The organism is Lysobacter changpingensis (assembly GCF_017308985.1).
Lineage (GTDB): Bacteria > Pseudomonadota > Gammaproteobacteria > Xanthomonadales > Xanthomonadaceae > Lysobacter_J > Lysobacter_J changpingensis.
Window position 1 is genome coordinate 1 of record NZ_JADWPE010000005.1, and the last position, 57,671, is coordinate 57,671.

The 57,671-nt window shown below is 68.8% G+C and carries 47 protein-coding genes (1 of these 47 running past the window's edge); 14 read left to right on the forward strand and 33 right to left on the reverse strand.

The window, feature by feature from the left end; all coding sequences use genetic code 11:
* Nucleotides 1-74: 74 nt before the first annotated feature.
* The 14 genes from tkt to I4U41_RS13830 all read right to left on the reverse strand — a co-directional run bounded on the left by tkt (nt 75) and on the right by I4U41_RS13830 (nt 18,017).
* On the reverse strand, nt 75-2,060 hold the full coding sequence (gene tkt / locus I4U41_RS13765) for a transketolase (protein ID WP_206861750.1): 1,986 nt from the start codon (nt 2,058-2,060) through the stop codon (nt 75-77).
* 272 nt (nt 2,061-2,332) lie between these two features.
* Nucleotides 2,333-3,604: a dicarboxylate/amino acid:cation symporter gene (locus I4U41_RS13770; RefSeq protein WP_206861751.1), complete on the reverse strand. Its 1,272-nt coding sequence runs from the start codon at nt 3,602-3,604 to the stop codon at nt 2,333-2,335.
* Nucleotides 3,605-3,824: 220 nt separating this feature from the next.
* A complete protein-coding gene (locus tag I4U41_RS13775; protein WP_242525254.1) occupies nt 3,825-5,186 on the reverse strand; it encodes a dicarboxylate/amino acid:cation symporter in 1,362 nt (453 codons plus the stop codon).
* A gap of 164 nt (nt 5,187-5,350) precedes the next feature.
* Nucleotides 5,351-7,024, reverse strand: a complete 1,674-nt coding sequence (locus I4U41_RS13780) for a BatD family protein (protein WP_206861752.1) — start codon at nt 7,022-7,024, stop codon at nt 5,351-5,353.
* Between the two features lie 29 nt (nt 7,025-7,053).
* Nucleotides 7,054-8,787 carry a VWA domain-containing protein gene (locus I4U41_RS13785; RefSeq protein WP_206861753.1) on the reverse strand — a complete coding sequence of 578 codons (1,734 nt, stop codon included), beginning with the start codon at nt 8,785-8,787 and terminating at the stop codon, nt 7,054-7,056.
* On the reverse strand, nt 8,784-9,806 hold the full coding sequence (locus I4U41_RS13790) for a vWA domain-containing protein (protein WP_206861754.1): 1,023 nt from the start codon (nt 9,804-9,806) through the stop codon (nt 8,784-8,786). Before I4U41_RS13790 ends, I4U41_RS13785 begins: the two co-directional genes overlap by 4 nt.
* The gene (locus I4U41_RS13795; RefSeq protein ID WP_206861755.1) at nt 9,803-10,288 is read right to left on the reverse strand and encodes a DUF4381 family protein; all 486 of its coding nucleotides are present in this window, start codon (nt 10,286-10,288) and stop codon (nt 9,803-9,805) included. Before I4U41_RS13795 ends, I4U41_RS13790 begins: the two co-directional genes overlap by 4 nt.
* Complete coding sequence (locus I4U41_RS13800) at nt 10,288-11,235, reverse strand: DUF58 domain-containing protein (RefSeq protein ID WP_206861756.1); 948 nt, start codon at nt 11,233-11,235, stop codon at nt 10,288-10,290. The genes I4U41_RS13795 and I4U41_RS13800 overlap by 1 nt, the downstream gene beginning before the upstream one ends.
* Before the next feature lie 127 nt (nt 11,236-11,362).
* The gene (locus tag I4U41_RS13805; protein ID WP_206861757.1) at nt 11,363-12,355 is read right to left on the reverse strand and encodes an AAA family ATPase; all 993 of its coding nucleotides are present in this window, start codon (nt 12,353-12,355) and stop codon (nt 11,363-11,365) included.
* A 635-nt stretch (nt 12,356-12,990) separates the two neighbouring features.
* Nucleotides 12,991-14,931 (reverse strand): type IV pilus secretin PilQ, encoded by a 1,941-nt coding sequence (locus I4U41_RS13810; protein WP_206861758.1) that lies wholly within the window; start codon nt 14,929-14,931, stop codon nt 12,991-12,993.
* 18 nt (nt 14,932-14,949) lie between these two features.
* Nucleotides 14,950-15,504: a pilus assembly protein PilP gene (locus I4U41_RS13815; RefSeq protein WP_206861759.1), complete on the reverse strand. Its 555-nt coding sequence runs from the start codon at nt 15,502-15,504 to the stop codon at nt 14,950-14,952.
* Between the two features lies 1 nt (nt 15,505).
* Nucleotides 15,506-16,180, reverse strand: coding sequence for a type IV pilus inner membrane component PilO (locus tag I4U41_RS13820; protein WP_206861760.1), 675 nt, complete (start codon nt 16,178-16,180; stop codon nt 15,506-15,508).
* A complete protein-coding gene (locus I4U41_RS13825; RefSeq protein WP_206861761.1) occupies nt 16,177-16,959 on the reverse strand; it encodes a PilN domain-containing protein in 783 nt (260 codons plus the stop codon). Before I4U41_RS13825 ends, I4U41_RS13820 begins: the two co-directional genes overlap by 4 nt.
* Nucleotides 16,959-18,017: a type IV pilus assembly protein PilM gene (locus tag I4U41_RS13830; RefSeq protein WP_206861762.1), complete on the reverse strand. Its 1,059-nt coding sequence runs from the start codon at nt 18,015-18,017 to the stop codon at nt 16,959-16,961. Before I4U41_RS13830 ends, I4U41_RS13825 begins: the two co-directional genes overlap by 1 nt.
* A 280-nt stretch (nt 18,018-18,297) precedes the next feature.
* Between I4U41_RS13830 and I4U41_RS13835 the strand changes: the two genes are divergently transcribed.
* Together I4U41_RS13835 and I4U41_RS13840 are read left to right on the forward strand one after the other, a co-directional pair.
* Nucleotides 18,298-20,790, forward strand: a complete 2,493-nt coding sequence (locus I4U41_RS13835; protein WP_206861763.1) for a penicillin-binding protein 1A — start codon at nt 18,298-18,300, stop codon at nt 20,788-20,790.
* Nucleotides 20,791-21,016: 226 nt separating this feature from the next.
* The gene (locus I4U41_RS13840; RefSeq protein WP_206861764.1) at nt 21,017-21,670 is read left to right on the forward strand and encodes a hypothetical protein; all 654 of its coding nucleotides are present in this window, start codon (nt 21,017-21,019) and stop codon (nt 21,668-21,670) included.
* A gap of 3 nt (nt 21,671-21,673) precedes the next feature.
* Here the strand turns inward: I4U41_RS13840 and I4U41_RS13845 are convergent, their stop codons facing one another.
* Entirely contained in the window at nt 21,674-22,078 is a 405-nt protein-coding gene (locus I4U41_RS13845; RefSeq protein WP_206861765.1) for an Lrp/AsnC family transcriptional regulator, read from the reverse strand.
* Nucleotides 22,079-22,190: 112 nt separating this feature from the next.
* Here I4U41_RS13845 and I4U41_RS13850 point away from each other — a divergent pair, with 112 nt between their 5' ends.
* Nucleotides 22,191-22,694: an isochorismatase family protein gene (locus I4U41_RS13850; protein WP_206861766.1), complete on the forward strand. Its 504-nt coding sequence runs from the start codon at nt 22,191-22,193 to the stop codon at nt 22,692-22,694.
* Nucleotides 22,695-22,698: 4 nt separating this feature from the next.
* Here the strand turns inward: I4U41_RS13850 and I4U41_RS13855 are convergent, their stop codons facing one another.
* The 11 genes from I4U41_RS13855 to I4U41_RS13905 form a co-directional block, all read right to left on the reverse strand.
* Nucleotides 22,699-23,301 (reverse strand): hypothetical protein, encoded by a 603-nt coding sequence (locus I4U41_RS13855; protein ID WP_206861767.1) that lies wholly within the window; start codon nt 23,299-23,301, stop codon nt 22,699-22,701.
* Nucleotides 23,302-23,314: 13 nt separating this feature from the next.
* Entirely contained in the window at nt 23,315-24,619 is a 1,305-nt protein-coding gene (locus I4U41_RS13860) for a citrate synthase (protein WP_206861768.1), read from the reverse strand.
* Between the two features lie 571 nt (nt 24,620-25,190).
* Nucleotides 25,191-25,439, reverse strand: a complete 249-nt coding sequence (locus I4U41_RS13865) for a type B 50S ribosomal protein L31 (protein WP_206861799.1) — start codon at nt 25,437-25,439, stop codon at nt 25,191-25,193.
* An 81-nt stretch (nt 25,440-25,520) separates the two neighbouring features.
* Nucleotides 25,521-26,453: a nucleoside hydrolase gene (locus tag I4U41_RS13870; protein WP_206861769.1), complete on the reverse strand. Its 933-nt coding sequence runs from the start codon at nt 26,451-26,453 to the stop codon at nt 25,521-25,523.
* Nucleotides 26,454-26,502: 49 nt separating this feature from the next.
* On the reverse strand, nt 26,503-27,231 hold the full coding sequence (locus tag I4U41_RS13875) for a copper homeostasis protein CutC (protein ID WP_206861770.1): 729 nt from the start codon (nt 27,229-27,231) through the stop codon (nt 26,503-26,505).
* Nucleotides 27,228-28,235, reverse strand: coding sequence for a glycosylasparaginase (locus tag I4U41_RS13880; RefSeq protein ID WP_206861771.1), 1,008 nt, complete (start codon nt 28,233-28,235; stop codon nt 27,228-27,230). Before I4U41_RS13880 ends, I4U41_RS13875 begins: the two co-directional genes overlap by 4 nt.
* A 53-nt stretch (nt 28,236-28,288) precedes the next feature.
* Entirely contained in the window at nt 28,289-29,308 is a 1,020-nt protein-coding gene (locus I4U41_RS13885) for a glucokinase (protein ID WP_320415198.1), read from the reverse strand.
* A gap of 106 nt (nt 29,309-29,414) precedes the next feature.
* Nucleotides 29,415-31,526 carry an ATP-dependent DNA helicase RecG gene (gene recG, locus I4U41_RS13890; protein ID WP_206861772.1) on the reverse strand — a complete coding sequence of 704 codons (2,112 nt, stop codon included), beginning with the start codon at nt 31,524-31,526 and terminating at the stop codon, nt 29,415-29,417.
* A gap of 325 nt (nt 31,527-31,851) precedes the next feature.
* Nucleotides 31,852-34,266 carry a TonB-dependent receptor gene (locus tag I4U41_RS13895; RefSeq protein WP_206861773.1) on the reverse strand — a complete coding sequence of 805 codons (2,415 nt, stop codon included), beginning with the start codon at nt 34,264-34,266 and terminating at the stop codon, nt 31,852-31,854.
* A gap of 88 nt (nt 34,267-34,354) precedes the next feature.
* Entirely contained in the window at nt 34,355-35,503 is a 1,149-nt protein-coding gene (locus I4U41_RS13900) for an SO2930 family diheme c-type cytochrome (RefSeq protein WP_206861774.1), read from the reverse strand.
* Complete coding sequence (locus I4U41_RS13905) at nt 35,500-36,750, reverse strand: parallel beta-helix domain-containing protein (protein WP_206861775.1); 1,251 nt, start codon at nt 36,748-36,750, stop codon at nt 35,500-35,502. The genes I4U41_RS13900 and I4U41_RS13905 overlap by 4 nt, the downstream gene beginning before the upstream one ends.
* Before the next feature lie 216 nt (nt 36,751-36,966).
* Between I4U41_RS13905 and I4U41_RS13910 the strand changes: the two genes are divergently transcribed.
* Nucleotides 36,967-38,019 carry an AraC family transcriptional regulator gene (locus tag I4U41_RS13910; RefSeq protein WP_206861776.1) on the forward strand — a complete coding sequence of 351 codons (1,053 nt, stop codon included), beginning with the start codon at nt 36,967-36,969 and terminating at the stop codon, nt 38,017-38,019.
* 38 nt (nt 38,020-38,057) lie between these two features.
* Nucleotides 38,058-38,318: a DUF1232 domain-containing protein gene (locus I4U41_RS18705; protein WP_425492590.1), complete on the forward strand. Its 261-nt coding sequence runs from the start codon at nt 38,058-38,060 to the stop codon at nt 38,316-38,318.
* Nucleotides 38,319-38,433: 115 nt separating this feature from the next.
* Here I4U41_RS18705 and I4U41_RS13920 read toward each other — a convergent pair whose 3' ends face one another.
* From I4U41_RS13920 to I4U41_RS13940, 5 genes are all read right to left on the reverse strand, one after another.
* Nucleotides 38,434-38,817, reverse strand: a complete 384-nt coding sequence (locus I4U41_RS13920) for a RidA family protein (protein ID WP_206861778.1) — start codon at nt 38,815-38,817, stop codon at nt 38,434-38,436.
* Between the two features lie 92 nt (nt 38,818-38,909).
* Nucleotides 38,910-41,102 carry a RelA/SpoT family protein gene (locus I4U41_RS13925; RefSeq protein WP_206861779.1) on the reverse strand — a complete coding sequence of 731 codons (2,193 nt, stop codon included), beginning with the start codon at nt 41,100-41,102 and terminating at the stop codon, nt 38,910-38,912.
* Nucleotides 41,103-41,365: 263 nt separating this feature from the next.
* Nucleotides 41,366-41,665: a DNA-directed RNA polymerase subunit omega gene (gene rpoZ, locus I4U41_RS13930; protein ID WP_115844089.1), complete on the reverse strand. Its 300-nt coding sequence runs from the start codon at nt 41,663-41,665 to the stop codon at nt 41,366-41,368.
* A gap of 165 nt (nt 41,666-41,830) precedes the next feature.
* Nucleotides 41,831-42,457 (reverse strand): guanylate kinase, encoded by a 627-nt coding sequence (gene gmk, locus I4U41_RS13935; protein ID WP_206861780.1) that lies wholly within the window; start codon nt 42,455-42,457, stop codon nt 41,831-41,833.
* A 136-nt stretch (nt 42,458-42,593) separates the two neighbouring features.
* Nucleotides 42,594-43,454 carry a YicC/YloC family endoribonuclease gene (locus I4U41_RS13940; protein WP_206861781.1) on the reverse strand — a complete coding sequence of 287 codons (861 nt, stop codon included), beginning with the start codon at nt 43,452-43,454 and terminating at the stop codon, nt 42,594-42,596.
* Between the two features lie 90 nt (nt 43,455-43,544).
* Between I4U41_RS13940 and rph the strand changes: the two genes are divergently transcribed.
* The 8 genes from rph (at nt 43,545) to I4U41_RS13980 (ending at nt 51,753) form a co-directional block, all read left to right on the forward strand.
* Nucleotides 43,545-44,309, forward strand: a complete 765-nt coding sequence (gene rph, locus I4U41_RS13945) for a ribonuclease PH (protein WP_206861782.1) — start codon at nt 43,545-43,547, stop codon at nt 44,307-44,309.
* An 8-nt stretch (nt 44,310-44,317) separates the two neighbouring features.
* Nucleotides 44,318-44,707, forward strand: coding sequence for a VOC family protein (locus I4U41_RS13950; protein ID WP_206861783.1), 390 nt, complete (start codon nt 44,318-44,320; stop codon nt 44,705-44,707).
* A complete protein-coding gene (gene rdgB, locus I4U41_RS13955) occupies nt 44,704-45,303 on the forward strand; it encodes an RdgB/HAM1 family non-canonical purine NTP pyrophosphatase (protein WP_206861784.1) in 600 nt (199 codons plus the stop codon). Before I4U41_RS13950 ends, rdgB begins: the two co-directional genes overlap by 4 nt.
* A gap of 121 nt (nt 45,304-45,424) precedes the next feature.
* A complete protein-coding gene (gene hemW / locus I4U41_RS13960; protein ID WP_206861785.1) occupies nt 45,425-46,636 on the forward strand; it encodes a radical SAM family heme chaperone HemW in 1,212 nt (403 codons plus the stop codon).
* A 167-nt stretch (nt 46,637-46,803) separates the two neighbouring features.
* Nucleotides 46,804-49,050, forward strand: a complete 2,247-nt coding sequence (locus I4U41_RS13965; protein WP_255542088.1) for a DUF1631 domain-containing protein — start codon at nt 46,804-46,806, stop codon at nt 49,048-49,050.
* Between the two features lie 11 nt (nt 49,051-49,061).
* On the forward strand, nt 49,062-49,412 hold the full coding sequence (locus I4U41_RS13970) for a PilZ domain-containing protein (RefSeq protein WP_206861787.1): 351 nt from the start codon (nt 49,062-49,064) through the stop codon (nt 49,410-49,412).
* Between the two features lie 181 nt (nt 49,413-49,593).
* Nucleotides 49,594-50,916 (forward strand): Xaa-Pro dipeptidase, encoded by a 1,323-nt coding sequence (pepQ, locus tag I4U41_RS13975; protein WP_206861788.1) that lies wholly within the window; start codon nt 49,594-49,596, stop codon nt 50,914-50,916.
* Between the two features lie 432 nt (nt 50,917-51,348).
* Entirely contained in the window at nt 51,349-51,753 is a 405-nt protein-coding gene (locus I4U41_RS13980) for a putative quinol monooxygenase (protein ID WP_206861789.1), read from the forward strand.
* A 15-nt stretch (nt 51,754-51,768) separates the two neighbouring features.
* On the opposite strand, the gene I4U41_RS13985 is transcribed toward I4U41_RS13980, so the two are convergent.
* On the reverse strand, nt 51,769-53,097 hold the full coding sequence (locus I4U41_RS13985; protein WP_206861790.1) for an aminopeptidase P N-terminal domain-containing protein: 1,329 nt from the start codon (nt 53,095-53,097) through the stop codon (nt 51,769-51,771).
* Nucleotides 53,098-53,219: 122 nt separating this feature from the next.
* The gene (locus I4U41_RS13990; protein WP_206861801.1) at nt 53,220-53,759 is read right to left on the reverse strand and encodes a UPF0149 family protein; all 540 of its coding nucleotides are present in this window, start codon (nt 53,757-53,759) and stop codon (nt 53,220-53,222) included.
* Between the two features lie 183 nt (nt 53,760-53,942).
* Between I4U41_RS13990 and I4U41_RS13995 the strand changes: the two genes are divergently transcribed.
* On the forward strand, nt 53,943-57,671 hold the 5' portion of the coding sequence (locus I4U41_RS13995; protein WP_206861791.1) for an EAL domain-containing protein. The gene runs 786 nt beyond the window's last position; only the first 3,729 of its 4,515 coding nucleotides appear in the window; its start codon is at nt 53,943-53,945; its stop codon lies off the right edge, out of view.

Consider the following 57,671-nt stretch of genomic DNA (forward strand, 5'->3'; position numbering starts at 1 on the left):
CGAATCACGAATCACGAATCACGAATCACGAATCACGAATCACGAATCACGAATCACGAATCACGAATCACGAATCAAAGCGAACGCGCCGCCTCGACCACCTTCTCCACCGTGAAGCCGAAGTACGGGAACAGCTGCTCCGCCGGGGCCGAGGCGCCGAACTCGTCGATGCCGATCACCGCGCCGTCCAGGCCCACGTACTTGCGCCAGAAATCGGTCACGCCCGCTTCGATCGCCACGCGCTTGCGGCAGGCCTTCGGCAGGACCGATTCGCGGTACGCCGGGTCCTGGCGGTCGAACACCGTCGTCGACGGCATCGACACCACGCGCACCTTGTCGCCCAGCTGCTTGGCCGCGTCCATCGCCAGGCCGACTTCCGAACCCGTCGCGATCAGGATCAGCTCCGGCGCACCGACCGAATCCTTCAGCACGTAACCGCCGCGCTCGATGTCGGCGACCTGCTGCGCGGTGCGCTGCTGATGGGCGAGGTTCTGGCGCGAGAAGATCAGGCAGCTCGGGCCGTCCGAACGCAGGATCGCCGCCTTCCAGCACGCCGCCGATTCCACCGCGTCGCACGGACGCCACACGTCGTTGTGCGGGATGTAGCGCAGCGACGCCATGTGTTCGATCGGCTGGTGCGTCGGGCCGTCCTCGCCCAGGCCGATGGAATCGTGCGTGTAGACGTGGATCGCGTGCGCGCCCATCAGCGCGCTCATGCGCACGGCGTTGCGCGCGTAATCGCTGAACACCAGGAAGGTCGCGTCGTACGGGATGAAGCACTCGTGCAGGCCCAGGCCGTTGCTGATCGCGGTCATGCCGAACTCGCGCACGCCGTAATAGACGTAGTTCGCGTTCGGATCGTCGGTGGCGACCGACTTGCTGCCCTTCCACAGGGTCAGGTTGGAGTGCGCGAGATCGGCCGAGCCGCCGATCAGTTCCGGCAGCAGCGGCGCGAAGGTTTCAATCGCCATCTGCGACGCCTTGCGCGAGGCGATGGTCAGGCCGTCGGCCTGCAGCTTGGCGATGTACGCATCGGCCGCTTCGATGAAGCCGTCCGGCAGCTGGCCGCGCGAACGACGCGTCAGTTCGGCCGCCAGTTCCGGGAACTGCTTCGCGTACTCGTCGAACAGCCTGTTCCAGGCCTTTTCTTCCGCGGCGTGGTCGCGCTTGCGCCAACCGTCGTAGATGTCCTGCGGGATCTCGAATTCGCCATGGTTCCAGTTGAGTGCCGCGCGCGTGGCGGCCACTTCGTCCTTGCCCAGCGCGGCGCCGTGCGAGGACTCCTTGCCCGCCTTGTTCGGCGAACCAAAGCCAATGGTGGTGCGGCAGCAGATCAGCGTCGGCTTGTCGGTGGACTTCAGCGCCTGCTCGATGGCGGCCTTGATCTTCTCCGCGTCGTGCCCGTCGACGCCGCGGATCACGTTCCAGCCGTAGGCTTCGAAACGCTTCGGCGTATCGTCGGTGAACCAGCCGTCGGTGTTGCCGTCGATGGAAATCTTGTTGTCGTCCCAGAAGGCGACCAGCTTGTGCAGACCCCAGGTGCCGGCGAGCGAGGCCGCTTCGTGCGAGATGCCTTCCATCAGACAGCCGTCGCCCATGAACACCCAGGTCCGGCTGTCGACGACGGAGAAGTCCGGCTTGTTGAAGCGCTGCGAGAGCAGCTTCTCGGCCAGCGCCATGCCGACCGAGTTGGCGAAGCCTTGGCCGAGCGGACCGGTGGTCGTCTCGATACCGGGCGTCATGAAGTTTTCCGGGTGGCCCGGGGTCTTCGAATGCAGCTGGCGGAAGTTCCTGATTTCCTCGATCGGCAGGTCGTAGCCCGACAGGTGCAGCAGCGCGTACTGCAGCATCGAACCGTGGCCGTTGGAGAGCACGAAGTGGTCGCGGTTGAACCAGTCCGGATTGGCCGGATTGTGGCGCAGGTAATCGTTCCAGAGCACCTCGGCGATGTCCGCCATGCCCATCGGCATGCCCGGGTGGCCGGAGTTGGCGGCCTGCACCGCGTCGATGGCGAGGAATCGGATGGCGTTGGCGAGGTCGCGGCGGCTGGGCGTCGTCATGGCGTCGGGCGGTCTTCGGCTGCGGGAGGAGGCCGCGCGGGGCTCCGGGCACGCTGCCCGGCCGGCGGACGCCCATTGTCACACCCTGAGGCGGGGATGTCGCCCCGCGTTCAAGCCCTTCTCCCTGCGGGAGAGGGGTGCTTCCAGCGCTACCGCACCGGCTTCCCCTGCCCAACCCCGCGGCCATAGGGATGGCCTGATGGCGTTCGTCACGACGCGCGCCAGTGGCGCGCTAGCGTCGCTCCTCGCCCCTGCAGGCAGGAGAGGGAGCCTCAGGACGTTGGGCCCGGCCCGTCCGGCTCGCCCTTCGACACCACGGTGGCCAGCATGAGGTCGCCGGTGACGTTGAGCGTCGTGCGGCACATGTCGAGGAAGCGGTCGACGCCGAGGATCAGGCCGATGCCCTCCGGCGGCACGCCGACCATGCCGCAGATCAGCGCCACCACCGGCAACGAGCCCGCCGGCACGCCCGCCGTGCCGATGCCGCCGAGGATGCACACGAACATCACCGTGAACTGCTGCGCCAGCGTGAGTTCCACGCCGAAGAACTGCGCGAGGAACAGCACCGTCACGCCCTCGAACAATGCCGTGCCGTTCTGGTTCGCGGTGGCGCCGACGGTCAGCACGAAGCGCGACACGCGGCTGGGCAGGCCGAGCTTCTCGTCGGCCACGCGCAGGGACGTGGGCAGCGTCGCGTTCGACGAGGCGGTGGAGAACGCCATCACCATCGCTTCCTGCACGCCCTTGAAGAAGCGCGCGGGCGGGTAGCCTGCGGCGAACTTCAGCACCAGCGAATACACCACGAACTGATGCAGCGCGAGCGCCAGCACCACGACGCCCACGTACGCGCCGAGACTGCGCAACAGTTCCCAGCCGAACAGCGCGGCCAGGTTGAACATGAAGCAGAACACCGCGTACGGCGCCAGCCGGATCACCAGGCCGATCAGCGTCATCGACACTTCGAACAGGCCTTCGATACCGCGCTGCAGGACTTCGGTCGCCTTCGTCCGCGTGAGCACCAGGCCGATGCCGAGCATCAGCGCGAAGAACATCACCGCGAGGATGGTGTTCTCGGCCGCGGCCTTCACCACGTTGTCGGGGACGATGGACACCAGCATGTCCAGGCCCCTGGGCTGGCCGCTGGCGCTACCGACGATGGCGCTCGCGCGCTCGGAACCTTCGGTGAGCAGCTGCTGCGCGCGCGCCGGATCGATGCCCGCGCCCGGCTGCAGCCAGTTCACCAGCACCAGGCCGAGGATCACCGCGATGCCGGACACCAGGATCGTGTACGCCAGCGTGCGCCAGCCGATGCGGCCGAGCGATCGCACGTCGCCCATTTCGGCCACGCCCATCACCAGCGCCGAGAACAGCAGCGGGATGACGAGCATGAAGATCAGCCGCAGGAACAGCGTGCCGGCGGGCTGCGTGACGTTGCTGGTGATCCACTGGACCCAGTCGGCGTTCGCGCCGACGGTGGAATGCACGATGAGGCCCAGCACCAGGCCGGCGGCGAAGCCGATCGCCATCTTCCAGTGCAGCGGCATTCCGGATTTGCCGGCGCCCGGTTTGTCAGTTTCGTGTCCGCGTTCGGGCGTCATCCCGGAACTCCACGCAGCGGCGGGAGTTCAGGATGATGCAGAAACGCGCGTGGAGGGCGTCTTCATCCGCCACTTCGCGCACCGGGACACATTCCGCACGCCTTGCGCGCGCATTTCGCACGCACGCGTGCGGCGCCGCCGGATTGTGCCGGCGGCGCTATGCGCGTCAGCCCGCGGCTTCGGGCGCCGCTTCGGATGCGATGCCGGCCGGCAGCACGACCTCGCCCTCGGCCACGTCGCCGCTGCGGTTCGCGACGACGACGGCGGTAGCGAGGTCACCAGTGACATTGAGCGAGGTGCGGCACATGTCGAGGAAGCGGTCGACGCCGAGAATGATGCCGACGCCTTCGGCCGGGATGCCGAGCACGGCGCAGATCATGGCGATCACCGGCAACGAACCGGCCGGGACGCCTGCGGTGCCGATGCCGCCGAGCAGGCACAGGCCCAGCACCATCACCTGGTGCATCAGCGTCAGTTCGACGCCGAACGCCTGCGCGAGGAACAGCACGGTGATGCCTTCGAACAGCGCGGTGCCGTGATGGTTCGCCGACGCGCCCACGGTCAGCACGAAGCGCGCGACCTTGCGCGGCAGCTTCAGGTTCTGCTCGGCCACGCGCAGCGTCACCGGCAGCGTGCCGGTCGACGAGGCGGTGGCGAACGCGGTCAGCAGCGCTTCCTGGCTGCCGCGGAAGAACGCGCGCGGACTCATGCCGCCGGCGAACTTCACCCACAGCGGCAGCACGATGAACATGTGCACGCCGATCGCCAGCACCACCGTCAGCGCGAACTTGCCCAGCACCAGCAGCAGTTCCCAGCCGAACTGCGCGCACAGCGCGAACATCAGGCACGCCACCGCGTACGGCGCGAGCTTGATGATCATGCCGATCAGGCGCATGCAGATCTCGAACAGGCCCTGCACCGCGTTCTTGAACGCCTGCGTGTGCGGGCTCGGCGCCATCACCAGGCCGATGCCGAGCATCAGCGCGAAGAACATCACGCCCAGCTTCTGCTTGTCGTCGACCGCGGCGGCGAGCACGTTCTTCGGCACGATGCCCAGCAGCATCTTCATGAAGTCCAGCTGCTGGCCGGTGGCGGCGATCTCGCCCGCCTTCTGCGCGCCCTGCGCCATGGCCTGGTCGAGCATGCCTCGATCGAGCCCGTGGCCGGGGCCGATCAGGTTCACCATCATCAGGCCGATGGCGACGGCGATCAGCGTGACCACGGCGGTGTAGATCAGCGTGCGCCAGCCGAGGCGGCCGAGGCTCGCGACGTCGCCCAGTTCGGCCACGCCCAGCACCAGCGCAGAAAACATCAGCGGCAGCACCAGCATGAAGAGCAGCGCGAGGAACAGCTGTCCGATCGGCTGCGCGACATAGCCCACCGCACCGAGCACGAACGGGGAGCCCGGTGCGATGAAGTGCGCGATCAGGCCCAGCACCGCACCCGCGACGAAGCCCAGCATCACCTTGATGTGGAGGGGCATTCCCTTCGCCGGCATCGTGGCGTCGGGCAGGCTTGCGTGGCTCATGCGGGGCTCTCTCCGGGCAAAATCAGCCGGCGAGAGTAGCAGAGGCGGGGATTCGGGAAAGCGGATGACGGCCCCTCTGCCCCGTCATCCCGGCGAAGGCCGGGATCCGGGCCCGCACCGCGCGGGCCCTCCCCTGTCGTCGAACCACGGCTCCGGGCCGCGTCCTACGGATACAACGGCGGCAACGGCGAAACCGTTCGCGCGGGTATGGAACGCCACGACGGCCCCTTCGCGAACGCCCGGCGCAGGCGCTCACGCGCGGTGATGGCGCTGCCACCGCCCCAGCGTGCGCGCTGGAGTTCGTCGACGGCGTCGCGCTGGTCGGCGTCGTCCAGGCGCGCGCGGACCTCGTCCAGGTCGCGTGCCGGCGGGTGCGCGAGCGCGCACAGCGCGTCGGCGACGTCGCCGAGATCGCCGCGGTCGATCAGCCGCTTCAGGTCCACATGGCCTGACGGCGGTGTCGATGGTGCGTCGCCCTGGGATTTTGTCGCGATCTTGGCGGCATCGCCGCGATGCAGGCCCCACACCAGCGTGAACAACCACAGCGCCGCGAACAGCAGCGCCGCGAGCACCCAGGCCTTGTTCGCGCCGCCGAGGTCGGCGAAGCGCGCGTCGCGCTCACCGGGCCCGGTCGCGGCCACATCGCCCGGCACCGACGTCGAAGGCGTCGCGGGCGCGGGGCTCGCGCCCGTTGTCGTGCCGGGCAGCACGGTCCACGACAGCGGCGGCAGGCTGGAGGTCTGCGCCACGCCGTCGCGCACGTCCCACCAGCGCAGTTGCAGGCCGGCCAGCTGCGCGCCTCCCTCGCGGGCCGGCACCAGCGAGAAGCGCCGCGTGAGCTTCACCCGCGGGCGACCATCGACGAAGCGCTCGTCGGCCTGCACCGGTTCGGCGAACACCTGCACGCCGTCGATCGGCGGCAGTTGCAGTTCGGGCATCTGCGCGGCGGTGGCGCCGTCGGCGACGGCTTCGACGGTCACCGTCGCGGCGCTGCCCACGCGCAGTTCCTGCGGCGTGGACTGGTAGCGCAGCGTCAGGTTCTGCAACGGCAGCCACGGCTGCGGCGCGTTCGCGGGTGCCGGCTGGACGTCGAGCTTGCGCGGCGCACCCTGCGCTTGCAGCGCACCGCCGCGCCCGCCGAGCAGATCGTCGAAGAAGCCGCCCGCACCGCGACCTTCGAAACGCGCCGGCGGCACCGTCAGCACGCCGCTGCGCTCGGGCACCAGCAGGAAGCGGCGTTCGACCACGTGGTAACGACGGCCGCCGATGTCGCGCTGGTATTGCGCATCGTCGCCGACGCGCTGCAGCGACGCGCCTTCCGGCGCTTCCTGGTCGAGCTGCCCGGAGATCAGCGGCGTGGCCGAATACAGCCGCACCACCCAGCCCACCGACTGCTGCACGTACGGATCGGGATCGTCCGCCTCGCTTTCGATGAAGACGTCCTCCGTGCGCGTCGGCGGCGGCGCGGCGGATGGCGCGACGGTCAGCGGGATCGGCTGCGTCTGCAGGCTGCCGACGCGTAGCGCCGGCACCGTGATCACGCCGTCGCGCTTCGGGCGCAGCGCGATCGCGTAGAGCGTGCGGATCGTGCTGCGTCCGCCGCTCATCACGAACTCGCGCCGGCTGGTGCGGCCGCTGACGAAGAAATCGGTGAGCAGCGGCGCGTAATCGGGCTCGGTCGAGGTCGTGGCCGCGGTGCTTTCGATGTTGAGCGTCACCGTCTCGCCCATCGCGATGCGGTCGCGATCCAGCCACGCGCGCACCTGCGCGGCAGCGGGAAGGCTCGCCAGCACGAGCAGCAACAGCAGCGACGCGCGGGCGAACAGGCGCGACGCCATGGGCCGTGACGGAGGGAAGCTCGCGACGTTCATTCGTTGACCTCGCCTCCGGAGCGGCGGCGTTCGTGCTCGATGCGGAATTTCTCGCGCAGCAGGCCGCCCGGATCGTCCGGCACGCGGCGCAGCCAGGCTTCGTTGGCCAGGCGTTGCTCGCGTTGCTGCGGGGTTTCGCCGCGCCGCTGCGCCTGTTCCTGCGGCTTGCCCTGCCCCTGCTGCTCCAGGGCGCGCTGCATGCGTTCGCGCAGTGCGGCGTCGGCCTCGCGCTGCTGCTGCGAATCGCCGGCTTCCAGTTTCGAGCGCGACTGCGGCTGCGGGTCCTGCTTCGCACCCTGCGGCTGCGAATCCTGCGGTTGTGGCTGCTGCGATTGCGAACCCTGCTGGCCCTGGCCGGATTGCGGCTTCTGGTCGGGCTTCTGCTGCTGCGGATCCTTCGACTGCCCGCCCGAACCTCCGCCCTGCGGCGGCGGCTTGCGCTGCATCGCGGCCTGCACGGCGCGCTTGTTGGCGATCGCGTCCGCCATGCCCGGCTGGCGCTTGAGCGCTTCGTCGTAGGCGGCGATCGCCTGCGGATACTGCCCCGCCTTCGCCAGCGCGTTGCCGCGGTTGTAGTGCGCGTCGGCGCTGTCGCCGGACTGGTAGGCCTGCGCGGCGGCGTCGAAATCGCCACGACGATACGCGTCGTTGCCTTGTTCGATGCGCGCGTGTTCGACCTGGTCGGCGCGGCGCCACAGGTCGGCGGCCTTCACCGGCGTCCACAGCACGCACAGCGCGACCACCGCCAGCGCCGCACGCCGCCGGAACGCGAACAGTGCCAGGAGCATCAGCGGCGGCAGCAGCCAGTAGCCCTCGTCCTGCCACGCGCTGCCGCGCTTGCCGTCCACGCGCGTGGCGTCGCCGGCGTCGTTGGGATCGAGCACGCCCAGCGCGCGCAGGTCGCCGTCGTCGCTGGCGATGCGCGCATAGCGGCCGTTGCCGGCGGATGCGAGGCCGCGCAGCGAGCCTTCGTCGAGCCGCGCGTTGGCGAACGCGCCGTCGCTGCGCCGGTACGGCACTGCGTTCTCGCCGCCCACGCCGAGCACGTCCACGCGATAGCCCTGCTGCACCGCGCGCGAAGCCGCATCAGTGGCGCCCTCGCCTGCGTGGTCGGTCATCACCAGGATGCGTCCGCGATCGAAACCGGATTGCCTGAGCAGCTGCGCGGACCATTCGATCGCGCGATCGGCGCGCTGGCCGTCGACCGGCATCACGTCGGGCGACAGCGCATCCAGGAACAGAGCGACGTTCGCGGCGTCCTCGGTGAGCGGCGCGACGGTGAACGCATCGTCGGCGAAGGCGACCAGCGCGACCTGCCCGCCCTGGCGTTCGCGCAGCAGCGTGGAGAGTTTCGCGCGCGCCTGCGCGAGGCGCGAAGGCGGAAGATCGGCCGCGAGCGCCGCGCCGGACAGATCCACCGCGACCACCAGCGGCGTGCGGCTCTGCCACAGCGGCTGCGGACTCTGCCGCCAGCTCGGACCGGCAAGCGCGAGCACCGCGAGCACGTACGCGAGACCGGCGACCCACGCGCCCCAGCGCACGCGCGCGCCACCGCGTTCGACCAGCAGGTGCGGTAGCAGATGTGCATCGACGTTCTCGCGCCAGACGCTGGTGCGGCGTCGCCGCACGCGCCACAGCCCCAGCAGCAGCGGCAGTGCGAGCAGCGCCCACAGCCACTGCGGACGCAGCAGGTGCAGCGCGGCGAGCGACAGATCGGCGAAGGGATTCATGCCGCCCTCCGTCGCGGCCACGCGAAGGCCAGCAGCGCGCACGCGAACGCCACGCCGAGCGGCCACGGATACCGTTCGATGCGCGGGCGCACCGCTTGGCCAGGACGCTCGACCGGTTCGAGGCGATCGATCTCGGCATAGATGCCTGCCAGCTGTCCGGTGTCGCGCGCGCGGAAGAAGCGTCCGCCCGTGCTGCGCGCGATGTCGCGCAGCGTGGATTCGTCGATCTCGTCGCCACCGCCGGGCATCGGCACGGGCAGTCCGAACAGCGACATCGTGCCTTCGCCGCCGAACGCGATGGTGTGGATGCGCACGCCTTCGGCCTGGGCGATCTCGGCGGCCTTCTTCGGTTCGAGCAGGCCGGCGGTGTTCACGCCGTCGGTGAGCAGCACCAGCACGCGCTGCTCCGCCGGTTGACCGCGCAGGCGCTTGACCGCGAGCGCGATGGTGTCGCCGATGGCGGTCTCCTGACCGGCCAGGCCGATCACGCTGTCGTCCAGCTGCTGGCGCACGGAAGTCAGGTCGAGCGTCAGCGGCGTGAGCGCATACGCACGGCGGCCGAAGACGATGAGGCCCACGCGATCGCCGCGGCGGCGATCGAGGAAGTCGGCAAGCACGGCCTTGGCCGCGGTGAGACGATCCACCGTGCTGCCACCGAGTTCCATGTCCGGCTCGCGCATGCTGCCGGAGAGGTCGAGCGCGAGCATCAGGTCGCGGCCGACCTGCGGCGGCTGCACGGCATCGCCAAGCTGCTGCGGCCGTGCCGCCGCGACGCACAGCGCGATCCACGCCAGCCACACGAGCCAGCCCGTGCGCGCGCCGAACGCGGTGCGACCGCCGGCGTGCGCGACGCGATCGAGGCGTTCGCCGAACGGCGCGCGCAACGCCGCGGACGACGCATGCCGCGCCGGCGGCAGCACCCAGCGCGCGAACCACGGCAGCGGCAGCGCGAGCAGCATCCACGGCCACGCGAAGCTGTCGTGCAGGACGGCCAATGGTGCGAGCAGGGCGTCCATCATCCGGCGGCGCCCATCCATTGCAGGAAGCGTTGGCGCGCCAGCGCGCGCAATGCAGCGACTTCGCCGGCATCCACGTCACGCCGGAAACCGCCGTCGAGCAGCAGCCGCCCCGGACCTTCGGAGAAATCGGTCCGCACGGGCGCCTTGCGTTTCGCGTTCGTCGCGGCGGCGTCGAGATGACGCAGCCAGTCCTCGCCGTGCAGCGTATCGGCGCGTGCGTCGTGCCGTCGTGCGGCGCGGCGCAGGAGTTCGGACATCGCTGCGATCTGCTGCGGCGGGTTCGGTGCGGCATCGACTTCGCGATCGAACAACGCGGCGATGGCGTCGCGACGCCGGCGTGCGCGAAGTCGCCACCCTGCAAGCAGCGCGAACGCCGCGACGACGATGCCGGCGACGATCCACCATCCCGGCGCCGGTGGCCACCACGACGGCGCGGGCGTGGCATGGATGTCGCGCAGCACGAGCGAAGCGGGCGCGCCCATCACGCCACCAGCGGCCGGTTGCGGCCGAGCAGCGGCAGCCACGATGCGCTATCCGCCTGCGTGGAGAGCGCCTGCACGCGCACGCCGCGCGCGGGCAGTTGCGCGAGCGCGGCTTCGAGCGGGCGCCCAAACTCGGCGCGCCAGGCCTGTCGTTGCGCTGCGACGGAGAGATCGACGTCGATGCGGTGCGTGGCGCGCGGCTCGCCATCGGCGCTCACGAACGGCAGCGACGCCTTCGGCGGTGCGACTTCCAGCGGATCGGTCAGCAGCAACACGATGACTTCGTGATGGTGGGTCAGCGCGGGCCAGCGTTGCGCGGGCAGCGCGGCGACGCTTTCCGGATCGGCGAGCACGACCAGCCGCGAACCGGGACGCAGCAGGCGCTGCGCGTGGTCGAGCGCGACGCCGAGGCCGGCGTCGTCGTCCGGCGCACGCGCGTACCACCGCGTGAGCGCATCGAGCACCCGCAGCGCACCGCGTGGACCGGCAGCGGGCGCGATCGGCGCTTCGCGCAAGCTCCCGCGCAGGGCGGCGATGCGGTCGCCGTCGCGTACCGCGGCCCAAGCGGCCACCGCGCCGGCACGTGCGGCCTGCACCGACTTGAAGCGCACGCGCGTGCCGAAATACAGCGACGGCGACGTGTCGGCGACGATCAGGCTCAGGCGTTCGCGCTCGGCCTGGAACAGCTTGGTGTGCGCGCGGCCGGTTCGCGCGGTGAGGCGCCAGTCGATGTGGCGCGCGTCGTCGCCGGCGACGTATTCGCGCGATTCGGCGTACTCCATGCCGCGCCCGCGCAAGGGCGACAGCGCATGTCCGCTCACGCCGAAGCGGCCGCGCTGCGCGGGCCGTCTTCCCGCGACCGCCTGACGCAACGCGACGAGTTCCGGCAGCGTCGGCGTGACGCCGTTGCCGGTGGCTTCATCATGGGATGGCGGGGTTTTCTGCACGGTTCGATTGGGGAGCGGTTGAACGCGGATCGGACGGATGGAAACGGATCAGGCGCAAGGCTTCACGAGCCGGTTCCGTGTCGCGAGACGCATGTTCACGAGGCTCGATCCGTCTCGAAAGCGAACGTCACGGCAACGGCACGCGCTGCAGCAGTTCGGCGACGAGGCGCTCGCCGTCCCAGCCTTCGGCTGTGGCTTCGTAACTGGGCAGGATGCGATGGCGCAGCACGTCCGGCGCGACCGCGCGCACGTCGTCGGGCGTGACGAAATCGCGGCCCGCCAGCCAGGCATGCGCGCGTGCGCAGCGCTCCAGCGCGATCGAACCGCGCGGGCTCGCGCCCCAGGCGATGCGGCGGGCGAGCGTCGCGTCGTAGCGCGCGGCATCGCGCGAGGCGAGCACGAGTTCGATCAGGTAGCGTTCGACCGCCGGCGCCAGATGCAGGTCCAGCACGGCATTGCGCGCGGCGAAGACGTCGTCCAGCGACATGCGCTCGATGGCGGTCGCGACGTGCTGCGTGGTCTGGCGCGCGCGATCGCGGGCGAGGCGGAGGATCTCGGCTTCCGCCGCCGCCTGCGGGTAGCCGATGCGGACGTACATCAGGAAGCGGTCGAGCTGCGCCTCGGGCAGCGGGAACGTGCCTTCCTGCTCGATCGGATTCTGCGTGGCCATCACCAGGAACAGCTGCGGCAGCGCGTAGGTCGCGCGCCCAACGGTGACCTGGCGCTCGCCCATCGCCTCCAGCAAGGCGGACTGGACCTTGGCCGGGGCGCGGTTGATCTCGTCGGCGAGCAGGATCGGATGGAAGATCGGGCCGGCCTGGAATTCGAAGCGGCCCTCCTGCGGGCGCCAGACCTCGGTGCCGGTGAGGTCCGCCGGCAGCAGGTCGGGCGTGAACTGCACGCGGGCGAACTCGGCTTCCAGGCGCGCGGCGAGCGCGCGGATCGCCGAGGTCTTCGCCAGGCCCGGGGCGCCTTCGACGAGCAGGTGGCCATCGGCCAGCAGGACGATCAACAGGCGGTCGATCAGCGCCGCCTGGCCGACGATCTGCGCCGATAAGGCCTCCCGCAGGGCGCGGAAGGCGTCGTACAGGCGGGGAAGATCATCGCTGCGGCGGTCCATGGCGGTCTCGTTGGGGAATCCGGGCCAGTTTGACCGAAGACGGACGTGGCAGTTCACGTGCTGTGTCATTCATTCAGCAATGAAATGCGAAAGGCTCCGCTGGGAGCCCCTGGGTGTAACTGCGGAGGCGGCGCGATTCGTGCGGCCGTCGGTGCGGGAGGTTTGGGGCGGCGTGGCGGACGCTGGGTTCGCCCCCACGGCCTCGGGATGTGGCGCTGTGCGCTTCCCCTTGCCATCGTCTTGCCGGGGGCCGCCGTGCGTTCGGCAGGCCCATGCGGCAGTACCGCGCATGCCCCGTTCCGCAGCGCTGAGGTCGCCATCCATGGTGATGCGGTCGCCATCCACTCGATGCCTTGATGGCTTCGGATCGCCCGGCCAACTGACCGGGCGTTCGGCAGGCCACACGGCAGGGCCGCGCATCACCGGATTCTGTAGCGATGGGGTCGCCATCCACGGCAATGCCTTATGCGCGTTGGATGGCCCGGCCAACCGACCGGGCGTTCGGCAGGCCACGTGGCAGTGCCGCGCATCACCGGATTCTGTAGCGATGAGGTCGCCGTCCATGGCGATGCCTTATGGGCGTTGGATCGCCCTGCCCGGCCATCCTGGCCGGGCTTTAGCGGCCGCGCGGCCGCTCACCCCCGCTGTTCGACCTTCATCACCTTCGGGGTGATCATGATCAGCAACTCCGCCTTGTCCTTGCTGCGACCCTTCTTCTTGAACAGGTTGCCCAGGAAAGGAATGTCGCCGAGGAAGGGCACCTTCGAGATGTCGCTGCGATCGCGGAACTCGTACACACCGCCCACGACCACGGTCTGGCCATCCTCGACCAGCACGGCGGTGTTGACCTCGCGCTTGGCGATGGTCGGCACCTGGCCGATGGAGGTATCGACGAAACCTTCGACCTCGTCCTTCTTCACGTTCATGTTGAGGAAGACGCGGCCATCATGCGTGATGGTCGGCGTGACCTTCAGCTCCAGCAGCACATCCTTGAACTGCACGTTCGGAATCGGAATGGTGTTCGTGCCGCTCTGCGGGGAGATCGTCACGTAACCCACTTCCTGGCCCTGACGAATCACGGCTTCGCGCTGGTTGCTGGTGACGATGCGCGGGTTGGAGATCACCTCGCCACGGCCCTCTTCCTGCATTGCCGACAACTCGATGTCCAGCGCGTAGCCGGCGTTGAGGATCTGCAGCGCCACCGAACCGGCGGGGTTCACGACACCGAGATTGCTCATGGGGCCCTTGAACAGCGTCGGCAGGTCGCCCGACTGGCCCGCTTCGGCCAGCGAACCGCGCGTGGCGTCGTTGTTCTCGATGGTGTCGTTGAAGAAGTACTTGCCGTCCTTCGTACCGGCGATGCCGAAGCGCGCGCCGAGTTCGCGGGCGAAGGTGTCCTGCGCGATGACCACGCGACCTTCGATCAGCACCTGGTCCACCGGACGGTCGATCACGTGGATGAGCTGCTTCATCTCCGCGATCTTCTTCGGGATGTCGCTGATCATCAGCGTGTTGGTGCGCTCATCGGCGACCAGGCGGCCACGCGGCGAGAGGAAGCCGCTGTCGGTGTTGCCGCCCTGACCACCACCGCCACCACCGCCACTGCCGCCGATGCCCTTGGCCTCGGTCAGCGCCTTGAAGATCTGCTGGGCGTTGTGGTAGTTGATCTGCACGTACTCGGTCTGCAGGTCGACGCGATTGTCGAGCGCGATGCGCGCGTCTTCCTTGTCTTGCTCGTACTTGGCGATCTCGGCCTGCGGGGCGACCCACACGACGTTGCCGCTGCGGCGCTTGTCCAGGCCCTTGGCCTGCAACACGATGTCCAGCGCCTGATCCCACGGCACGTTGGTCAGGCGCAGGGTGACGTTGCCGGTCACGGTGTCCGCGGCCACCACGTTGAGGCCGGACTCCTCGGCGATCAGCTGCAGGACGGTGCGCACCGGCACGTCCTGGAAGTTGAACGTCACCGGACGGCCGCTGTAACCGCGCGAAGCGCCGGTCGCGGCCTTGCCGGTGGTGGTCTGGCCGACGGCGCGGCCCTTGGCGGAGCCGGTGCGGGGCACGATCTCGACGATGTACTCGCGACCGGTCTGGTAGGCCATCGATTCGAAGTTGCCGCTCATGTCGAGCACGAGCTGCGTGCCCGCGCCGCTGGCGCGCGCGTCGATGCGCTGCACCGGCGTGGCGAAGTCGACGACGTTGAGCGACTTGCGCAGCGAGTCGGGCAGCGTGGCGTTGCCCACGTTCACCATCACGCTCTGGCCCTGGTTGCGCAGGTCCGGCGCGGCGCCATCGCCGCTGAACTTCACGACCAGGCGGCCGGCGCCGTCGCTGCCGCGCTTGAAGTCGATGTTGGACACCTCGACGGTGCCCGGCAGCTGCTTGGACGGATCCAAGCTGGCCGGCGGCGCGACGACCGTGCCGGCGGTCGGCGCGGGCGAAGCGGCGTGGACGGCGCTGACGGCGGCGATCGCGCCGATCAGCAGGCCGATGGACCCGCTGCGCAGCAGGGGGCGACGCTCAGCGCGCGCGCTGGAGCTACCCGGTTCAAATCGGGCCGGTTTAGAAACGGTCATCGTGCATTCCCCCAAGAATCATTGATCTTCAAGCGCGACCGTGGCCGGACGCTCCAACCATCCACCCGCGCCATCCGGCACCAGTTCCACCAGCTCGATGCGGTCCTCGAACACGCCGGTCACGCGACCGTCGCTTTGCCCCATGTAGTTCCCCGGCGTCACGCGATAGGTCACCTTGTCGGGCGCCATCACCAGCGCGACCACGCTGCTCCCCTTGCCGAGCGTGCCGACCATGTCGAGGCTGTCCAGCGGGAACTGTTCCAGCGTCTGCTTGCGGCGTCCGGCGTCCGGACGCGGACCGTTGCCGCCGTCTTCGTCGGTAAAGGCGGTGCTGAACGGATCGCGCAGCGCATAGGCGTTGTATTCGAACGTCTCGAACTGCTGCATCACCGGCAGCGGATCCAGCGGCGGTGCCGGACGCGCCTTCACTTCCGCGATCCACTTCTCCAGGTTCGGAGCGTCGCCTGGCGTGCTGGTGACGCCGCGCGAGCACGCGGCCAGACCGAGCGCCAGCGCGATCGCCGCCAGGACACGCAGCGGTGCGGCGCCGTCACGGTTCAACAATGCGCGCATCTCAGGTGCCCTCCTTCTTGCCGGCGGTCGACTGCGCGGCGGCTTCCTGCTCCTGGACTTCCTGTTCGTCCAGGTAACGGTACGTCTTCACCGTGCCGGCGAGTTCGAGCGGGCTGTTGGGCGTGATCACGCCGCCTTCCTTGCCGCGCGGCTTCAGCGAGATGTCGTGCATGGTCATGATCACCACGCGCGGGAGCGAGGCGACGCCGCTGACGAACCCGCCGAACTGGTGGTAGCTGCCCACCATGCGCAGCGCGATCGGCTTCTCGGCGTAGAACTCCTTGGGTTCCTCGGGGCCGGGCTGGAACAACTCGTTGGTGATGCCGGTGGCCAGCGCGGTCTGCGAGATGTCGACGATCAGGTCAGGCATCTCGGTCTTGCTGGGCAGCTGGCGCAGCATCTGCTGCAGCTGCTGCTCCATCTGCGCGAGCTGCTGCTTGAGCGGCTCGAGGTTGGCGGCCTTGCCCTGCTCGGCTTCGAACTCGGTGCGAAGCGCGACTTCCTTGCTTTCCAGGTTTTCCAGTTCGCTGCGCTGGTCGCTGACGAACAGGTACCAGGCCAGGCCGACGATCACCACGACGATCACGCCGCACAGGCCGATCTTGGCCTGCTGCGGCCAGCCGCCGATGTTGTTGAAGTCCAGTTCGTTGAGCTTGATGGGTTTCTTCTTGCTCATGACGCCGCTCCCTGGGCCGGCGTGGCATTCGGCGCCGAGGGCGCAGTGGCGGGTGTTGCGGTCGGAGCAGCGGGCGCGGAGGCCGGCTGCGCCGCGGCATCGGCCGGCGTCGCGGCAGGCGCGGCCGGGGCGCCGCTGGCCGGAGCGGCGCCGGCCGTGGCGCCGGCATCGCCCGACTGGGCGATCTGCGCGGCCGGTGCGTCCGGTACGCCGTCGCCGTCCTCATCCTTCGGCGCGTTCGGGTTGGCGAGCTTGACCTGCAGCTTGAACACGTACGGCAGGCCCTTGTCGCTACCCTTGGCCTCGATGATCGACAGGTCCGGATTGGTCATCCAGCCCGAACCCTCGAGGTTGCGCATGTAGGTACTGACGCGCGCGTTGGACTGCGCGCGACCTTCCAGCGTGAGCGTCTCGCTGTCCTGCTTGATCGAGGTCAACACCGCGCCGTCGGGGATCGTGCGCACCAGCGAATCAAACAGGTGCACCATCTGCGAGCGGTTGGCCTGCAGCTTCTCGATCACTTCCTTGCGCGCGAGCAACTTGGCCTTTTTCTCTTCGAGGACCTTGATTTCCTCGTTCTTCTTCTTGACCTCGTCGATCTGACCCTGCACGAACGTGTTGCGCTCGTTCTGGCCGTCGATCTGGCCGTTGTAGTAGCTGACGATGACGAACGACAGCAGCAACGCGCCGATCGCCGCCGCACCGAGCATCAGCCCGGTTTCCTTCTGCCGCTGCTTGCGGCGCTCTTCGCGCCACGGGAGGAGGTTGATGCGTGCCATCAGTCGAAGCTCCTCAGGGCGAGGCCGCAGGCGATCATCAGGGCCGGGGCGTCCTGCGCCAGCGCATGCGCCTGCACGCGCGGGCCGAGCGTCATGTGCGCCAGCGGGTTGGCGATGGTGGTGGGAACGCCGAGCTGCTCCTCGACCATCTCGGCGATGCCGGCGATGGAGGCGCAACCGCCGGCCAGCACGATCTGGTCGACACGGTTGAACTCGCTACCGGCGTAGAAGAACTGCAGCAGGCGGCTGATCTGCTGGACCATCGCCTCCTTGAAGGGTTCGAGCACTTCGGCTTCGTAGCTCTCCGGCAGGCCACCCTGGCGCTTGGCCAGCCCGGCTTCCTCGTAGCTCAGGCCGTAGCGGCGCATGACCTCGTCGGTGAGCTGCTTGCCGCCGAAGACCTGCTCGCGCGCGTACAGGCTGCGGCCGTTACGCAGCACGTTGAGCGTGGTCATCGTCGCGCCCGAATCGACCAGCGCGATCAGGCCATCGCGCGGACCGCCGAGCTGGTCGGCGACCAGCGCGAAGGCGTTCTCGAGCGCGAAGGCCTCGACGTCCATCACCTTCGGGGTGAGGCCGCCGATCTCCAGCGCCGACGCGCGCACTTCGACGTTCTCCGAACGCGACGCGGCGAGCAGCACCTGCAGCATGTCCGGGCTGCCGGGCATCGGGCCCAGCACTTCGAAATCGTGGTTGACTTCCTCGATGGGGTACGGGACGTAGTTCACCGCCTCCAGTTCGACCTGCGATTCCAGCTCGTCCTCGTCCAGGTCGCCCGGCATCGGGATGACCTTGGTGATGACCGACGATCCGGCCACCGCAGCGGCGGCGTGCTTGGCGCGCGTGCCCGAACGCGCGACCGCGCGACGGATCGCCTCGCCGACGGCCTCGACCTCGACGATGCTCTTCTCGACCACGGCGTTGGGCGGCAGCGGCTCGACCGCGTAATGCTCGACGCGGTAGCGGTTGCCGGCCCGGGAGAGCTGCAACAGCTTTACGGCAGTCGAACTGATATCCACGCCGACGAGCGCCGGCTGGCTTTTTGTGACGATCCCCACGATATTTTCCCCTTGTCACAGGCGCTTACGTGCGCCTTGTGTGACCCCGCTTTAAATAACCAAGTTTGCACAGGCTGGCAACCGTTTCCTTCCGAATTGCCTTACTGCGTCACTTTCCAACCTGTCGCGGCGCCCTTCCGGCCGGCCGACCCACCCCCGGGTCGCCACGCCCGCGCCGCCTTGCCGGCTGCGCGTTCCGCCGGTGTCCTGCGCTTAAAAAACCCCCTTCCCCGCTCCTCTATACTCCACGCCCACTACACCCGCAATCGGAATCTGCTTGATGCCCCGTCTTCGCCGCCTGCTGCGCTGGGCGCTGTTCGCGCTGGCCGGCCTGGCCCTTCTCGGCGCCATCGCCCTGGGCACTTTGTACTACCTGGTGGCTCCCAAGCTGCCCGACGTGGAAACCCTGCGCGCGGTGGAGATGCAGGAGCCGATGTACGTCTACGCCAAGGACGGCCGCCTGATGGCGCTGTTCGGCGAGACGCGCCGCTACCCGGTGTCGATCCAGGACGTGCCGGAGCGGCAGAAGCAGGCGTTCCTCGCCATCGAGGACGCGCGCTTCTACAAGCACCACGGCGTCGACTTCAAGGGCGTCGCGCGCGCGGTGTGGCTCATCGCCACCACCGATGCGAAGCGCGTGCCGGGCGGCTCGACCATCACCCAGCAGGTCGCACGCCAGTTCTTCCTCAGCAACGAATACAGCTACACGCGCAAGCTCGCCGAGATGGCCACGGCGATGCGCATGGAGCGCGAGCTGAGCAAGGACGAGATCTTCGAGCTGTACTTGAACAAGAGCTTCTTCGGCAACCGCGCCTACGGCGTCGCGGCGGCGGCGGAGTTCTACTACGGCAAGAAGCTCAACGAGCTCGCGCTCGATGAAATGGCCTCGCTGGCCGGCATTCCGAAGTTCCCGTCCAGCGGCAATCCGCTGAGCAATCCCGAGCGCGCGAAGGTGCGCCGCGACTACATCCTCGATCGCATGGCCGAGCTGAAGTTCATCAGCCAAGCCGAGGCCGACCAGGCCAAGGCCGTGCCGATGCACGCCACACCGCACGAGCGCCCGGTCGAGGTGTACGCGCCGTACGTGGCCGAGATGGTGCGCCAGGAGATGGTCGCGCGCTTCGGCAACGAGGCGCTGACCAAGGGCTACCACGTCACCACCACCATCGATCCGGTGCTGCAGGCCGCGGCCGACAAGGCGGTGCGCGACGGCCTGGCGGTGTACGACCGTCGCCACGGCTGGCATGGCGTGGAGCAGCATTTCGAACTCGCCCCGAACGAAGATGCCACCGCCGTTCGCGCGCGCCTGCGCAACGTCGCGGCGCAGGCGGCGCTGCTGCCGGCGATCGTCACGCGCGTCAGTGGCAGCCAGGTGCAACTGGTACTCGCCGACGGCAGCCAGGTCGAACTCGGCAACGACCAGGGTTGGGGCGGACGCGCGCCGGCGAGCCTGGTCAAGCGCGGCGATCTGGTCCGCGTGAGCCGTATCGAATCCAACGCACCGGTGAAGCCGGGCGATGTCCCGCCGCCGCCGCGCTACCGCCTCGACCAGGTGCCGCAGGCGCAGGCCGCGCTGGTGTCGCTGGAGCCGTCCAACGGCGCGCTGCGCGCCCTGTCCGGCGGCTACAGCTTCGCCGGCGCGAAGTTCAACCGCGCCACGCAGGCGCGCCGCCAGCCGGGTTCGAGCTTCAAGCCGTTCGTCTACGCGGCCTCGTTCGAACGCGGCTTCAATCCGGCGTCCGTGGTGCTCGACGCGCCGGTGGTGTTCAAGGATCGCCGCGGCCACATCTGGCGTCCGCAGAACGACACCGGCAACTTCGCAGGCCCCATGCGTCTGCGCGAAGCGATGGTGCAGTCGCGCAACCTCGTCTCGGTGCGACTGCTCGATGCGATCGGCGTGGACTACGCGCGCAAGTACATCAGCCACTTCGGTTTCGACGAAGCCGAACTGCCGCCGAACCTGTCGATGTCGCTGGGCACCGCGTCGCTCACGCCGCTGTCCGTCGCGCGCGGCTTCGCGGTGTTCGCCAACGGCGGTTTCCGCATCACGCCGTGGTTCATCGATGAAGTGAAGGATCGCGAAGGCGCGGTGGTGTTCAAGGAAAAGCCCGCGGTCGCGTGCCCCGAATGCGGCGTGCCCGGCACGGTCGGCCGCGCGGTGCAGAACACCACCGTCGTCGACGGCTTCAATCTCGGCCCGGCCACCTCCGGCGCGCAGGCGGCGACGCCGGAAGCGCCGAAGGACGAGCCGAAGAAGCCGGCCATCGACACCAGCAACATGGTGCTGGCGCCGCGCGCGATCGACGGCCGCATCGCCTACCAGATCGTTTCGATGCTGCGCGACGTGGTCAAGCGCGGTACGGGCACGCCGGCGAAGGTGCTCGAGCGCGACGACGTCGGCGGCAAGACCGGTTCGACCAACGATCACCGCGACGCATGGTTCTCCGGCATCGGCGGCCCGTACGTCACCACCGTCTGGGTCGGCCGCGACAACTACAAGTCGCTGGGTTATCGCGAGTACGGCGGCAAGGCCGCGCTGCCGATCTGGATCGACTACATGCGCGTGGCGCTGAAGGACCAGCCGCTGGCGGTGAACGAGCCGCCGGAAGGCATGGTGAAGGTCTCGGTGGGCGGCAACGGCGCGCTGATCCCCGGCGGCGAAGGCGGCATCATCGAGTGGGTGAAGGCCGAAGACCTCGAACGCATGCAGAGCTACGTCGACTTCGGTCCGCAGGAAACGGCGCCGGCGGAAGAAGCGTTCGACATCTTCTGATCGCCGCATGGCGACCCGCATGAGAACGCCGGGCACGTCCCGGCGTTTTTCATGCAGGACTTTTCATGCAGGACGGCGGGCGTTCATGCTGGGCCGGCGGCGTCCACGAAACCGACACGCCACGGACGGTAACGTGCGTGCGCCAGGAAACATGCTAGCTTCGCCTCTGCCGGTGCTGCCGGCCGCGGCGAATTCCGCCGTCGTCGTGCCAGCCGCGGAGGTCCTCATGCCCCACGCTCGACAGCACGCCCATCAGCACGCGCTCACGCGCACCCGCGAACGCCGGCATCGCCTCGCCCACGAAGCCGCGCGGCTGATGGCCGAAGGCGGTATTCGCGATTACCACCAGGCCAAGCTCAAGGCGGCGGAAAGGCTGGGCATCTTCGACGATGCCTCGCTGCCGCGGAATCGCGAGATCGAGGACGCGCTGCGCGAATACCAGCGCCTGTTCCAGCGCGAGAACGTGCCGGCGCTGCGCCAGCGGCGTGAAGCGGCGTTGCGCGCCATGGAGTTCTTCCATGCGTTCCAGCCGCGACTGGTCGGCCCGGTGCTCGACGGCACCGCCGATACGCGCAGCCCGGTCACGCTGCACCTGTTCAGCGACGATCCCGACGCGGCGCCGCGTTTCCTCGAACAGCACGGCATTCCCGCCGAATCGCGCAGCCGTCGCGTGCGGCTGGACCGCGAGCGCGCCGCCGACGTGCCGGTGTGGGTGTTCACCGCCGAGGACCTCGCGTTCGATCTCACCGTGCTGCCGCTGGACGTCCTGCGCCAGGCACCGTTGTCGAGCCTGGACGAAAAGCCGATGAAGCGCGCGAGCGCGATGCAGCTTCGCCAGATGCTCGCCGAGGAAGAGATTCAGGGCTACACGGGCGAGTGATCGCTAGAGGCCATCCCGCACGCGCCGCAGTTCGCTGGCGACGCGATAGCGGCCGTACGGCTGCAGCTGTTCGGTGAACGCTTCCAGGCCCGCATCGTCCGTGCACGCCAGCACCACGTGATAGCACCCTTCGCCGGCGGTCTTGCTGGCGCTCTCCACGTGCGGATGCTGGCGCAGGAAGGTTTCGACGTCCTGGAAATTCGGTCCGTCGAGGAACACCGTGACGAAATGGCGACGCAGATCGCCGCGCACGATGCCGAAACGCCGGATCACGCCGTCGTCGACGAGTTGCTGCACGCGCGTGGCGACCGCCTGCCCGGTGAGGTGCACGCGGCGGCCCAGTTCCTGCCAGCTCATGCGCGCGTCGTTCGACAGCAGCGCGAGGATCTCGTGGTTGATCTTGTCCATGTTGTCTTCGCTCTTTCAATCCGCAAGCGCGGGGGCCCCGATTCCTTCGATCCGCAATGGCCTCGCGCGGCCCCGCCGCCTAGTCTGCACCCACTTCCCCCTGGAGTGCGCCATGAGCACCGCCCTGATCCTGATCGACCTGCAGAACGACTATTTCCCCGGCGGTCGCTATCCGCTGTGGAACGCGGACGCGACGCTCGCCGCCGTCGAAGCCGAAACCGCCGCCGCGCGCGCGCGGGGCGAGATGGTGATCCACGTGCAGCACATCGCCACGCCGGGCGCGCCGTTCTTCGAACCGGATACCGACGGCGTGGCGATCCACCCGCGCGCCTTCGCGGTGGCGCCCGACGCGCCGGTGATCGTCAAGCATCACGCCGATTCCTTCCGCGACACCGGCCTGGAGGCGCTGCTCGCGCGCCGTGGCGTCGAGCGCCTGCGCATTGCCGGCATGATGACGCAGAACTGTGTCACGCATACCGCCCTCTCGCGTTCCGCCGATCGCTATCGCGTCGAAGTGCTCGCGCCGTGCACGACGACGGTGGACGAGATGGTCCACCGCATCGCGCTCAGCGCTTTGTCCGATCGCGTGCCGGTCGTCGATCCGGCGCGTGCTTGAGGCGTCATCGCGCCGGAGCGGCGCGACGTGCGGTCCTGCCCGCGTCGCGCACGCCGAAGACGTTGAGTTCGATCACCACGAACGCGATCAGCCACAGCAGCGCGTCCCAGGTGTCGAGCCACGCGGCCTGCGGGTTCTCGTCGCCGAATCCCATGGCCGCCCAGGTCAGCAGGAAGCCCACCAGCGCGAGGTACAGCACGGCGGCGAGCATGCGCCGCAACCGGTGCAGGCGCACCGCGTCGGGCGGCAGGCGCACTTCCAGTTCGAGCAGCGCGATCACGCCAAGCCAGGTGGTTTCGTTGAAGAAGTCCAGCCACACGCGTTCCAGCGCGTAGCCGATCACCGCGACGACGACCGCGATGCTCGCCAGCAAGCGCACGCCGTGCAGCACCGGAATCCAGCGCGCGCGGAGCGGCCAGCCGCCGGTTTCCCACTCGAACAGCATCAGCAGGACCAGCCATGCGGCGGTGTCGATCAGTTCGGTGAGTCGGCCATACAGCGAATACAGCACGACGTCGCCGGCGAGCAGCGCGTAGATGATCCACTTGAAAACGACGAAGCCGCGGCGGGGCCGCGGCTTCGAAGGGTCGGCAGTGACGCGAGCCACCGGCGCGATGGACTCAGCGCTTGGCCAGGTCGGTGTAATCGCGCTGCGGCGAGCCGATGTAGATCTGGCGCGGACGGCCGATCTTGTTTTCCGGATCGTTCTGCTGCTCCAGCCAGTGCGAGACCCAGCCGGCGGTACGCGCGATGGCGAACATCACGGTGAACATTTCCACCGGGATGCCGAGGGCCTTGTAGATGATGCCGGAGTAGAAGTCGACGTTCGGGTAGAGCTTGCGCTGCACGAAGTACTCGTCCTTCAGCGCGGCCTCTTCCAGCTTCATGGCCACTTCGAGCAGCGGATCGTTGATGCCGAGCTCGCCGAGCACCTTGTGGGTCATCTCGCGGATGATCTTCGCGCGCGGGTCGAAGTTCTTGTAGACGCGGTGGCCGAAGCCCATCAGGCGGAAACCCGATTCCTTGTCCTTCGCCTTGGCGACGGCGGAACCGACGTTCTCCGGGCGGCCGATCTCTTCCAGCATCTTCAGCACGGCTTCGTTCGCACCGCCATGCGCCGGTCCCCACAGCGCGGCGACGCCGGCGGCGACGCACGCGTACGGGTTGGCGCCGGTGGAACCGACCAGGCGCACGGTCGAGGTCGATGCGTTCTGCTCGTGGTCGGCGTGCAGGATGAAGAGCAGGTCCAGCGCCTTGGCGGCGACCGGGTTGAGCTCGAGCGGCTCGCTCGGCACTTCCTTCATCATGTGCAGGAAGCGCGTGGTGTATTCGAGGTTGTTCTTCGGATAGCGCATCGGCCAGCCGATCGAATAACGATGGCAGGCGGCGGCGATCGTCGGCACCTTGGCAATCAGGCGGATCGCGGCCAGGCGGCGCTGTTCCGGATCTTCCAGGTCGAGATCGTTGTGGTAGAAGCTCGCCATCGAGCCGAGCATGCCGACCAGCATCGCCATCGGATGCGCGTCGTGGCGGAAGCCGTAGAGGAACGTGCGGAAGGCCTCGTGCATCATCGTGTGATGCGTGACCTCGTGCTCGAACGCGTCGAACTCCCCCTTGCCCGGCAGTTCGCCGTTCATCAGCAGGTACGCGACTTCGAGGAAGCTCGACTTCTCGGCCAGCTGTTCGATCGGGTAGCCGCGGTACAGCAGCACGCCGGCGTCGCCGTCGATGTAGGTCACGGCCGACTTGCAGCTGGCGGTCGCCGTGAAGCCGTTGTCGTAGGTGAAGGCGCCGGTTTCCTTGGGCAGCTTGCCGATGTCGATGCACGGCTGGCCGAGGACGGGATGGTGGACCGGCAGGGTCACGGTCTTGTCGCCGGCGGTCAGGGAGACCTGATCGAAGCCGGACTTCTTGGAATCGGACACGAAACACTCCTCAAGTCTGCATGCCGCCGGGAGGCGCGGCACGAAGCGGGGACGGGGGTCACGGCGCAGATCGACGCCGCGATCCGTGAATTATCGCACAACGTCCGAGGCCCCTGACCCCCGGACTTTGGTGGCAGGGACGGCACGCGCCGTTCCGGCGGGCCGTCTGGCGGCTTGCGCGGGAATGGGCGCAGGAAGCGGCCACATGCCGTAAGGCGAGGAGTGAGAGAAGGCAGGAGTGGGAAACGAGTGACGGCGGTGCGTCCCCGGATCTGGCGGGCCGTCGGGCGCGCAGTGTCCCGGATCGGGCCGGCGCGGGTGCGCGCTCGTACCCGTGAGTCGATGTGAGCGCCCGGCGCGGCGTGATCGGCGTCTCTGAGGCGCCCGCCCCTGTGAACCGACCGACTGAACCGTCGGCACGGTGCCTGCGCGCAAACGCGAAAAGGCCGACGGCCGCCTTTCGGCAGCCGTCGGGTATTTCATCGCGATCCGGGACGCCGCGGGCAACCGCGAGGCCGGCGAGTCGTCGGGCGAAGTCCCGTGGGTCGCGCTTGAAGGCGCGGACCGCGGATTACTTCTGCGCGCCGTAGCGCTTGCGGAACTTGTCGACGCGACCGCTGGTGTCGACGATCTTGTGCTTGCCCGTGTAGAACGGATGCGAAGCCGAGCTGATATCGACCTTGATCAGCGGGTACTCGTTACCGTCTTCCCACTTGATCGTCTCCTTGCTGCCAAGGGTCGAGCGGGTCAGGAACTGAAAATCGGTGGTGACGTCCTGGAAGATGACGTCGCGATAGTCGGGATGGATGCCGGCCTTCATGGCACTCACCAAAAGATTCGGGGAAAGCGCGGCAGTATAGCGACCACCCCCACCCTTGCGCAAGTCACCCTGACACCCCGCTCAACCGGCCGCCAGCGCTGCACGGATCAGCCCCTCGAAACGCGCCTGGTCGTAGCGCATGAGGATCCTGAACCGGTCCGGCCGGCCGTCCTGGCGGTTCCAGTCCACGACCGTCATGCCGCGCGCGTGCCCATGGCCGAGTTCGACCGCGACGGGGCGGTCCACGAGTTCGGTCGCACCTTCCGGCTCCAGCGCGTACGCCATCGCCAGCGCGTCGGCCGAATGCCAGTACTCGCCGCGCCGGTCGGCGGACCATTCGCGCGTCTTCTTCGAGATGCGCTCGTAGAAGCGGGCGCGCGGCGAATCGACGGCAAGCCACTCGACCACGCGATCATGCAGCAGTCCGTGCGCGAGCGTCGCTTCCCAGTCGGCGAGGTCGATCTGCGGGAACGCTTCGAACACGATGTGCGCCGCTTCCGGATCGAAGTACACGTTGAATTCCGCCGCCGGCGTGATGTTGCCGTGGCCGGTCACCGCGCCGGCCATCACCACGATGCGCCCGACGCGTTCGGGCAACGTCGGATCGAGCTTGAGCGCCAGCGCGACGTTGGTCAGCGGACCGAGCGCGACGAGCACCAGCTTTCCCGCGTGCTCGTGCGAGAGGCGCAGGATCGCCTGCGCGGCGTGTTCGCGTTCGGCGGCGCGCTGCGCGGCCTCGTAGCCGACGTCGCCGAAACCGTCCTCGCCGTGCACGTACCCCGCATCCGGCGCGGGATGCAGCAACGGCCCGGGGCAACCGGCGAACACCGGCGCATCGATGCCGGCCACTTCGCACAGCTTGAGCGCATTGGCGACGGTGTGTTTCAGGCCGACGTTGCCGGCGGCGATGGTGAGGCCGACTACCTCGTGCCGCGCATCGTTGAAGGCCATCAGCAGGGCGAGCGCGTCGTCCACGCCGGGGTCGGTGTCGATCAGGAGGGGAATTTTTCTCATTGCCCCATTATGGGGGCTGTGGTTGCGGCGTGCTGTCAGCGTTCGGGCGTCAGGCGTTCAGCGCAAGTCGAAGCGCGCGCACCACGTCCGCGCTTGATTGCGACCATTCCGCTGCCAAGCCCGGTTGTTCGCGAGTCGAGCGCATCCCGGAGGTGCGCAATACCTTCGCCGACGCATGCACCTCGCGAACCCCAGTGCGCTGCACGAGATCGCGCACGTTTTCCGGCGTGACGCCCGCGCCGGCCATCACACCGATGCGCCCGACAGCGCGCTGCACGAGCGAGGCGATCACCTCGGCGCCCTTGATCGCCGCAGCGTGCGCTCCCGAAGTGAGCACGCGTTCGCACCCGAGTGCGATCGCCGCGTCCAGCGCCGCCTGCGGATCACGCGCCACGTCGATGGCGCGATGGAACGTCACGCCGAGCGGACGCGCCGCGTCGACAAGTTCACGACACAGTGCGACATCGACATCGCCGCCGGCATCGAGCGCGCCGATCACCACGCCGTCGCAGCCCAGCCGCACGCACAGTTCGATGTCGCGCAGCATCGTGTCGCGTTCGAGCGCGTCGTAGACGAAATCGCCCGCGCGCGGACGGATCAGCACGTACAGCGGAATACGCAGGCGTTCGCGCGCCATCGCGAGCGTGCCGTAGGACGGCGTGCAGCCGCCTTCGCCGAGGTTCTCGCACAGCTCGACGCGATCGGCGCCGCCGTCCTGCGCCGCGAGCGCGGAGGCAAGCGAGTTCGCCGCGATCTCCAGCGTCGCGCACGAGGTCACGTCTGCTCCGTGCGATACACCGATGCGGATTCATGCAGGCGATCGTGCGGACCGGGCGAGGCGTCCTGCACCGCGTAGACGAAGCCCCTGTGCAGCGCGAACGCGCCGACGTCGCCGTCCTTGTTCATCGCGAGGAAGCACACCTGCAAGGTCTTGCTGGCTTCCGGCCGCTTGCGCACCACGCGGTCGATCGCCTCGCGGCACGCATCCGCGGGCGAGCGCCCCTGCCGCATCAGTTCGACCACGAGGAAGCTGGCGGCGTTGCGGATCATCTCCTCGCCCACACCCGACGCCGTCGCCGCGCCGACTTCGTTGTCGACATACAGGCCCGCACCGATGATCGGGCTGTCGCCCACGCGGCCGTGCAGTTTCCACGCCATGCCGCTGGTCGTGCACGCGCCGGCGAGGTTTCCCTTCGCATCGCGCGCGAGGATGCCGAGCGTGTCGTGGTTGGTCTTGTCGCCCGGACGCGTCTGGCGCTCGGCGTTGATCTGCGGCGCGTACTTCGACGCCTTCAGCCATTCGCGCCACGCTTCGCGCGCCGTGTCGGTGAGCAGCGGCGTCTTCTCGAAGCCCTGCGCGATGGCGAACTGCTGCGCGCCCGCGCCGACCAGCATCACGTGCGGCGTCTTTTCCATCACCGCGCGTGCGACCGAGACCGGATGCGCGATGTCCTCCAGCGCCGCAACCGAACCGCAGCGGCCGTCGCCGTCCATGATGCTGGCGTCGAGCGTCAGCACGCCGTCGCGGTCGGGATTGCCGCAGCGGCCGACGGTGGGATTGCACAGGTCGGCCTCGGCCCAGCGCGCGCCGGCTTCGACCGCGTCCAGCGCGCTGCCGCCGCGCGCGAGCACCGGCCACGCCGCGGCATTCGCGCCGACGCCGAAATCCCAGGTCGACACGACACGCGCGCGGCCTGTCGCAGGCGCGCTTTTGCCGTGCGGGAGCATGGCGGCGCCGGCGGCGAACAGCGAGGCCTGCAGGAACTGACGACGATTGGTCATCGGGAACTTTCGTAACGTTGTGTCGGAGAAGGTCGGACGGAACCGGCGTCGAATCAGAAGCCGGAATGGCGCTCGTAATACCAGGCGGCGGCGCCGATCAGGCCAAGCTGGCCGTGATCGACCAGCCACACCGGGACGCGCGCCAGCACTTCGCCCAGCACGCCCTTGTTGCGGAAGCGCTGCGCGAAGTCGCTTTCGAGCAGGAACGGACGGATCTGCGCGGGAATGCCGCCGGCCAGGTACACCGAATCGGCGCCGAAGGTCACCGCGAGGTCGCCGGCCAGGCTGCCGAGCAGGCTGCAGAACAGGCGCAGCGATTCGAGCGCCTGCGCGTCGCTGCCGGCCTGCGCCGCGGCGGCGACGGCTTCGGGCGTGTCGAGCTTCGGCGCGATGCCATCGAGCTCGCACAGCGCGGCGTAGGTGTTCACCAGGCCCGGGCCGGAGAGCACGCGCTCGTTGTCCACGTGCGGCCAGCGCCTGAGCAATCGCGCGAGCAGCGCCATTTCGCGCTCCGTGCCGACCGCGAGCGCGGCGTGCCCCGCCTCGCTGGCGAGCACCCGCAGCGGCACGCCCTGCTGCAGCGAGCGCGGCAGGCACAGCGAGGCGCCGAAGCCGGTGCCCGGTCCGAGCACCAGCGCCGGGCCTTCGCCGGCCTGCAGCGGGCCGCAGACGCGGGTCATCGCGCCGACGTCGATGTAGGGCATCGCGCAGGCCACGGCTTCGAAATCGTTGAGCAGCGCGAGATACGCGATGCCCGCCTCGCGACGCGTGCGCTCCAGCGACACCGGCCACGGCAGGTTGGCGTTGATCAGGGTGTCGCCTTCCAGCCGGCCGGCGATGGCGACCACGACGTGGGTGCGGTCGGCCCCGTGCGTGGCGGCGAAGTCGGCGACGATCGCGGCGAGCGTGGGGAATTCGGCGCAGGCGTAGCGGTGATAGGCCAGCACGTCGACCTTGCCGCCGGGCCGGACGTGGACCAGGCCGAGCCGCGCGTGGGTGCCGCCGACGTCGGCGGCGATGAACGGCTGCGAGCCGTGCCGTCCGACGGGTTGTTCGTTTGGAGCGGAGATCACGATCGGCGGTTCGGCGGCTGGCGGCGGGGGATCATGATGCCCGTTTCGGGCGGCGGGCTGCAGGACCGGCCTTCACGCTTCGGCCCTCCGGCGTACGGCAGCGCGCTCATGCCGCCGCGAACCGCACCGCACCGCCCACCCAGCGGGCGACGATGCGTTCGGCCAGTTCCGGCGATTCGCGCAGCAGGCGCTCGCCCATCTCGTGCACCTGCGGGAGCAGGTCGGCATCGCGGGACAGATCGGCGACGCGGAACTGCGCGAGGCCGGTCTGGCGCGTGCCGAGCAGCTCGCCGGGGCCGCGCAGTTCCAGGTCCTTCTCGGCGATGACGAAGCCGTCGTTGGTCTCGCGCATGGTTTCCAGCCGCTGGCGGGCCATCTGCGACAGCGGCGCCTGGTAGAGCAGCACGCAGCTGGACGCCGCGCTGCCGCGCCCCACGCGTCCGCGCAGCTGGTGCAGCTGGGCGAGGCCGAGCCGCTCGGCGTTCTCGATGATCATCAGTGAGGCGTTGGGTACGTCCACGCCGACTTCGATCACCGTCGTCGCCACCAGCAGGCCGATCTCGCCGTCCTTGAACGCGCGCATCGTCGCCTGCTTCTCGGCGGCCTTCATGCGGCCGTGGACCAGGCCGATGCGTACTTCGGGCAGGCGTTTGCACAGGTCCTCGTACGTGGATTGCGCGGCCTGCGCGACGACCTCGTCGCTGTCGTCGATCAGCGTGCACACCCAGTACGCCTGCCGGCCCTCGGCGCAGGCCTTGCGGATGCGTTCGACGAGTTCCGGACGGCGTTCGGCGCTCAGCGCCACCGTCTGCACCGGCGTACGGCCGGGCGGAAGTTCGTCGATGGCGGAGACATCGAGGTCCGCGTACGCGGCCATCGCCAGCGTGCGCGGAATGGGCGTGGCGGTCATCACCAGCTGGTGCGGGACGATCGCATCGCCATTGCCACTGCCGCCGCTGCCCTTGTCGCGCAGGGCCAGGCGCTGGTGCACGCCGAAGCGATGCTGTTCGTCGACGATGGCCAGCGCGAGGTCGTGGAAGGCCACGCCCTCCTGCATCAGCGCGTGCGTGCCGACGACGACCTGCGCCTGTCCGGATGCGACGTCTTCCAGCACCTTCGCGCGCGCCTTGCCGGTGACCTTGCCGGCGAGCCACGCGACGCGCACGCCCAGCGGCTCGAGCCAGCCGCGCAGGTTGTGGAGGTGCTGCTCGGCGAGCAACTCCGTCGGCGCCATCAGCGCGGCCTGTTGGCCGGCCTCGACGGCGCACATCGCGGCGAGCGCGGCGACCACGGTCTTGCCGCTGCCGACGTCGCCCTGCACCAGACGCAGCATCGGATGCGGCTTGCCGAGATCAGCACGGATCTGCTCGAACACGCGCTGCTGCGCGCCGGTCAGCGCGAACGGCAACCGCTTGCGCAACTTGTCGGCGAGCGCGGTCTTGCGCAGCACCGGCGCCGCGTGCGCCTGTTGCGCGATGCGCTGGCGACGCAGGCTGAGGTGATGCGCGAGCAGTTCCTCGATCGCGAGCCGCCGCTGCGCGGGATGCCGGCCGGCGAGCAGCGAGGCGACGTCGGCATCCTGCGGCGGGCGATGCACCGTCAGCAGTGCTTCGCGCAACGAGGGCAGGCCGTCGCGCAGTTCACGCGGCAGCAGTTCGAGCGCGGCCTCGTCGGGCAGGCGGTCGAGGGCCTGGCCGATCAAGCGTCGCAGGGATACGGGGCCGAGTCCCTCGATCGCCGGGTACACCGGGTCCAGGCTGGTGCCAAGCGCGTCGTCGCCGGCCTCGTCGATCATCCGGTAGCTCGGGTGGACGATCTCCAGCCCGTGCTGCCCCGGCCGCGGCGTGCCGTAGCAGCGCACGCGCGCGCCGACCTGGAACTGCGCCACCTGCGCCGCACGGAAATGGAAGAACCGCAGCACCAGCGTGCCGTGCGAATCGTCGCCGACGGCCACGCGCAGCATCGGCCGATAGCGGAATCCGCGCTCGACCGCCTCCACCCGCCCTTCCACCTGCGCCGCCACGCCGGGCTGCAGCAGGCGGATCGGCGTGATCGCGGTGCGGTCCTCGTACTGGCGGGGCAGCTGCAGCCACAGATCCTGCAACGTGGCGAGCCCGCGCGCGGCGAGCTTCTCGGCCACGCGCGGCCCGACACCCTTCAGGGCGCTGATCGGCTGCTGCTGGAGATCGACGGACACCCCGCCCTTGCGAATCGGCATCCGGAAAGGATGCCGTGAAAGGTGACGCGGGAGAAAGAGGGAAAGTGAGCGGTCCGATGTCGGAGAAGTCTCCCTGCTCCATGTCCGATGGCTGCGGGACCGGGCAGGAATGCCGCGCAGTGCCGCATCGTCCTAACGCATCGCCGGGCGTTGGTGGCCCGGGTAAGCGAAGCGCACCCGGGGGCGACGCGCTCCAACCGGACGCAACGGGCGCTGCTTCACGCCTCCCCAATCCTCCCCTGCTTCCGCAGGGGAGGGAGTATTGCGTGGGGAGCCTTCCAACCTTCCCTGCATCCGCGGAGAAGGAGGCGCTTTCCAACCAAGATCAGAAATCCGCCGTGAACTCCACGCCATACGTACGCGGCTGCGTCATCCGGGCGCCCACGGTGCCCAGCACGGTCATGCCGTAGGTGCCGAAGGAGTTCACGTACTGGTTGTCGAGCAGGTTGTTGCCGTACACGGCGATGCCCCAATGCCCGCTGGCCGAGGTCCAGCCGATGCGCGCATCGAGGATCTCCTGCGCCTCGCCCGCCTCCGCCTGGCCGAAGCGGCCACAGCCCAGCACCGACACCGACTCGTCGTTGCTGCGGCATTCGCCCACGTACGAGTAACGCGCGGCCGCGCGCACGTCGCCGGCGTCCGCCAGGCGCCACACGTAGTTCGCGCCGACCGCGAACGACCACTCCGGCGCGCCGGTCGGCTGGCCGCCCAGGTCCACGCCCTGCGGGTTGACGTAGGTCTTGTAGGTCGAATCCAGGTACTCGGCGTTGAAGTCGAAACCCAGGCCCTGCGTCGCCTGCCAGCGCAGGTCGAAGTCGACGCCGTACGCTTCCTGGTCGGAGGTGTTCACGACGAAGCGCGGAATCTCCGTCGTCATGTCCAGCGTGACGGCCTGGCGGTTGTCGTAGACGTAGTAGAACGCCGACACGTTGTACGCGAGCCGGTAATCCGGCAGCGCGTGCTTGATGCCGGTCTCGAAGTTCCACACGTCCTCGTTCTCGAACTCGCTGCCGATCTGCAGCGCGTTGAAGCCGCCGGCCTTGTAGCCCTTGGCGAGCGAGGCGAAGCCCATCAGGTCGTCGGTGAAGTGGTAATCGACGACGAAGCGCGGGCTCCAGTCGTCCCAGGACTTCTTCGCGCGATTGAGCACGCCCTTGTTCATCACCGCCGGCGGATCGATGAAGGCGATGTCGAACATGAGCATTTCCAGCGGAACGCCGACCGCGTCGAGGAAACCGATCTGGTCGAGCAGCGCCAGCTGCGCGTCGAGTTCCGGCGCGCTGCGCACGTCGTTGAACCAGCTGAAGTCCTTCTCGTCGCGCGTGTAGCGCAGGCCGAAGGTGAGGTTCAGGCGATCGTTGACGTGCCAGATCACGTCACCGAACGCGGCGTAGGCCTTGGTGTCGAGCGTGTTGACGAACTTCTCGTTCCACGGCAGGCCGGTGAGGTCCACCGGGATGCCGAACATGTTCGCCGCCATCGTCAGCGGCCCATACAGGCCACCCGGCGCGAGGCCGAGGTTGTTGGCGATGGTGTCGACCGAATCGGTGAGCGCGTTGACCTCGCTGGTCTGGTCGGCCTCTTCCTGGAAGTAGCTCAGGCCCGCGACCCAGTCTATGCGGTCGGTGGAACCGGCGAACTTGAACTCCTGGTAGAAGTTCTCGTTGCTCTCGGTGTTGGTCGAATCGACGTAGAGGTAGCTCAGGTTCGTTCCGTCTTCCTCGACGCGGTTGAGCGAGTCGTACTGGTGCCACGCGCTGGTGGAGGTCAGGCTGAAGCCGCCGAAGTTGTGGTCCACGATCAGCGTCGCGCCGTCGAAGGTGCGCGTTTCCGCATCCGGCGCATCGGTCATGTACGGCTGGCGCTCCGGATCGAGGAACGAATCCGGATCCGCGGGCGCCGTCGGCAACGCCGGCAGCGCGGGAATCGGCACCACGCCGGTGGTCGCCTGTCCGCGCTGGTCGAGGCTTTCGTGGTCCCACGAAATCCATGCGCGCGTGTTGTCGCCGAAGCGCGTCTGGAACGCGGCGCGCGTGGCCCAGTTGTTCTCCGGCGCGAGGTCCTCGCCGGTCGCCGCATCGCGCACCCAGCCATCGGAATGGTTGAAGATGCCGTTGAAGCGGAACGCGGACGTGTCGCTCACGGCGACGTTCGCCATGCCTTCGAAGTAGGTCTTGTTGTCGTTGCCCAGGCGCAGCTTGCCGCGCGCGTGGTTACCGTCGGTATCTGGACGGTGCGTGATGATCGAGATCGCGCCCGCCGCGGTGTTGCGGCCGAACAGCGTGCCCTGCGGACCCTTCAGCACTTCGATGCGCTGCACGTCGGTGAACGGCAGCAGCACGCCGCCGCCGCGTCCGGCGTAGACGCCATCGACGTACACGCCGACCGCCGGATCGGTGCCGATGCCGAAGTCGTCGGTTTCGATGCCGCGCAGCTGGAAGCTCGGCTGCGTCGGCTGCAGGCTGTTCACGCGCAGGCCCGGCACGAAGCTGTCGATGTCGCCGAGGTCTTCGGCGGCGACGTCGTCGATCAGCTGTTCGGTGACGACCTGCAGCGCGATCGGCACGTCGAGCAGTTCCTGCTCGCGGCTCTGCGCGGTGACGGTGATGGTGTCCAGTTCGGTCGCATCCGGCCGGTCGGGCGCGGTCTGCGCGAAGGCCAGCGGCGAGGCCGCGACGACGATACATCCAAACAGCGCGCGGCCCAGACCGAGCGCGAGCCTGCTCTTGCGTGGCGACATCGGAACTCCCCTCCCAATGGCTTTCGAATTGTGGCGGCTGACGTTGAACACCGCGCCGCGCGGCCCCTGCCCGCGCGACGATCGCACCTTACCTCATCGCGACGTGCTCGCCTTCGCTGGTGCAGTTGCCCAGCCAAGCGGCGATCCAGTCGCGGACCACGGCGACGCCTTCCTCGTGCACGGTGGCGCGCCCGACCTCGGGCATCATCGCGCCGGGATCGAGGCTGCTCATGCGGTAGAGCAGGATCGAGTCCTCCGGCTTGCCGGGCACGATGTCGAACAGGTGGTCGCCCGTACCCTGCCCCGCCGCGACCGGCGGTTTGCACAGGCCGAGCTGGCGCGGTTCGTTGGTGCCGGCATCGAGCCATAGACCCGAGGTGTCGGCCGGGCCGACCTGGCTGTGGCAGTGGCCGCAGTTCACGTCGAGGTACGCACGGGCGCGGCTTTCGATCGACGCGCCCGCATCGTCGAAGCGCGCGTTGTGCGGCACGCCGTCGGCGGGCAATCCCTGCAGGCGGCCCAGCGAGGCCATCCGCGCGAGCTGGTTCTGTCCCGGATACCACGGATCGTCGCGATTGAGATGCCGCGCCTTCGGGCCGATCGGGTGCAGCTCGCGCGTGGTGTTGTTGGTGGAGTGGCAACCGGCGCACTGGTTCTCGTCGGGCACCTGGTAGGCGAACGATTCCTTTGCGCTTCCATCGGGCTTGTGCATCACCAGCGGCACGGTGTCGCCGGCGCGCGCGAGCGTCGCCTCGGTCTGCTCGGCGTTCCACACGTACGGCAGCGCGACCCAGCCGGTTTCGCGGCGCACCAGCAGGCGCGTTTCGATCAGGCGCACGTTCGCCAGGTCCAGGCCATCGCGCGTTTCGTCCGCGTTTTCGGCCACGCGCAGCACTGCGTCGTCCTTCGCGCGCGGGTAGTAGAACGTCTTGGTGATGATGGTGCCGACGGGGAAGTCGAAGGCCTCGCTCGCGTGGTACGTCGCCTTCGTGCCCGGCGGCATCCAGATCGTGCGCAGCTTGTGCGCGTAATCGCTGAACAACGCGGTATTCAGCGCATACGGCTCCACGCCGGGATTGAGGCGCAGATGCTCGCCGTCGGACGCGAGCACGTGCCATTCGCCGAGCGTTTCCGGCTGGCCCTGCGCATGGAACATCACCGGGGCTTCGCTGCGCCTGCAACCGGAGAGGAACATCGCGGCGGTGATCATCGCCGCGCAGATCACGAACCGCTTCATGCCGACGGAGCCGCCTTCGCGGTCGTCGCCGCGGTATCGCCGGGCAGGGTCACCACCGGCAGCGGCGGCAGTGTGCACCGCACCTTGTCGGTGACTACGCTCGGGTTCTTGTACTTGTTCGGGCCGTCGGCGTTGAGCGTCTGCGCTTCGCCGTTGTCGATGCACACCTGCGCGCCGCCGGCACGCTGCGTGTTGACGTAGCCGTCCCACAACACGTCGGGCAGGCGTCCGTTCAAGCCGAACATCGCCACCTTCAGCGCCTTCAGGTCGAGACCATCCGGCCTGTCGCCACCGCCCTTGAAGCGGTTGCCGTGGATGGCGATTTCCTCCGGATACGGATCGAAGCTCTTCGCCACGCCCTTGTCGGTCATGTAGCCGGTGGAGTAGTAGCTCGACACGATCACGTTCGCCGTCTGGTTGTCGGCGATGTCGTTGTCGAAGATCTCGACCTTGTCGTTGGAATTGATGACGATGCCCGAACCGGCCGGCACGCTCGCCACCGCCGCGCCCTTCGCGGCGAAGTTGCCGGTGTTGTTCTCGAACACCCTGTTCTTGTAGACGCGCGTCGTGTGGCCCGGCTGCGGCAGGTTCGGCATGTTGAACACGAGGATGCCGCCGGTGTTCTGCGTGGCGGTGTTCTCGTAGACGTCGGCGCCGATGGTGTTCTCGATCTCGATGCCGGCCACGTTGCGCTCGGCGCGGTTGCGGCGCACCACGACGTTCTTCGACTGGCCGACGTAGATGCCCGCGTCCGAGGCGCCGATCGCCACCGAATCCTCGATCAGCACGTTGCTCGTCTGCACCGGGTAGATGCCGTACGCGCCGTTGCTGGTCTTCGGCCCGCCCGTCCATTCCACGCGCACGCCGCGGATGGTGATGTTGGCGCCTTCGTTGATCTTCAGGCCGTCGCCCTTCGTATCCTCGATGGCGAGGTTCTCCAGGGTGAAATCGCCCGCGTTGACGAGCAGCCCTTCGGCACCGGCCTTCTGGTCCTTGAAGCTGAGGACCGTCTTGTCCATGCCCGCACCGCGGATGGTCACGCCGTTCACGCGCAGCGTCAGGCTACGATCGAACGCGTGGCGGCCGGCGGGGATCTCGATGACGTCGCCGGGCTTGGCGTCCAGCAGGCGTTCGATCAGCACCTTCTGGTAGTCGGTGCTGGCCGCGGGCGCGGCCGGTTGCTGCTGGCAGGCGGCGAGCGCCGCCAGTCCCACGGTGACCGCCACGCCGAGCACGATGCGCTTCATCCGACTCCCGTCCTGTCCTGCGGCGACACCCCGCCGCGAATGATCCGCCGGGAGAACCGGGCCACGCCGACCCTGCGGCGTGGCCCTCCCCCCGGTCCCCTTGGAAGTCTGTGACCATCCGGCGATCCCGGTGGAGGGCAAAGCCGGCATACTCAGGGGGGAAAACCGGACAAGCTACGCCAGCGTATGCCGAGCCAGCACCGCGACGATCCCCGATTGAGCACCGCCACGATCAAGAGCGGCATCGTCGCCGGCCTGGTCGCGATGGCGCGCGAGCATGGCGTGGCATGCGACGGCTGGTTCTCGGGGTTGCGGCTCGGACCGGCCGCGTTCGACGGCGAAACGCCGGTCTATCTCTCCTACCGGCAGGCGTGCCAGATCATCCGCCGCGCCACCCGCAGCCTGCCGGTCGCGGGGCCGGGACTCGTGCTTGGGCAGCGTCAGGGCATCGGCCATTTCGGCCTGCTCGGGCTCGCGATGCTGACCGCGCCGAAGTTCGCGCAGGCCCTGCAGCTGGGCATCCGCTACGCGCCGATCACCGGCGCGATGATGCAGCTGGAACTGGACGAATACGACGACGGCGCGATGGGCGTCGTCGCGCGCATGCCGTCGGAGGAACCGGAGCTGGAACCGTTCCTGTGCGAGGAACTGTTCGCCAGTTCGCTGATGCTGTGCCGCGGCCTGCTCGGCGCGGAATTCCGCCCGCGCGTGCTCGAACTGACCTATCCGCCGCCGCCCTACGCGGCCGACTACGTGCACGTGTTCGCGTGCGAGGTGCGCTTCGAATCGCCGCGCAACCGCGTGGTCATCGACCCGCGCTGGCTGCAGGCGGCGATGCCGGCGAACAACACCGCGAGCGCGCAGCAGATCATCGCGCTGTGCGAGGAACAGATGCCCGCCGGGCAGCCGCGCAGCGAGATCGTTGCGGTCGTGGAGCGCCTGCTGCGCCAGCGCATCGCCGACAACCCGCGTGAGGTCGAGATCGCCGCCGAGCTGCATCTCACCGAACGCACGCTGCGCCGCCAGCTGCATGCCGCGCACACCAGCTTCAGCGAACTGCACGATCGCGTGCGCAGCGAATCGGCGCGCGCGCTGCTCGCCGATGCGCGACTGAGCATCGCGCACGTCGGCGCGGCGGTGGGGTTCAAGGACGCGCGCGAGTTCCGCCGCGCGTTCAAGCGATGGACGGGCGTGGCGCCGCGCGAGATGCGCGTGAGCGAAAAGCAGGACGCGGGCGCCGTCGAACACACCGCAGCTGGCGGTGGCTGATCGAGCACCTGTCGCGCCTGCGCGATTGGGCTCGCGCCATGAAGCGGCAGACGCTCGTCGTTGGGGTTCGCCGCACGCATCCACGCACGCCATGGTTTCCACGCCTGCTCGCGCTCGCCGTCGCGGCGTATGCGCTGAGTCCGATCGACCTGATCCCCGACTTCATCCCGGTGCGGAATTACGAGGGCGACGTCATCCTCGTGCCGCTCGGATCGTGGCTGGTGTTGCGGGCTCCGGCCATCTCGGCCATCGCGCTGGCGTTGCTCGCCGTGTGGGCGCGGCGAGCGTTTCGCCATTGATGCCCTTATTGCCGTTGCAGCCCGGGTAAGCGGAGCGCGCCCGGGATGACGGCGAGAGAGAACCCGGGTGCGCTTCGCTTACCCGGGCTACAAACGCGATGCGTTGCGCGGACGATCAGTCCAGCACCATCACCGCATCCACCTCGAAGCGCGCGCCGCGCGGCAGGCCGGCGACTTCGACGGTGGAGCGCGCCGGATACGGCGCCTTGAAGAACTCGCTCATCACCGCGTTCACCGCGGCGAAGTTGTCCAGATCGGTGAGGTACAGCCCCAGGCGCACGATGTCGCCGAGCGATCCGCCGGCGGCTTCGCACACCGCCTTGAGGTTCTCGAACGAACGGCGCGCCTGCGCGGTGATGTCGCCTTCCACGAGCAGGCCGGTGCTGGGATCGAGCGGGATCTGGCCGGACAGGTAGACGGTGTCGCCGGCGCGCACGGCCTGCGAATACGGGCCGATCGCGGCCGGTGCCTTGTCGGTCTGGATGATCTGTCGGGACATGGGCCTGTTCTTTCGGGATGGGAGATCCGGGATTAGAACAGAACTCGCACGGCGGCGGCGTTCCTGCGAATCTCAGTCCCGAAACCCGGCCCTCAGATCCGCTGCACGCCCAGCACCACGTTGAGCCGCCGCACGCGCCGCATCACGTCGGCGAGATGGCGGCGGTCGCTCACCTCGATCGCGAAGCGCATCACCGCGATGTTCGCGTCGCGCTCCAGGTACTCGACGCGATCGATGTTCGATTCGGCCTCGGCGATCGCGGCGGCGACCTGCGCGAGCGAGCCCGGACGATTGTCCACTTCGATGCGCAGCGCCGCGGCGAAGTCGCCGGCCACCTGGCGGTCCCAGCCGATCGGCACCCAGCGGTCGGGCGACTTGCGGTAATCGGCGACGTTCGGGCAATCCAGGCGATGCACCACGATGCCCTTGCCGGCGGTGTGGTAGCCCATGATCTCGTCGCCCGGAATCGGCAGGCAGCAGTTGGCGAAACTGATGACCCCGCGCTCGGCGCCGGTGATCAGGATCTTGTCCTGCGACATCGGCAGCATGCCGCTGCCCGGTTCGCGCAACGGCTTGCCGGGCGCCTCGCGCGCGAGCGCCATCGCGACCTGCTGCGGCATGCGGTTGCCCAGGGCGATGTCGGCCAGCAGCGCTTCCAGGCGCGGATAGCGGAATTCGTTGAGATATGCATCCATGCGTACGGCAGGCACGCGGTCGAGCGAGATGCCGAGCGCTTCCAGCGCGCGATCGAGCATGCGATGGCCCAGCTGCACCGCATCTTCGTGTTCGAGCTGCTTGAGCTGCTGGCGGATCGACGTGCGCGCCTTGCCGGAGACCACGAATTCCAGCCATTGCGGCTTCGGCGTGGAGGATTTGGCGGTGATGATCTCCACGCGCTGGCCGCTCGCGAGCTTGGTGCGCAGCGGCACCAGGCGGCCGTCCACGCGCGCGGCGACCGCGCGGTTGCCCACGTCGGTGTGCACGGCGTAGGCGAAATCCAGCGCGGTGGAATTGCGCGGCAGCGCCATGATGTCGCCCTTGGGCGTGAACAGGTAGACCTCGTCGGGGAAGAGGTCGACCTTCACGTTCTCCAGGAATTCCAGCGACGAACCGGTGGCGCGCTGCGATTCGACGAGGTTGGCGATCCAGCTGTGCGCGCGACTCTGCGCGCTGTTCGGACCGTCGCCGCCGTGCTTGTACGACCAGTGCGCGGCGATGCCGCGTTCGGCGATGAGGTCCATTTCCTCGGTGCGGATCTGCACTTCGATTGGCGAGCCGTACGGGCCGAAGAGCACCGTGTGCAGCGACTGGTAACCGTTGGCCTTGGGAATGGCGATGAAGTCGCGGAAGCGCGAATCCAGCGGTTTGTACGCGGCATGCACGACGCCGAGCGCGTGGTAACAGTCCGGCACCGTGCGCACGACGATGCGGAAACCGAACACGTCCATCACCTGCGCGAAGGTTTTGTGCTCGGCGCGCATCTTGGTGTAGATGCTCCACGGCGATTTCACCCGGCTGACGAGCCGGTGCGCGAGTTTTTCCTTCGCCAGACGCTGCGCGAGCTGCGCCTCGATCTGCACCAGCGATTCGCGCCGCACGACCGGCTGCGTGCGAAGGCGCTTTTCGATCACCGCATGGCGCCACGGATGCAGCGCGCGGAAGCCGAGGTCCTGCAGTTCGGCCTTGATCAGGTTCATGCCGAGTCGCTGCGCGATGGGCGCGTAGATCTCCAGCGTCTCGCGCGCGATGCGATGGCGCGCTTCCATGCTCTGCGCGCCGAGCGTGCGCATGTTGTGCAGGCGGTCGGCGAGCTTGATCAGGATCACGCGCAGGTCGCGCGACATCGCCAGCAGCATCTTGCGGAAGCTCTCCGCCGCGGCTTCCTGGCGATCGCGGAACTGGATCTTGTCCAGCTTGGTGACGCCATCGACCAGTTCGGCCACGGTTTCGCCGAACTCGCTCACCAGGCCGTCGTAGGTGAGCGGCGTGTCCTCGATGGTGTCGTGCAGGATCGCCGCGATCAGCGTCTCGACGTCCAGGCCCTGGTCGGCCAGCACCTTCGCGACGGCGACCGGGTGGGTGATGTACGGCTCGCCCGACTTGCGCGTCTGCCCGACGTGCGCGGCCGCGCCTACCGCCCACGCCCGGCGCAGCTGGGCGCGCTGGTCGTCGGGGAGGTAGTCGGCCGCCTGCTCCAGTTCACGCACGTAGTCGGGGGCGTCGGCCGCGTCGTGAACGGGCGGCACCGCAAGCGGGGCGGTCGGCGCGGGGTTTGCGGGGGTCATGGGAGGAATCTAAGCGCGGTCCCGCGGGCACGCAATGCGAACGGAATCATGCAATGGATAGGCCGCGTCGATGACTGTACGAAGATTCAAGGCGGGCGACACGCGATTCCCCGGTGCCGGCCTGCGCTGGCCGCGTGGAAACGGACCTCATAACGCCCGAAACTCGTGACGGCCGTGGTGAACGGACACAAACGAAAACGGCCCCGCCAGAGCGGGGCCGTTCATGCGGCGGGCCGGAGCACCGGCCGCGGCGGGCATCGGACTCAGTCGTCGCCCTTGGACAGGTCGTCGTCGGCGACCACTTCGGCGGCGGCCCACTCCAGCGCCTCGCGCTCCTTGCGCTCGCGCTCGGCCTTCTCGACGGCATCGATGTAGTCGGTGTCGATGCGGCGCGCGGCGATCTCACGCAGCGCCAGCACGGTCGGCTTGTCGTTGGCTTCGCTGTTGTCCAGCTGCGGATCCACGCCATTGGCGAGCTGGCGCGCGCGCTTGGCGGCCATCATGACGAGTTCGAAGCGGTTGTTGACCACTTCCAGGCAATCTTCAACGGTGATGCGGGCCATGGGGCTCCTGGCGGCCGGCGGGCCGTCATGCGACTAGATGGGACCGCGAAGTTTAGCGGGGGAGTTGTCCACAGGCAAGCCGGTCTATATGAATCAGTGGCTTATGGACGGCCGGCGCGCCACTGCAGGGCGTTCCCCCCCCCCCGCGGACCCTCGCCTGGGGGCTCAGGCGCCGGGATCGTCCGCCAGCAGGGCCGTGATCAGCCGGGCGTGGCGGGCTACCTGCTGGTCCTTGCGGACGCGGCTGGCGATGAAGATCGAGCACATCTCGGTCACGGCGGTCTCGAAGTCCTCGTTGACGATCACGAAGTCGAACTCGCCGTAGTGCGACATCTCCTCGCGGGCGGCGGCCAGGCGCTGGGCGATGACCTCCTCGGTGTCCTGGCCGCGGTTGCGCATGCGCTGCTCCAGCGCCTGGCGCGACGGCGGCAGGATGAACACGCTCACCGCATCGGGCACCTTCTCGCGCACCTGGCGCGCGCCCTGCCAGTCGATCTCCAGCAGCACGTCCTTGCCGGACGCCAGCTGCGGCTCCACCGACTGGCGCGCCGAGCCCTTCCAGTCGCCGTGCACGAGCGCATGCTCGAAGAAGTCGCCGGCGGCGACCATCGCCTCGAACGCTTCCTTGCTGACGAAATGGTAGTGCTCGGCGTGCCGCTCGCCCGGCCGCGGCTTGCGCGAGGTGAACGAGATCGACAGGCAGATGTTCGGATCGCGCGCCAGCACGGCGTTGACGATGCTGGATTTTCCGGCGCCCGAGGGGGCCGCGACGATGAAGAGGGTTCCGCGCATTGGGTCGGGATTCGTGATTGGTGATTCGTGATTCGTGATTCGAAAAAGCGGAGCGAGCGGTACCGGCCAAGAATTCGGAAATCGTGGCGCGCTTTCGGCTCTGCGCGAATCACGAATCACGAATCACCAATCACGGCTACTCGATGTTCTGTATCTGCTCACGCACCTGGTCGATCAGCACCTTCAGCTCGACGGCCGCCGCCGAGCTGCGCGCGTCCACCGACTTGGAGCCGAGCGTGTTCGCTTCGCGGTTGAATTCCTGCAGCAGGAAGTCGAGGCGGCGACCGACGGCTTCCTTCAGCTTGAGCACGCGGCGCGCTTCGGCGACGTGGGCGTCGAGGCGGTCGAGTTCCTCGTCCACGTCGAGCTTCTGCAGCCACATCACCAGTTCCTGCTCCAGGCGGCCGTTGTCGAGCGGCTGGGCGAGGTCGGCCAGGCGCGTTTCCAGCTTGGTGCGCTGGCCAGCGCGGATCTGCGGCATCATCGCGCGCACCTTCGAGGCGAGCGAGGCGATGCCGTCGACGCGTTCGGAAATCACCGTGGCGAGCTTGCCGCCCTCGCGTTCGCGGGCGCGGACGAATTCGTCGAGCACCTCGTCCAGCAGCGACAACGCCTGCGCCTGGAGCTCCGCCGGATCGGCCGCCTGCGCCTGCAGGACGCCGGGGAACTGCAGCAGTTCGGTCAGCTCGGTGCGCAGGCGCGGGAAGCGCGCGTCGAGGTCCAGCGCGAGCTCGCTCAACTCGCGCAGGCGCGAGACGTTGAGCTGCAATGCGCCCTCGCCTTCCGGCGCACGCAGTCGCAGGGTCAGGTCGATCTTGCCGCGCGCCACGCGACCGGCGACGCGCTCCCGCAGCGCCGGTTCCAGCGCGCGCAGCTCGTCGGGCAGGCGCACGCCGAGTTCGAGGAAGCGGTGGTTGACCGAGCGCAGCTCGCAACCGAGCGTGCCCCAGGGCGTGGAGCGTTCGCCGCTGGCGAAGGCGGTCATGCTGCGGATCATTCGGCACATCCAACGTCGGCGGGCGGGCCGACCGGGAGCGAATGGTAAACTCGCGCGCCCCCGAACGGTATAAACCAAGGTATTCAGGCCATGTCCGGCACGCCCGTCGCCCCTTCCGCCGGCCTCCCGGCCTCCGTCGCGCGCCCCAGCGGCCGCGCGCCCGCGCAGATGCGCGAGGTCCGCATCGAACGCGGCTACACCCGCCACGCCGAGGGTTCGGTGCTGGTGAGCTTCGGCGAAACCCGCGTGCTGTGCACCGCGAGCGTGGAGAACAAGGCGCCGCCGTTCCTGCGCGGCAAGGGTGAAGGCTGGGTCACGGCGGAGTACGGCATGCTCCCGCGCGCCACGCATTCGCGCTCCGACCGCGAGGCCGCGCGCGGCAAGCAGGGCGGACGCACGCTGGAAATCCAGCGCCTGATCGGCCGTTCGCTGCGCGCCTGCATCGATCGCAAGGTGCTGGGCGAACGTACCATCACCCTGGATTGCGACGTCCTGCAGGCCGACGGCGGCACGCGCACCGCTGCCATCACCGGCGCCTACGTCGCACTGGTCGATGCGGTGCAGTGGCTGCTCAAGCGCCGCGAGATCGCGCGCGATCCGATCTTCGGCGCGGTCGCGGCGGTGTCCGTCGGCATCTATCGCGGCGTGCCGGTGCTGGATCTGGATTACGCCGAGGACAGCGCCTGCGACACCGACATGAACGTCGTGATGAACGATGGCGGCGGCTTCATCGAATTGCAGGGCACCGCCGAAGGCCACGCGTTCCGTCGCGAAGAGCTCGATGCGCTGACCTCGCTGGCGGAAGTCGGCATCGCCGAACTGATCGCGAAGCAGCGCGAAGCGCTGGGACGCTGATTCCGGCCATGCAGACACACATCGGCTGTTTCGCGCTGGTCGTGGCCGATTACGACGAGGCCATCGACTTCTACGTGCGCAAGCTCGGCTTCGAACTGCGGCAGGACACCGACCTGGGCGGCGGCAAGCGGTGGGTGCTCGTCGCCCCGCGCGGCGCGCAGACGGCGATCCTGCTCGCGCGGGCGGTGGACGACGAACAGCGCGCGGCGATCGGCCGCCAGACCGGCGGGCGCGTGGGCTTTTTCCTGCATACCGACGATTTCGCGCGCGATCACGCCTCGATGCTCGCGCACGGCGTGCGCTTCCTCGAAGAACCGCGTCACGAGCCATACGGCACCGTCGCGGTGTTCGAGGACCTGCACGGCAACCGATGGGACCTGCTGGAGCGCTCGGCATGAGTGCGAACGAACGCTGGGTCATCGCCAGCAGCAACCAGGGCAAGCTGCGCGAGATCCGCGAACTGCTCGGCGGCACCGGCATCGAGATCGTCACGCAGGGCGAGCTCGGCGTGGCCGACGCCGACGAGACCGGCCTGACCTTCGTCGAGAACGCATTGCTGAAGGCACGCAAGGCGGCGCGCGAAACCGGGCTGCCGGCGCTGGGCGACGATTCGGGCCTGTGCGTGGATGCGCTCGGCGGTGCGCCGGGGCTGTACTCGGCGCGCTACGCCGGCAAGCACGGCCATCCGGAAGCGAACATCGACAAGCTGCTGCACGCGCTGCGCGACGTGCCCGATGCGCAGCGCACCGCGCATTTCTATGCGGTGATCGTGCTGCTGCGTCACGCCGAGGACCCGCAGCCGATCATCGCCGAAGGCCTCTGGCGCGGCCGTGTGCTGCACGAGCGCCGCGGTGCGGGCGGCTTCGGCTACGACCCGGTGTTCCTCGACGAGGAACAGGGCATGTCGGCGGCGGAGCTCGATGCGGAGCTGAAGAATCGCATCAGCCATCGCGGGCTGGCGCTGGCGGAGTTGAAGCGGCGGCTTTCGCCGTAAGCCTCTCTTCCTGGACACGCCATCGGCCTGTATCCCGGCCCCCGCCGGGAGACGTTCCCCTCCGGGATGAGGGTTCCTGGACATGACGAATCCCTAAGCACGCCGGGATCAGAATCACCCCATGCTCACCACGCCACCTCTGTCGCTCTACGTCCACCTGCCCTGGTGCGTACGCAAGTGCCCGTACTGCGATTTCAATTCGCATGAGGGACGCGGGCCGCTGCCGTTCGACGCCTATGTGGACGCGCTGCTGGCCGACCTCGACTTCGACCTGCCGCTGGTCTGGGGCCGAACGATCCATTCGGTGTTCTTCGGCGGTGGGACGCCGAGCCTGTTCCCCCCGGAGTTCATCGACCGCTTCCTGCAGGGCGCGAGCAGCCGGCTGCGTTTCGCGCCGGGGTGCGAGATCACGCTGGAGACCAACCCAGGCACCGCCGAGCACGGCCGCTTCGAGCTTTACCGCGCCGCCGGCGTGAATCGTCTGAGCTTCGGCGTGCAGAGCTTCGACGATGAATGTCTCAAGCGCCTGGGGCGCATCCACGACAGCGGCGAGGCGGACGCGGCGGTGAAGCTCGCGCAGGACGCGGGCTTCGACAATTTCAACCTCGACCTGATGTACGCCCTGCCCGGCCAGACGCTGGCGATGGCCGAACGCGACCTCGAACGCGCCTTCGCGTTGCAGCCGACGCACGTCAGCCATTACCAGCTCACGCTCGAACCCAACACCGTGTTCGCCGCGAGGCCGCCGCGCGACATCCCCGACGACGACGCCAGCTGGGACATGCAGGAGCATTGCCAGGCGATGCTCGCACAGGCCGGCTATGCGCAGTACGAGGTCAGCGCCTACGCGCGGTCCGGCCGGCAGTGCCTGCACAACCTCAACTACTGGCAGTACGGCGACTACCTGGGCATCGGTGCCGGCGCGCACGGGAAGATCACGCTGGGCGCCGAGCAGGACATCCTGCGCCGCTGGAAGATCAAGCATCCCACGCGCTATCTCGCGGCGGCGGGGCATGCGGAGGCGATCGGCGGCGACGACCGCATCGCGCCGGCGCGCCGTCCGTTCGAATACATGCTCAACGCGTTGCGGCTGGTGGACGGCTTCCCGCTGGACGCGTTCGAAGCGCGCACCGGCCTGCCGCGGGCGAGCATCGCCGGCGCGCTCGACCAGGCCGAGGCGCAGGGCTGGTTGTCGATCGAGGACGGCCGCGTGCGTCCGACCGAACTCGGCCGCCGCTTCACCAACGACGTGATCGAACTCTTCCTCGAAGGCGACGGCGACCACGAAACGCCCGCGCTGCCGCATGAGGTCGCCGGTTACACGGTCGGGTGACGGCGCGTTGTCCGGTGGACACGCCGGGTCCGCGAGCCGCGCTGGCCGCTGTTTAGGTCCCACGACGTTTCATCGAGTGGTCGCCCCCTGAGGGACCGCCTGAGCGACAAGGCTGGCGGGGCACGGATGGGCCGATGCATGATCGTCCGATCTGAGACGGTGATCCCATGTCCGCCACATTCGAACCCCTAGGCAGTTCGATACCCCGTCCTACCCTGGCGTCGGCCGCGCTTCCGCCGCGCGTACGACGCGTGCTCGAACATCTCTACGCGCTGGTGTCCGACGAAATGTCGCGCCAGCTGGAAGCGATGCTCGGCGAATTCGAGCAGCAGCTGTTCAAGCATGCGGACCTGGCGCGCAATCCGGCGCAGCAGGCCGGCCATCTGGAAACCCTCCGCACCACGCGCCTCAACCGCGCCGACCTGGTGCCGCGGTTCCTCGCGCTGGTGGAAGGCGAGCTGACGACGATCCGCGAACCGCTCGGCGCGCCCGCCGAAAGCGATGCCGCGGTGCCCGCGTTCCGCGACCTCAAGCTGGTCGAGCATGGCGAGGTGGACGAGGCGCTGGTGCTGCGCTCGATCGCCTCGCGGCAGGAATCGCGCGCGGGATTGCCGCTGCTGCTGCTCGGCCAGCGCTTCGGCGTGCTCGCGGGGCAGCCGGCGTTCGATGCAGAACGCCTGCCGGTCGGGCCCTACGCGCTGGGCAGGATCCTGTCGGAAGCCGCGCACGCGCTGCAGATCAGCGCCGAGGCGCGCATGCACCTGTACAAGGTGTTCGACCACCAGGTGATGACCGGCTACGCGCAACTGGTGGAAACCATGAACGCCCTGCTCGCGCGCGAGAACGTGCTGCCGAGCCTGTCGTTCGTGCCGATCCGCCCGCGCTCGCCGCAGCGCCAGGAGGGCCAGCGCCGCATCGTCGAGGCCGCCGATCCCACGCCGCCGAAGCAGCGGCCGATGACGGCATGGCCGGGCCAGCTCGACGGGAACGCCACCGCGACCCCGGCGGACGAGGAAACCTTCGCGCTGCTGCAGCACCTGCTGTCCGCACGGCGCGAACTGACCAGCCGCCTGCGCACCAGCGACGGTCCTGCCGCGCGACCGACCCTGACCCGCGACGAACTGGTCAAGGCGCTGTCCACGTTGCAGGGCGTGCCGCAGCACCAGTCGAAGCCGCGCAACCTCACCGACGTGCGCCAGACGCTGCTCGCGCAGGCGCGCCAGCAGCGTGGCGAGGCGGCGTTCCTCTCGCGCGACGACGCCGACACCTTCGAACTGCTGGACCTGTTCTACACCGAGATCGGCCGCGAACTGCGCACCGATGCGGCGGTGTCCAGCCTGCTCAACCGGCTGCAGGTGCCGCTGGTCCGGCTCGCGTTGCAGGATCGCGGCTTCTTCGTGCGCAACGAACATCCCGCCCGCCAGCTGCTCAACGCCGTGGCCGAAGCCGGCGCGCACTGGGTGCCGAAGGACGAGAGCGATCCGCACCTCAACGACCAGCTGCGCCGCGCGGTCGATCACGTCGTGGACAACTACGACGGCGACACCGGCGTGTTCGAGAACGCGAATCGCCAGTTGCAGGAGCACCTGCGTTCGATGGCGCGCAAGGCCGAAGTCGCCGAGCGGCGGCACGTCGAGGCCGCGCGCGGCAAGGAGAAACTCGTGCTGGCCAAGCGCCAGGCGGGCGCGGCGATCGACGAGGTGGTCGGCGAACACAAGCTGCCGCGCTTCGTGCAGACGCTGCTCAGCCAGGCGTGGACCGACGTGCTGACGCTCACGCTGCTGCGCAGCGGCGAGGATTCGGAAGACTGGCAGCGGCAGCTCGAGGCGACGCGCGAGATCGTCGCCGCCAATGCGGCGGGACAGCGCGGCCAGGTCTCCGGTGCGCTGGGCGAGGACATCGAGGCCGCGCTCACCCAGGTCGGCTACCACGTCGAGGATGCGGGCGCGATCTCGCGCCAGCTCGTCACCGGCACCGCCGCCAACGACGATGCGGCATCGCGGACTGAGCTCGCGCTCAAGCTGAAGGCGCGCACGCGCCTGGGCAGCGACGATGCGGACGCGCTGGCACCGAAGACGCCCGAGCGCTCGCCGAAGGAACAGGAATGCTGGCGCCATCTGCGCACATTGCCGTTCGGTACGTGGTTCGAATTCGACATCGGCGATGCGGGCGAGGTCGTGCGCCGCCGGCTGTCGTGGTTCAGCCCGGTGACCGACAACGCGCTGTTCGTGAACCATCGCGGCCAGCGCGTGAGCGAGCAGTCGCTGGACAGCCTCGCGCGCCAGGTCGCCGCGGGCCGCGCGCGCGTGGTCACCGAGGAAAAGAGCCGGCTGGTGGATCGCGCCTGGAGCGCCGTGATGGGCGCGCTGGGCCAGCTGGTCGGGCACAACAACCACTCCGAAGCGCACGCCTGAAGGATGCACGCATGATGGAAGAGTTCCGCCGCGCCCGCCGCCGTGCGATCCAGGAACCGGTGCAGGTGGTCGACACCATGACCGACACGGTGATCGGCCAGCTCAGCAACCTCTCGGAAACCGGGATGCTGCTGATCGCCACCACGCCGCTGGTCGAGGACGGCCTGTATCAATTGCGCTTCAACCTGCGCGGCGCGCCGCACCAGTCCTCGCCGATCGAGGTCGGCGCGCACCTGCTGTGGCAGGACAGCACCAGCACGCCGGGGCAGACGTGGTCGGGCTTCCGCTTCATCACGATGCTGGAGAGTGAGCTGCAGCAGTTGCGGCATTGGCTGGAGTCGGGGAACGGGCGGCCGATGTAGAGCCGGGGAACAACAAACGAGAAACCAGGCACGAGAAGCGGGAAAAGCAGCGACTTTGCCGTTTCTCGGTTTTCGTTCCTCTCTCGTTCCTGTTCCGCGTTCCTCCCCCTGTTTCTGAATCGGGCAACGCGGCCGGCATGCGGCACAATAAGACGGTTTCCCGCCTCCGAATGCCTCCGCAATGAGCCAAGTCGCCGCGCTGTACCCGAACCACATCGCCGAACTTCACCGCCGCACCGAGCAGGCCCTGGCCCGCGGCGGCTTCGAACACCTCGTGATCCCCAGCGGCACCGCGCACTACCAGGTGTTCGACGACCGCGACTACCCCTACGCGGTGAACCCGCAGTTCAAGGCCTGGCTGCCGCTGACGCGCGCGCCCGGCAGCTGGCTGGTCACCACGCCGGGGCAGAAGCCGAAGCTGATCTTCCTGCAGCCGTTCGACTACTGGCACGTCGTGCCGTCGGCGCCGAGCGGCTACTGGGTCGAGCATTTCGACATCGTGATCATCCGCAAGCCCGAGGAAGCGCTGCAGCACCTGCCGGCGAATCCGGCGCGTTGCGCGATCCTGGGTGAGGCGCAGAGCGCGGTCGGCAACTTCGTGCCGAACAATCCTGCGCCGGTGGTCAACTACCTGGAATACCACCGCGCGTTCAAGACGCCGTACGAAGTGGAGATGATGCGACTGGCCTCGCGCCGCGGCGTGCGCGCGCATCGCGCGGCGGAGCGCGCGTTCCGTGCCGGTGCGAGCGAGTTCGGCATCCACCTGGTGTATTGCCAGGCCGCCGGACAGGACGCCAACGACCTGCCGTACAACAACATCATCGCGATCAACGAACATGGCGCGGTGCTGCACTACACCGATCGCGACCTCGTCGCGCCGCAGACGCCGCGCAGCTTCCTCATCGATGCCGGCGCCGCGCACGACGGTTACGCCTGCGACATCACGCGCACCTACGCGCACGATGCGGGCAGCGAATTCCAGGCGATGATCGACGCGGTCGACGCGGCGCAGCTGAAGATGTGCGACCAGGTGCGTCCGGGCGTGGACTACAAGCAGATCCACCTGGACGCGCACCTCGCGCTCGCGGGCGTGCTGAAGGACTTCGGCGTGATCAACGTCTCGCCGGAAGCCGCCGTCGCCACCGGCGTGAGCAGCGCGTTCTTTCCGCACGGCATCGGCCACGGCATCGGCCTGCAGGTGCACGACGTCGCCGGCTTCGCGGCGAGCGACGAAGGCGGCACGATCGCAAAGCCCGACGGCCACCCGTACCTGCGCCTCACGCGCGTGCTCGAGCCGGGCATGGTGGTGACGATCGAGCCGGGCCTGTACTTCATCGACATGCTGCTGGACGAGGTGAGGAAGAACGGTCACGCCGACAGCGTCGACTGGGCGCGCGTGGACGCGTTCAGGCCCTACGGCGGCATCCGCATCGAGGACGACGTGGTGTGCACGGGCGAGGCGCCGATCAATCTGACGCGTGACGCGTTCGCCGACGCAGGCTGATTCGCCGTCGCCTGCCGTCGTGGCCCGGGTATGGCCGAAGGCCGCACCCGGGATGTGGCGTTGCTGGTTGCCAGGTACTGCGGCGTCCCCCGGGTGCGCTCCGCTTACCCGGGCTACAAAGGCTGATCACCTGCCGTTTGAGCGCGGGTAAGGCCGCAGGCCGCACCCGGGGAGGCGGTGGTGACGTTCTCGAATCCTGCGGCGTTCCCCGGGTGCGCTTCGCTTACCGGGGCTACAAAAGCTGATCACCTGCCGTTGTAGCCCGGGTAAGGCCGCAGGCCGCACCCGGGGAGGCGGTGGTGACGTTATCGAATCCTGCGGCGTTCCCGGGTGCGCTCCGCTTGCCCGGGCTACAGAAGCGGGCCCGGCGTTTGCGTCGGCGCGACACGCACGTGGTTAGCATCGGCTTGGGCCATCGCCAGGGACGCCGCCATGCCGCTCGATCGCCGCCATTTCATCACCAGCGCCGCGCAGGGCGCGCTGTCCTTCGTACTGCCGGGCAGCGTCGCGGCGCAGGCGTTGTCCACGAAGGAGTCCTCCATGCACGGACTCATCGGCCGGATGATGGCCGCACCCGGCCAGCGCGATGCGCTGATCGAGATCCTGCTCGACGGCATCCACGACATGCCCGGTTGCCTGAGTTACATCGTCGCGCGCGACACCAGCCACGAGGACGCGATCTGGATCACCGAGGTCTGGGACAGCGAGGCGAGCCATAAGGCGTCGCTTTCGCGACCGGCGGTGAAGGCGGCGATCGAAAAGGCCAAGCTACTGATCGCCGGGTTCGGCGATTACATCCAGACCGCGCCGGCGGGCGGACACGGCCTGTCGAAGTAACCTCGGTTCCGGAACTCAGGCGCGCGAAGCCATCAACGCCTCGATCTCATCCGCGCTGCGCGCCAGCGCGTTGGTGAGCACCTGCGGTTCGTCGTTGGTGACCAGCACGTCGTCCTCGGTGCGGATGCCGATGCCGCGCCACTTCGCATCCACCGTGGTGTCGTCGGGCGAGATGTAGACGCCCGGCTCGATGGTGAACACCATGCCCGGCTCGAGCAGGCGCGATTCCCCATCGAGGCGGTATTCGCCGACGTCGTGCACGTCGAGGCCGAGCCAGTGCCCGGTCTTGTGTCGATAGAAGCGGCGGTAGCTGCCGTCGGCGAGGTTCTTCTCGAGCTTGCCCTTGAGCAGGCCGAGCCGCAGCAATCCTTCGGTCAGCGTTTCCACCGCGGCGACATGACCCGCTTCGTACGCAATGCCCGCACACGCCTGCGCGAGCGCCGCCGCCTGCGCTTCGCCCACGAGATCGTGCAGTGCGCGCTGTTCCTTCGTGAAGCGGCCATTGACCGGGAAGGTGCGCGTGATGTCGGCCGCATAGCCGCGATACTCGGCGCCGGCGTCGATCAGCACCAGGTCGCCGTCCTTCGCCTGCGCCGCGTTCGCGCGGTAATGCAGCACGCACGCATTGCTGCCCGCGCCGACGATGCTGCTGTACGCGGGATCGGCGTCGTGCGAGCGGAACACGCGTTCGACTTCCGCCTGCAACTGGTATTCGTGGATGCCGGGACGCGCGGCGTGCATCGCCGCCTCATGCGCGAGCACGCTGATGTCGGCGGCGCGCTGCATCAGGCGCAGTTCGTCGCGGTCCTTGAACAGGCGCAGCTCGTCGAGCAGATGGCCCAGTTCCAGGAATTCGTGCGGCGGCTGCGCGCCCTGCCGCACCATCGCGCGAACACGGTTGAGCCAGCCGATGAGCTTGAGATCGAATTCCTGGTCGCGGCCGAAGTGGTAGTACACGCGCGAACGGCCTTCGAGCAGGCCGGGCAGGATGTCGTCCAGATCGGTGATCGGATACGCGTCGTCGAGACCGAACGCCTCCACCGCGCCTTCCGGGCCGAAGCGCGGGCCGTCCCAGCCTTCGCGCTCGGGATCGCGCTCGCGGCAGAACAGGATCACCTCGCCGTGCTTGCGGCCGGGCACCAGCACGAGCACCGCTTCGGGCTCGGGGAAACCGGTGAGGTACAGCAGGTCCGAATCCTGGCGGTACGGATAGTGCGTGTCGCGGCTGCGGATGCGCTCCGGCGCCGACGGCAGGATCGCGATGGCGTCGTCGCCGGCCATGCGCATGAGCTGCCTGCGGCGCTTCGCGTAGGCCTTGTCGGGGATGCGGAGGGGTTTGTGCATGTCGTCGAACCGTGATTCGTGATTCGTGCAACGTGATTCGAACGCGACAGGATCAGGTCCGTGATCCAGAACGAGGTGGCATCCGCCTTCTCGAATCACGAATCACAAATCACGAACCGGCGTCAGTTCAACTTCTGCCGATGCTGCGCTGCCAGCACGCAGTCGCCGTGCAGCAGCAGCACGGCCACGCGCACGAATTCCTCGATTTCGACCAGCGCTTCCTCGTCTTCCTCGTCGCCGTCGCTCTGCGGCTGCGCGGCGGCGAGCTTGGCGAGGTCGCCGAGGGCTTCGGCGCCTTCGTCCGACAGCTTCGGACGCGAACCGGCCGCGAGGCCGAAGCCGCCGAGGAAACCGCGGCACCACTCGAACAGTGCGCCGCTGCGCTCGGCGAGCGAGGCGTCGCCTTCGGGCAGCAGCAGGGCGAAGTCGAAGCTGCGGTCGGCCAGTTGCGCGGCGCTCGCCAGGCGCAGTTCGTCCAGCGCGCCGCCGGTCGCGGGCGCGGGCAGCGCGTCGTCGGCCAGCACTTTCGCCGGCCATTCGCGCAGCGACGGGCCGCCGCCGGCCAGCCAGCCGCACAGGCCGCCATGCAGTTCATAGGGCGAAGCGGCGAGCGCCAACTGGCGGCTCTCGGCCTCGATCGCGGACACGTCGGGCAGTTCGATGTCGGACACGAAGGGCGTGAAGGGCGTGAAAGCGGGGGACGGCGCGCAGTGTAGCAATCCGGTGGTTGTTGCCGGCGCGAACGCCTGCCTACACTGCACGCAGCAACGCTGGAGTCGTTGCCGGGGGTGTTCGTGTTCCGCCAGACCTTCTTGCCAGCCGCCCGGTTCGCCGGCGCGGTGCTCGTGATCGCTGCAGCCCTGGCCGGGACGGCCGGAGCGGCCACGCGTGACTTCTACTTCGACCGCCCCGGCAGCGACCGCGGACTGGTCCAGAACACCGTCACCGCGTTCGCGCAGGACACGCAGGGGTACGTCTGGGTCGCCACCCAGGGCGGCCTGCACCGTTACGACGGGCAGCGCTACCTGCCTTACCGCCACAACCCGCGCGACGCCGCCAGCCTGCCAGACAGCCACATCACGGCGCTGGCGATGGACGGCGACCGCGCGCTCTGGGTCGGCACGTATTCCGAATACCTGAGCCGGCTGGATCTCGCCGATGGGCGGATCCGCCGCTTCGCCGCTTCGGGCTCCGCGCATCCGCACCGCCAGGTGATGGCCGTGCTGCCGCATCGCGGGCAGGTCTGGGTGGGCACGATGGCGGGACTGGAGCACCTCGATCCGGTCACCGGCAAGCGCCAGACGATGCTGGCGCTGGAGACGCAGACGATCGGCCGCGCGAGCCCCCAGAGCCTGCTCGCCTCGCGCGATGGCGTGGCATGGTGGGGCGGCCCGCTGGGGCTGTACCGGCTCGATGGCAGCCTGCCCGAGCGCATCGGCCCGGACGTACCGGTCACCGCGCTGTTCCAGGACGCCGCCGGCCAGCTGTGGCTGGGCCGCCGCGACGGCCTGTTCCGCCTGCACAGCAACGGGCGCGAACTCGTGCGTGCCTGGCCGCAGCAGCCGCTGTCCGACGACGCGGCGCCGGCGGTGCGCGCGATCGTGCAGGCGCCGGATCGCCAGTTGTGGTTTTCCGTGTACGGCTACGGCCTGCGCCGGCTCGATCCGGCCAGCGGTCGCGTCGAGGAAGTGCGCGAGGAACCCGGCATCGATGCTAGCCTGCCGGACGATTCGATCAACGCGCTGATGATCGACCGCGGCGGCATGCTGTGGATCGGCGGCCAGTTCCGCGGCGTCGCGGTCGCCGATCCGCGCGGCACGCGCTTCCGCTACGTGTTCAACATGGAGCATCCGCGTCGACCCGACAGCCCGGCGTCGGCCGACAGCATCCGCTCCATCGTGCAGGGCCAGGACGGTGCGCTGTGGCTGGGCACCGACAACGCGCGGCTGTTCCGCTACGTGCTGGCCGACGACCGGTTCGAAGACCTGAGCGCGATCCTCGCCGATCGCGGACGGACGCCGCACGTCACCGGCTTCGCGCCGGCCAGTCCGGACGACCTGTGGGTCGCCTCGGACGCGGGCCTGTACCGGCTGGATCCGCAGCGTCGCACCGCGCAGCCGCAGCCGGTGCCGGAACTCGGCCGCACGCCGCTGCGCACGCTCGCGACCGGGCGCGACGGCACGCTGTGGATCGGTACTCACGGCTACGGCGTGTACCGCTACCGGCCGACCACCGGCGAGCTCACCCATTACGCGTATCGAGAGAACGACCCCAGCGGGCTGAGCTATCCGGTCGTGCACGCGATCGTCGAGGACCGCCACGGCCACGTCTGGTTCGGCACCGGCGACGGACTCGACGTACTCGATCCGAAGACCGGGCGCCTGCGTCACTTCCGCCATTCCAACCGCGATCCGCACAGCCTTCCCGGCAATCGCGTGCGTGCGCTGCACGTCGCGCATGACGGCTCGCTGTGGGTCGGCACGCACGCCGGGCTGAGCCGCATCGTCGAAGAGAAGGACGGCGGCATCCACTTCGCCCATCCGCTCACCGGCACGCTCAGCAGCGATCTGGTACCGGTGGTGTTCGCCATCGCCGAAGCGCCGGCCGGACGCCTGTGGCTGAGCACGCAGGCGGGCATCATCAGCTACGACATCCGCGACGAACGCACGCGCAGCTACGGTCTCGCCGATGGCCTGCAGGACCTGGAATTCCACGGTGGCTCCGTCGCGCAGCTGGGCGACGGACGCATCGCCTTCGGCGGCGTGCGCGGACTGAACCTGTTCGATCCGCGGCGCATGCACGAGTCCGGCTACACCGCACCGCTGCGCCTGCTCGGCGCGTGGGTGGGCAACCAGGCCAAGGCCGATCCGCGCTCGCTGTGGCAGGCGCCGAATCTCGAACTCGACGAAGGCGACGGCCTGCTGCGCCTGCGCATCGGCGCGCTCGATTTCGCCCCGACCGCCGCCACGCGCTACCGCTACCGGATGGACGGTTTCGATCGCGAGTGGATCGACAACGGCACCGCGCAGGACGTGACGTACTCGCGCCTGCCGAACGGGCGTTACACCTTCCTCGTGCAGGCCACCAACCGTCACGGCGCGTGGAACGAGGCAACGCTGGAAATCCCCGTGCACGTCGCGCCGCCGCTGTGGCGGCATCCGCTGGTGATCGCGGCCGGCGTGCTGGCGTTGTTCGGCCTGGTCGGCGCACTGACGTGGCGTCGCATGCAGGATCGTCGTCGCGAACGCGGCTACTTCGCCCAGATCCGCGAACGCGACGAACGCCTGAAGCTCGCGCTGTGGGCGTCCGGCGAGCAGTTCTGGGATTACGACCTGGAACGCCGCGTGCTGCGCCGCACGCGCGCCGACGACCAGGCCGGCCTGACCACGGACCTGGGCGTGCAGACGCTGGTGGACGCGAACCTCCAGATCCATCCCGACGACCTGCCGCGCGCCATCGCCTCGCTGCGCCGGCACCTGCGCGGCGAAACGCCGCTGTACGTGTCCGAACACCGCGTGCGCGAGGTCGACGGCAAGTGGGTGTGGATGCGTGCGCGCGGTCGCGTGGTCGAACGCGACGCCACCGGCCGTGCGCTGCGCGTGGCCGGCACGGCGCGCGACATCACCGCCAACCGCAGCGCCGAGCGCGACCGTCGCGTCGCCGGCCAGGTGCTCAACAGCATGATGGAAGCGGTGGCGGTGTTCGACCAGGAATTCCGCTTCGTCTCGGTCAATCCTGCCTTCACCCGCATGACCGGCTACACCGATGCGGAAGTGATCGGCCGGCCGACGCGGCTGCTCGACAGCGACCAGCACGACCCGGCGTTCTACCAGCACGTGCGCGGCGAACTGCGCCGCAACGGGCGCTGGTCCGGCGAGATCTGGCAGCAGCGCAAGAACGGCGACGAATTCCTGTGCTGGTTCCAGGGCAGCGAAGTGCTCGACGCGGGCGGCCAGCACGGGCATTACGTCGCGGTGCTGGGCGATATCACCGACCAGAAGCGCGCCGAGCAGGAACTTCGCTATCTCGCCAACTACGACACGCTCACCAGCCTGCCGAACCGCGCTTTGCTGTCGGAGCGGCTGTCGCGCGCGATCGTGAAGGCGCGTCGCGGCAACACGCGCATCGCGATGCTGTTCCTCGACCTGGACCGGTTCAAGGACATCAACGATTCGCTCGGCCACGCCGCCGGCGACCGCATCCTGCGCGCGGCGGCGCATCGCCTGCAGCAGGCGGTCGGATCGCAGCACACCGTCGCGCGCCTGGGCGGCGACGAGTTCACGGTGCTGCTGGAGAACCTCGAAACCATCGAGCACGCCGAGCAGGTCGCGCGCGACGTGCTGGCGGCGTTCGAGGCGCCGCTCGACATCGACCAGCGCCACGACGTGGTGATTTCGCCGTCGATCGGCATCAGCCTGTATCCCGACCACGCGCTGGTGCCGACGGACCTGCTCAAGCACGCCGACACTGCGATGTACCAGGCCAAGGCCGCGGGACGCCGCACGTTCATGCGCTACACCGAGGCGATGGACGTGGAGATCCGCGGGCGCGCGACGATTTCCGCCGCGCTGCGC

Bases quoted from the DNA above. Each gene is read 5' to 3' on its own strand.
- tkt (WP_206861750.1), bottom strand. From the start codon at position 2,060: ATGACGACGCCCAGCCGCCGCGACCTCGCCAACGCCATCCGATTCCTC.
- I4U41_RS13770 (WP_206861751.1), bottom strand. From the start codon at position 3,604: ATGCCGCTGCACTGGAAGATGGCGATCGGCTTCGCCGCCGGCCTGGTG.
- I4U41_RS13775 (WP_242525254.1), bottom strand. From the start codon at position 5,186: ATGAGCCACGCAAGCCTGCCCGACGCCACGATGCCGGCGAAGGGAATG.
- I4U41_RS13780 (WP_206861752.1), bottom strand. From the start codon at position 7,024: ATGGCGTCGCGCCTGTTCGCCCGCGCGTCGCTGCTGTTGCTGCTCGTG.
- I4U41_RS13785 (WP_206861753.1), bottom strand. From the start codon at position 8,787: ATGAATCCCTTCGCCGATCTGTCGCTCGCCGCGCTGCACCTGCTGCGT.
- I4U41_RS13790 (WP_206861754.1), bottom strand. From the start codon at position 9,806: ATGATGGACGCCCTGCTCGCACCATTGGCCGTCCTGCACGACAGCTTC.
- I4U41_RS13795 (WP_206861755.1), bottom strand. From the start codon at position 10,288: ATGGGCGCGCCCGCTTCGCTCGTGCTGCGCGACATCCATGCCACGCCC.
- I4U41_RS13805 (WP_206861757.1), bottom strand. From the start codon at position 12,355: ATGGACCGCCGCAGCGATGATCTTCCCCGCCTGTACGACGCCTTCCGC.
- I4U41_RS13810 (WP_206861758.1), bottom strand. From the start codon at position 14,931: ATGACCGTTTCTAAACCGGCCCGATTTGAACCGGGTAGCTCCAGCGCG.
- I4U41_RS13815 (WP_206861759.1), bottom strand. From the start codon at position 15,504: ATGCGCGCATTGTTGAACCGTGACGGCGCCGCACCGCTGCGTGTCCTG.
- I4U41_RS13820 (WP_206861760.1), bottom strand. From the start codon at position 16,180: ATGAGCAAGAAGAAACCCATCAAGCTCAACGAACTGGACTTCAACAAC.
- I4U41_RS13825 (WP_206861761.1), bottom strand. From the start codon at position 16,959: ATGGCACGCATCAACCTCCTCCCGTGGCGCGAAGAGCGCCGCAAGCAG.
- I4U41_RS13835 (WP_206861763.1), top strand. From the start codon at position 18,298: ATGCCCCGTCTTCGCCGCCTGCTGCGCTGGGCGCTGTTCGCGCTGGCC.
- I4U41_RS13840 (WP_206861764.1), top strand. From the start codon at position 21,017: ATGCCCCACGCTCGACAGCACGCCCATCAGCACGCGCTCACGCGCACC.
- I4U41_RS13845 (WP_206861765.1), bottom strand. From the start codon at position 22,078: ATGGACAAGATCAACCACGAGATCCTCGCGCTGCTGTCGAACGACGCG.
- I4U41_RS13850 (WP_206861766.1), top strand. From the start codon at position 22,191: ATGAGCACCGCCCTGATCCTGATCGACCTGCAGAACGACTATTTCCCC.
- I4U41_RS13865 (WP_206861799.1), bottom strand. From the start codon at position 25,439: ATGAAGGCCGGCATCCATCCCGACTATCGCGACGTCATCTTCCAGGAC.
- I4U41_RS13870 (WP_206861769.1), bottom strand. From the start codon at position 26,453: ATGAGAAAAATTCCCCTCCTGATCGACACCGACCCCGGCGTGGACGAC.
- I4U41_RS13880 (WP_206861771.1), bottom strand. From the start codon at position 28,235: ATGACCAATCGTCGTCAGTTCCTGCAGGCCTCGCTGTTCGCCGCCGGC.
- recG (WP_206861772.1), bottom strand. From the start codon at position 31,526: ATGCCGATTCGCAAGGGCGGGGTGTCCGTCGATCTCCAGCAGCAGCCG.
- I4U41_RS13895 (WP_206861773.1), bottom strand. From the start codon at position 34,266: ATGTCGCCACGCAAGAGCAGGCTCGCGCTCGGTCTGGGCCGCGCGCTG.
- I4U41_RS13900 (WP_206861774.1), bottom strand. From the start codon at position 35,503: ATGAAGCGGTTCGTGATCTGCGCGGCGATGATCACCGCCGCGATGTTC.
- I4U41_RS13905 (WP_206861775.1), bottom strand. From the start codon at position 36,750: ATGAAGCGCATCGTGCTCGGCGTGGCGGTCACCGTGGGACTGGCGGCG.
- I4U41_RS18705 (WP_425492590.1), top strand. From the start codon at position 38,058: ATGAAGCGGCAGACGCTCGTCGTTGGGGTTCGCCGCACGCATCCACGC.
- I4U41_RS13920 (WP_206861778.1), bottom strand. From the start codon at position 38,817: ATGTCCCGACAGATCATCCAGACCGACAAGGCACCGGCCGCGATCGGC.
- I4U41_RS13925 (WP_206861779.1), bottom strand. From the start codon at position 41,102: ATGACCCCCGCAAACCCCGCGCCGACCGCCCCGCTTGCGGTGCCGCCC.
- rpoZ (WP_115844089.1), bottom strand. From the start codon at position 41,665: ATGGCCCGCATCACCGTTGAAGATTGCCTGGAAGTGGTCAACAACCGC.
- gmk (WP_206861780.1), bottom strand. From the start codon at position 42,457: ATGCGCGGAACCCTCTTCATCGTCGCGGCCCCCTCGGGCGCCGGAAAA.
- I4U41_RS13940 (WP_206861781.1), bottom strand. From the start codon at position 43,454: ATGATCCGCAGCATGACCGCCTTCGCCAGCGGCGAACGCTCCACGCCC.
- rph (WP_206861782.1), top strand. From the start codon at position 43,545: ATGTCCGGCACGCCCGTCGCCCCTTCCGCCGGCCTCCCGGCCTCCGTC.
- I4U41_RS13950 (WP_206861783.1), top strand. From the start codon at position 44,318: ATGCAGACACACATCGGCTGTTTCGCGCTGGTCGTGGCCGATTACGAC.
- rdgB (WP_206861784.1), top strand. From the start codon at position 44,704: ATGAGTGCGAACGAACGCTGGGTCATCGCCAGCAGCAACCAGGGCAAG.
- hemW (WP_206861785.1), top strand. From the start codon at position 45,425: ATGCTCACCACGCCACCTCTGTCGCTCTACGTCCACCTGCCCTGGTGC.
- I4U41_RS13965 (WP_255542088.1), top strand. From the start codon at position 46,804: ATGTCCGCCACATTCGAACCCCTAGGCAGTTCGATACCCCGTCCTACC.
- I4U41_RS13970 (WP_206861787.1), top strand. From the start codon at position 49,062: ATGATGGAAGAGTTCCGCCGCGCCCGCCGCCGTGCGATCCAGGAACCG.
- pepQ (WP_206861788.1), top strand. From the start codon at position 49,594: ATGAGCCAAGTCGCCGCGCTGTACCCGAACCACATCGCCGAACTTCAC.
- I4U41_RS13980 (WP_206861789.1), top strand. From the start codon at position 51,349: ATGCCGCTCGATCGCCGCCATTTCATCACCAGCGCCGCGCAGGGCGCG.
- I4U41_RS13985 (WP_206861790.1), bottom strand. From the start codon at position 53,097: ATGCACAAACCCCTCCGCATCCCCGACAAGGCCTACGCGAAGCGCCGC.